The 57,090-nt window shown below is 70.4% G+C and carries 57 protein-coding genes (2 of these 57 running past the window's edge); 15 read left to right on the forward strand and 42 right to left on the reverse strand.

Going from position 1 to position 57,090, the window contains the following annotated elements; translation table 11 throughout:
• Positions 1-407, forward strand: the final stretch of a protein-coding gene (locus tag EHO50_RS07865; protein ID WP_128429137.1) for a CaiB/BaiF CoA transferase family protein. 835 nt of this gene lie to the left of the window's left edge; only the last 407 of its 1,242 coding nucleotides appear in the window; its start codon lies beyond the left edge, outside the window; it ends in the stop codon at positions 405-407.
• Positions 404-1,255, forward strand: coding sequence for an HpcH/HpaI aldolase/citrate lyase family protein (locus EHO50_RS07870; RefSeq protein WP_128429138.1), 852 nt, complete (start codon positions 404-406; stop codon positions 1,253-1,255). Before EHO50_RS07865 ends, EHO50_RS07870 begins: the two co-directional genes overlap by 4 nt.
• A gap of 66 nt (positions 1,256-1,321) precedes the next feature.
• Here the strand turns inward: EHO50_RS07870 and lgt are convergent, their stop codons facing one another.
• The 11 genes from lgt to hisI all read right to left on the reverse strand — a co-directional run bounded on the left by lgt (position 1,322) and on the right by hisI (position 10,283).
• Positions 1,322-2,320, reverse strand: coding sequence for a prolipoprotein diacylglyceryl transferase (gene lgt, locus EHO50_RS07875; protein WP_128429139.1), 999 nt, complete (start codon positions 2,318-2,320; stop codon positions 1,322-1,324).
• 102 nt (positions 2,321-2,422) lie between these two features.
• Positions 2,423-3,196: a DsbA family protein gene (locus EHO50_RS07880; protein WP_164904783.1), complete on the reverse strand. Its 774-nt coding sequence runs from the start codon at positions 3,194-3,196 to the stop codon at positions 2,423-2,425.
• Positions 3,197-3,316: 120 nt separating this feature from the next.
• Positions 3,317-4,135 (reverse strand): tryptophan synthase subunit alpha, encoded by an 819-nt coding sequence (trpA, locus tag EHO50_RS07885; RefSeq protein ID WP_128429141.1) that lies wholly within the window; start codon positions 4,133-4,135, stop codon positions 3,317-3,319.
• Entirely contained in the window at positions 4,132-5,418 is a 1,287-nt protein-coding gene (gene trpB / locus EHO50_RS07890) for a tryptophan synthase subunit beta (protein ID WP_128429142.1), read from the reverse strand. The genes trpA and trpB overlap by 4 nt, the downstream gene beginning before the upstream one ends.
• Positions 5,419-5,471: 53 nt before the next feature.
• Positions 5,472-5,699: a tryptophan biosynthesis modulator TrpM gene (gene trpM, locus EHO50_RS45960; protein ID WP_128429143.1), complete on the reverse strand. Its 228-nt coding sequence runs from the start codon at positions 5,697-5,699 to the stop codon at positions 5,472-5,474.
• A gap of 22 nt (positions 5,700-5,721) precedes the next feature.
• A complete protein-coding gene (trpC, locus tag EHO50_RS07900; protein ID WP_128429144.1) occupies positions 5,722-6,531 on the reverse strand; it encodes an indole-3-glycerol phosphate synthase TrpC in 810 nt (269 codons plus the stop codon).
• A 135-nt stretch (positions 6,532-6,666) separates the two neighbouring features.
• Entirely contained in the window at positions 6,667-7,107 is a 441-nt protein-coding gene (locus EHO50_RS07905) for a DUF2752 domain-containing protein (RefSeq protein WP_128429145.1), read from the reverse strand.
• A gap of 90 nt (positions 7,108-7,197) precedes the next feature.
• A complete protein-coding gene (locus EHO50_RS07910) occupies positions 7,198-7,449 on the reverse strand; it encodes an HGxxPAAW family protein (protein ID WP_128429146.1) in 252 nt (83 codons plus the stop codon).
• A 223-nt stretch (positions 7,450-7,672) separates the two neighbouring features.
• Entirely contained in the window at positions 7,673-8,314 is a 642-nt protein-coding gene (locus tag EHO50_RS07915; protein ID WP_128429147.1) for a TIGR02234 family membrane protein, read from the reverse strand.
• A 59-nt stretch (positions 8,315-8,373) separates the two neighbouring features.
• A complete protein-coding gene (locus EHO50_RS07920) occupies positions 8,374-9,861 on the reverse strand; it encodes an anthranilate synthase component I (protein ID WP_128429148.1) in 1,488 nt (495 codons plus the stop codon).
• A gap of 11 nt (positions 9,862-9,872) precedes the next feature.
• Complete coding sequence (gene hisI, locus EHO50_RS07925; protein ID WP_128429149.1) at positions 9,873-10,283, reverse strand: phosphoribosyl-AMP cyclohydrolase; 411 nt, start codon at positions 10,281-10,283, stop codon at positions 9,873-9,875.
• A gap of 74 nt (positions 10,284-10,357) precedes the next feature.
• Here hisI and EHO50_RS07930 point away from each other — a divergent pair, with 74 nt between their 5' ends.
• The gene (locus EHO50_RS07930) at positions 10,358-10,993 is read left to right on the forward strand and encodes a TIGR03085 family metal-binding protein (protein WP_128429150.1); all 636 of its coding nucleotides are present in this window, start codon (positions 10,358-10,360) and stop codon (positions 10,991-10,993) included.
• 4 nt (positions 10,994-10,997) lie between these two features.
• Here EHO50_RS07930 and EHO50_RS07935 read toward each other — a convergent pair whose 3' ends face one another.
• The 10 genes from EHO50_RS07935 to hisD form a co-directional block, all read right to left on the reverse strand.
• Entirely contained in the window at positions 10,998-12,254 is a 1,257-nt protein-coding gene (locus EHO50_RS07935) for an MFS transporter (RefSeq protein ID WP_128429151.1), read from the reverse strand.
• A 10-nt stretch (positions 12,255-12,264) separates the two neighbouring features.
• Positions 12,265-12,855: an ArsR/SmtB family transcription factor gene (locus tag EHO50_RS07940; RefSeq protein WP_128429152.1), complete on the reverse strand. Its 591-nt coding sequence runs from the start codon at positions 12,853-12,855 to the stop codon at positions 12,265-12,267.
• A 124-nt stretch (positions 12,856-12,979) separates the two neighbouring features.
• Positions 12,980-13,735, reverse strand: a complete 756-nt coding sequence (gene hisF, locus EHO50_RS07945; RefSeq protein WP_128429153.1) for an imidazole glycerol phosphate synthase subunit HisF — start codon at positions 13,733-13,735, stop codon at positions 12,980-12,982.
• Positions 13,732-14,130 (reverse strand): RidA family protein, encoded by a 399-nt coding sequence (locus EHO50_RS07950; protein ID WP_128429154.1) that lies wholly within the window; start codon positions 14,128-14,130, stop codon positions 13,732-13,734. The genes hisF and EHO50_RS07950 overlap by 4 nt, the downstream gene beginning before the upstream one ends.
• A complete protein-coding gene (priA, locus tag EHO50_RS07955) occupies positions 14,127-14,852 on the reverse strand; it encodes a bifunctional 1-(5-phosphoribosyl)-5-((5-phosphoribosylamino)methylideneamino)imidazole-4-carboxamide isomerase/phosphoribosylanthranilate isomerase PriA (RefSeq protein ID WP_128429155.1) in 726 nt (241 codons plus the stop codon). Before priA ends, EHO50_RS07950 begins: the two co-directional genes overlap by 4 nt.
• A 4-nt stretch (positions 14,853-14,856) precedes the next feature.
• Positions 14,857-15,501, reverse strand: a complete 645-nt coding sequence (hisH, locus tag EHO50_RS07960; protein ID WP_128429156.1) for an imidazole glycerol phosphate synthase subunit HisH — start codon at positions 15,499-15,501, stop codon at positions 14,857-14,859.
• Positions 15,501-15,665 (reverse strand): hypothetical protein, encoded by a 165-nt coding sequence (locus EHO50_RS43920; protein ID WP_164904784.1) that lies wholly within the window; start codon positions 15,663-15,665, stop codon positions 15,501-15,503. Before EHO50_RS43920 ends, hisH begins: the two co-directional genes overlap by 1 nt.
• A complete protein-coding gene (gene hisB / locus EHO50_RS07965) occupies positions 15,662-16,255 on the reverse strand; it encodes an imidazoleglycerol-phosphate dehydratase HisB (protein WP_026246354.1) in 594 nt (197 codons plus the stop codon). Before hisB ends, EHO50_RS43920 begins: the two co-directional genes overlap by 4 nt.
• Entirely contained in the window at positions 16,252-17,391 is a 1,140-nt protein-coding gene (locus tag EHO50_RS07970; protein ID WP_128429157.1) for a histidinol-phosphate transaminase, read from the reverse strand. The genes hisB and EHO50_RS07970 overlap by 4 nt, the downstream gene beginning before the upstream one ends.
• Positions 17,388-18,713: a histidinol dehydrogenase gene (gene hisD / locus EHO50_RS07975; protein ID WP_128429158.1), complete on the reverse strand. Its 1,326-nt coding sequence runs from the start codon at positions 18,711-18,713 to the stop codon at positions 17,388-17,390. Before hisD ends, EHO50_RS07970 begins: the two co-directional genes overlap by 4 nt.
• Before the next feature lie 181 nt (positions 18,714-18,894).
• On the opposite strand from hisD, the gene EHO50_RS07980 reads away from it, so the two are divergent.
• From EHO50_RS07980 to ybaK, 4 genes are all read left to right on the forward strand, one after another.
• A complete protein-coding gene (locus EHO50_RS07980; RefSeq protein ID WP_128429159.1) occupies positions 18,895-20,484 on the forward strand; it encodes an oxidoreductase in 1,590 nt (529 codons plus the stop codon).
• 134 nt (positions 20,485-20,618) lie between these two features.
• A complete protein-coding gene (locus EHO50_RS07985) occupies positions 20,619-21,653 on the forward strand; it encodes a hypothetical protein (RefSeq protein ID WP_128429160.1) in 1,035 nt (344 codons plus the stop codon).
• 11 nt (positions 21,654-21,664) lie between these two features.
• Positions 21,665-22,402 carry an LON peptidase substrate-binding domain-containing protein gene (locus EHO50_RS07990; RefSeq protein ID WP_128429161.1) on the forward strand — a complete coding sequence of 246 codons (738 nt, stop codon included), beginning with the start codon at positions 21,665-21,667 and terminating at the stop codon, positions 22,400-22,402.
• 27 nt (positions 22,403-22,429) lie between these two features.
• Entirely contained in the window at positions 22,430-22,936 is a 507-nt protein-coding gene (gene ybaK, locus EHO50_RS07995) for a Cys-tRNA(Pro) deacylase (protein WP_128429162.1), read from the forward strand.
• Between the two features lie 479 nt (positions 22,937-23,415).
• On the opposite strand, the gene EHO50_RS08000 is transcribed toward ybaK, so the two are convergent.
• The 4 genes from EHO50_RS08000 to EHO50_RS08015 form a co-directional block, all read right to left on the reverse strand.
• Positions 23,416-24,228 carry a DUF2567 domain-containing protein gene (locus EHO50_RS08000; protein WP_128429163.1) on the reverse strand — a complete coding sequence of 271 codons (813 nt, stop codon included), beginning with the start codon at positions 24,226-24,228 and terminating at the stop codon, positions 23,416-23,418.
• Positions 24,229-24,262: 34 nt separating this feature from the next.
• Complete coding sequence (locus EHO50_RS08005; protein ID WP_128429164.1) at positions 24,263-25,087, reverse strand: ABC transporter permease; 825 nt, start codon at positions 25,085-25,087, stop codon at positions 24,263-24,265.
• A gap of 157 nt (positions 25,088-25,244) precedes the next feature.
• Positions 25,245-26,219 carry an ABC transporter ATP-binding protein gene (locus EHO50_RS08010; protein ID WP_128429270.1) on the reverse strand — a complete coding sequence of 325 codons (975 nt, stop codon included), beginning with the start codon at positions 26,217-26,219 and terminating at the stop codon, positions 25,245-25,247.
• A gap of 215 nt (positions 26,220-26,434) precedes the next feature.
• Positions 26,435-27,655 carry an NYN domain-containing protein gene (locus tag EHO50_RS08015; RefSeq protein WP_128429165.1) on the reverse strand — a complete coding sequence of 407 codons (1,221 nt, stop codon included), beginning with the start codon at positions 27,653-27,655 and terminating at the stop codon, positions 26,435-26,437.
• A 245-nt stretch (positions 27,656-27,900) separates the two neighbouring features.
• Between EHO50_RS08015 and EHO50_RS43925 the strand changes: the two genes are divergently transcribed.
• Positions 27,901-28,065 carry a hypothetical protein gene (locus EHO50_RS43925; RefSeq protein WP_164904785.1) on the forward strand — a complete coding sequence of 55 codons (165 nt, stop codon included), beginning with the start codon at positions 27,901-27,903 and terminating at the stop codon, positions 28,063-28,065.
• 92 nt (positions 28,066-28,157) lie between these two features.
• Here EHO50_RS43925 and dnaE read toward each other — a convergent pair whose 3' ends face one another.
• The gene (gene dnaE, locus EHO50_RS08020) at positions 28,158-31,697 is read right to left on the reverse strand and encodes a DNA polymerase III subunit alpha (RefSeq protein ID WP_128429166.1); all 3,540 of its coding nucleotides are present in this window, start codon (positions 31,695-31,697) and stop codon (positions 28,158-28,160) included.
• 205 nt (positions 31,698-31,902) lie between these two features.
• Between dnaE and EHO50_RS08025 the strand changes: the two genes are divergently transcribed.
• The 5 genes from EHO50_RS08025 to EHO50_RS08045 all read left to right on the forward strand — a co-directional run bounded on the left by EHO50_RS08025 (position 31,903) and on the right by EHO50_RS08045 (position 37,985).
• Positions 31,903-33,237: a DUF2252 domain-containing protein gene (locus EHO50_RS08025; protein WP_128429167.1), complete on the forward strand. Its 1,335-nt coding sequence runs from the start codon at positions 31,903-31,905 to the stop codon at positions 33,235-33,237.
• Between the two features lie 89 nt (positions 33,238-33,326).
• A complete protein-coding gene (locus EHO50_RS08030; protein WP_128429168.1) occupies positions 33,327-34,025 on the forward strand; it encodes a hypothetical protein in 699 nt (232 codons plus the stop codon).
• A 75-nt stretch (positions 34,026-34,100) separates the two neighbouring features.
• The gene (locus EHO50_RS08035) at positions 34,101-34,910 is read left to right on the forward strand and encodes a thioredoxin domain-containing protein (protein WP_128429169.1); all 810 of its coding nucleotides are present in this window, start codon (positions 34,101-34,103) and stop codon (positions 34,908-34,910) included.
• 93 nt (positions 34,911-35,003) lie between these two features.
• Positions 35,004-36,674 (forward strand): alkaline phosphatase D family protein, encoded by a 1,671-nt coding sequence (locus EHO50_RS08040; protein WP_128429170.1) that lies wholly within the window; start codon positions 35,004-35,006, stop codon positions 36,672-36,674.
• 318 nt (positions 36,675-36,992) lie between these two features.
• A complete protein-coding gene (locus EHO50_RS08045) occupies positions 36,993-37,985 on the forward strand; it encodes a zinc metalloprotease (protein ID WP_246101064.1) in 993 nt (330 codons plus the stop codon).
• 8 nt (positions 37,986-37,993) lie between these two features.
• Here the strand turns inward: EHO50_RS08045 and EHO50_RS08050 are convergent, their stop codons facing one another.
• Positions 37,994-38,563, reverse strand: a complete 570-nt coding sequence (locus tag EHO50_RS08050) for a dienelactone hydrolase family protein (RefSeq protein WP_128429171.1) — start codon at positions 38,561-38,563, stop codon at positions 37,994-37,996.
• Positions 38,564-38,657: 94 nt separating this feature from the next.
• On the opposite strand from EHO50_RS08050, the gene EHO50_RS08055 reads away from it, so the two are divergent.
• Positions 38,658-39,788, forward strand: a complete 1,131-nt coding sequence (locus EHO50_RS08055) for a mechanosensitive ion channel family protein (RefSeq protein WP_128429172.1) — start codon at positions 38,658-38,660, stop codon at positions 39,786-39,788.
• A gap of 104 nt (positions 39,789-39,892) precedes the next feature.
• On the opposite strand, the gene EHO50_RS08060 is transcribed toward EHO50_RS08055, so the two are convergent.
• The 6 genes from EHO50_RS08060 to EHO50_RS08085 form a co-directional block, all read right to left on the reverse strand.
• Complete coding sequence (locus tag EHO50_RS08060; RefSeq protein WP_128429173.1) at positions 39,893-40,633, reverse strand: SDR family NAD(P)-dependent oxidoreductase; 741 nt, start codon at positions 40,631-40,633, stop codon at positions 39,893-39,895.
• A 38-nt stretch (positions 40,634-40,671) separates the two neighbouring features.
• Positions 40,672-42,258, reverse strand: a complete 1,587-nt coding sequence (locus EHO50_RS08065; RefSeq protein ID WP_128429272.1) for a Na+/H+ antiporter — start codon at positions 42,256-42,258, stop codon at positions 40,672-40,674.
• 89 nt (positions 42,259-42,347) lie between these two features.
• Positions 42,348-42,827, reverse strand: coding sequence for a GNAT family N-acetyltransferase (locus EHO50_RS08070; RefSeq protein ID WP_128429174.1), 480 nt, complete (start codon positions 42,825-42,827; stop codon positions 42,348-42,350).
• The gene (locus tag EHO50_RS08075; RefSeq protein WP_128429175.1) at positions 42,824-43,768 is read right to left on the reverse strand and encodes an RluA family pseudouridine synthase; all 945 of its coding nucleotides are present in this window, start codon (positions 43,766-43,768) and stop codon (positions 42,824-42,826) included. The genes EHO50_RS08070 and EHO50_RS08075 overlap by 4 nt, the downstream gene beginning before the upstream one ends.
• 43 nt (positions 43,769-43,811) lie before the next feature.
• A complete protein-coding gene (gene lspA / locus EHO50_RS08080) occupies positions 43,812-44,408 on the reverse strand; it encodes a signal peptidase II (RefSeq protein WP_128429176.1) in 597 nt (198 codons plus the stop codon).
• A gap of 70 nt (positions 44,409-44,478) precedes the next feature.
• Entirely contained in the window at positions 44,479-45,909 is a 1,431-nt protein-coding gene (locus EHO50_RS08085; protein WP_181449575.1) for a TraR/DksA C4-type zinc finger protein, read from the reverse strand.
• Positions 45,910-46,512: 603 nt separating this feature from the next.
• Between EHO50_RS08085 and ileS the strand changes: the two genes are divergently transcribed.
• Positions 46,513-49,656, forward strand: a complete 3,144-nt coding sequence (ileS, locus tag EHO50_RS08095) for an isoleucine--tRNA ligase (protein WP_128429177.1) — start codon at positions 46,513-46,515, stop codon at positions 49,654-49,656.
• A 210-nt stretch (positions 49,657-49,866) separates the two neighbouring features.
• Here the strand turns inward: ileS and EHO50_RS08100 are convergent, their stop codons facing one another.
• From EHO50_RS08100 to ftsW, 9 genes are all read right to left on the reverse strand, one after another.
• Positions 49,867-51,006, reverse strand: coding sequence for a DivIVA domain-containing protein (locus EHO50_RS08100; protein WP_128429178.1), 1,140 nt, complete (start codon positions 51,004-51,006; stop codon positions 49,867-49,869).
• A 55-nt stretch (positions 51,007-51,061) separates the two neighbouring features.
• Positions 51,062-51,349 carry a YggT family protein gene (locus tag EHO50_RS08105; RefSeq protein WP_004001943.1) on the reverse strand — a complete coding sequence of 96 codons (288 nt, stop codon included), beginning with the start codon at positions 51,347-51,349 and terminating at the stop codon, positions 51,062-51,064.
• A gap of 59 nt (positions 51,350-51,408) precedes the next feature.
• Positions 51,409-52,050 carry a cell division protein SepF gene (locus EHO50_RS08110; RefSeq protein ID WP_031483359.1) on the reverse strand — a complete coding sequence of 214 codons (642 nt, stop codon included), beginning with the start codon at positions 52,048-52,050 and terminating at the stop codon, positions 51,409-51,411.
• A gap of 122 nt (positions 52,051-52,172) precedes the next feature.
• The gene (locus EHO50_RS08115) at positions 52,173-52,892 is read right to left on the reverse strand and encodes a YggS family pyridoxal phosphate-dependent enzyme (protein ID WP_128429274.1); all 720 of its coding nucleotides are present in this window, start codon (positions 52,890-52,892) and stop codon (positions 52,173-52,175) included.
• 6 nt (positions 52,893-52,898) lie between these two features.
• The gene (gene pgeF / locus EHO50_RS08120; RefSeq protein ID WP_128429179.1) at positions 52,899-53,627 is read right to left on the reverse strand and encodes a peptidoglycan editing factor PgeF; all 729 of its coding nucleotides are present in this window, start codon (positions 53,625-53,627) and stop codon (positions 52,899-52,901) included.
• Between the two features lie 10 nt (positions 53,628-53,637).
• The gene (gene ftsZ / locus EHO50_RS08125) at positions 53,638-54,861 is read right to left on the reverse strand and encodes a cell division protein FtsZ (RefSeq protein ID WP_128429180.1); all 1,224 of its coding nucleotides are present in this window, start codon (positions 54,859-54,861) and stop codon (positions 53,638-53,640) included.
• A gap of 290 nt (positions 54,862-55,151) precedes the next feature.
• A complete protein-coding gene (locus tag EHO50_RS08130; RefSeq protein WP_128429181.1) occupies positions 55,152-55,952 on the reverse strand; it encodes a cell division protein FtsQ/DivIB in 801 nt (266 codons plus the stop codon).
• Between the two features lie 23 nt (positions 55,953-55,975).
• Entirely contained in the window at positions 55,976-57,070 is a 1,095-nt protein-coding gene (gene murG, locus EHO50_RS08135; protein WP_128429182.1) for an undecaprenyldiphospho-muramoylpentapeptide beta-N-acetylglucosaminyltransferase, read from the reverse strand.
• 6 nt (positions 57,071-57,076) lie between these two features.
• A protein-coding gene (ftsW, locus tag EHO50_RS08140; RefSeq protein WP_128429183.1) for a putative lipid II flippase FtsW crosses the window boundary here: on the reverse strand, positions 57,077-57,090 show its 3' portion. Its footprint extends 1,348 nt past the window's final position; 14 of the gene's 1,362 nt are visible here — the last part of the coding sequence; its start codon lies beyond the right edge, outside the window — the gene reads right to left on this strand; the stop codon is at positions 57,077-57,079.

Genomic DNA, 57,090 nt, shown 5'->3' on the forward strand with positions numbered 1-57,090 from the left:
TGGTGGGACGCCCCGAGCTGATCGACGAACCGTGGTTCGCGACGGGCGCCGACCGGGCCCGCCACGCCGACGTCCTCGACCGGGCGGTCGGCGACTGGATCGCCCGCCACACCCGCGCCGACGTCCTCGCCGCCTTCGAGAAGGCGGAGGCCGCGGTGGCCCCGATCCAGGACGTACGGGACGTGATGACGGACCCCCAGTACGCGGCCCTCGACACGATCACCACCGTCGACGACCCCGAGCTGGGGGCGCTGCGCATGCAGAACGTCCTCTTCCGTCTCTCCGCCACCCCCGGCACGATCCGCTGGGCGGGCCGCCCGCACGGCGCGGACACGGACGAGATCCTCACCGACCTGGGCCTGACCCCCGCCGAACTGGCAGCCCTGCGCGAGGAGGGCGCCCTGTGACGAGCCCGGCAACGACCGCCCCCTTCCCCCTGACCTGGCTGTACGCACCCGGAGACCGCCCACAGGTGGTGGCCAAGGCCCTGACGTCCGGCGCCGACATCGTCATCGTCGACCTGGAGGACGCGGTGGCCCCGGACCGCAAGGACTACGCCCGCGCGGCCACGGCCGACCTGCTCGCCGAGCCGGAGCACCCCGTCCCCGTCCACGTCCGCGTGAACGCCCTGGGCACCCCGCCCGCGGCGAAGGACCTCGAGGCACTCGCCGCCCTCCCCGGCCTGTCCGGCCTGCGTCTGCCGAAGGTGACCTCCGCCGAGCAGATCATCCACCTCGCCGAGACCACACCGCCCGGCGACCCGGGCGCGACCCCGCTGCACGCCCTCCTGGAATCGGCCCTGGGCATCGAGCGCGCCCACGCCATCGCCTGCGCCCACCCCTGCCTCCACGGCATCTCGCTGGGCGAGGCGGACCTACGGACCGACCTGGGCGTACGGGGCGACGCGGGCCTCGACTGGTCGCGCTCCCGCGTCGTCGTCGCCGCGCGGGCCGCGGGGCTGCCCCCACCGTCCCAGTCGATCCACCCGGACATCCGCGACCTGGAGGGCCTGGCGGCATCCTGCGCCCACGGCCGCACCCTGGGCTTCCTCGGCCGGGCTGCCATCCACCCCCGCCAACTCCCGGTGATCGAACGGGCCTACCTCCCCACGGAGGCGGAACTGGAACAGGCGGAGACGATCCTCAAGGCAGCGGCGACGGAACACGGCGCCCAGGCCCTGCAGGATGGAACCTTCATCGACGCGGCGGTGGTGGCGGCGGCCCAGCGGACCCTGTCGCTGGCGCGCCGCCGCTGAGCAGGCCCACACACAGCGAGGGCGCCCGGGTGGTCCCGAGCGCCCTCATCACCGTAGAACCAGGCCTCACGCCTTCTTCGTAGCCGACTCGGCCTCGTCGCTCGGTTCCTTCTCGTCCTTCTCGGCCTCCGCGTCCGACGCGTCCGCCTCGGCCTTGTCGGCCTTGTCGCCCTCGGTCTTCTTGGCGTCGGCCGTCCCGGCGTCGGTCTCGGTACCGCCCTCGACCTCACCGTCGGCGTCACCGCCCGAGGCACCCGGCTCGACCACGGCCTCCCGGCCGGGCCGCTTCTTCGCCGACACCACGAGGTACGTCACCGCGAGCAGGAACACGACCAGCGCGGTCCAGACGTTCAACCGCACGCCCAGGATGCGGTGGGCGTCGTCGACCCGCATGTACTCGATCCACGCGCGGCCCGCGCAGTACCCGGCGACGTACAGCGCGAACGCCCGCCCGTGCCCCAGCTTGAAGCGGCGGTCGGCCCAGATCACCAGCAGCGCGACACCGATGCACCACAGGGACTCGTACAGGAACGTCGGGTGGTACGTGCCCGGCATGCGCCCGTCCGTGGAGGACGTGATCTTCAACGCCCAGGGGAGGTCGGTCGGCCGGCCGTACAGCTCCTGGTTGAACCAGTTGCCCCAGCGCCCGATCGCCTGGGCGAAGGCGATGCCGGGGGCGACGGCGTCGGCGTACGCGGGCAGCGGGATGCCCCGGCGGCGGCAGCCGATCCACGCACCCAGCGCGCCGAGCGCGATCGCACCCCAGATGCCGAGGCCGCCCTCCCAGATCTTGAAGGCGTCCACCCAGTCACGGCCCTCGCTGAAGTACAGCTCGTAGTCCGTGATCACGTGGTAGAGACGTCCGCCGACGAGACCGAAGGGCACGGCCCAGACCGCGATGTCGGCCACCGTGCCGGCCCGCCCGCCGCGGGCGACCCAGCGTTTGTTGCCGAGCCAGACGGCCACGAAGACACCGATGATGATGCAGAAGGCGTAGCCGCGCAGCGGAATGGGGCCGAGGTGGATCACTCCGCGCGACGGGCTGGGAATGTAGGCAAGTTCCATGGCAAGGTCGACGCTACCCTGCCGGGCGGCAGCGATGGCAGGCAGCCCGGCTACGGGTCCATAACGGGCAGTGCCCTGAGCAGGCCCTGCCCCGTCACGGCGTCACCCCTTGGCGGCCTCCTCCACCATCTGCTTCAGCTTCGCCGGCGTCATCGTCTGGTCCTGGTAGATGTTCTTGCCGTTCAACAGCACCGTCGGCGTGCCGCTGAAGCCGCCCTTCTGGAACGCCTCGTTGGACTTGCTGACCCAGCTGTTGTGCGTGCCGTCCTCGACGCACTTGCGGAAGGCAGGCGTGTCCAGGCCCTTGACCTTGGCCGCGAGCTCCAGGAGCTTGCTGTTCTTGGCGAAGGCGTCGTCGACCTCGGGCGGCTGGTTCTGGTACAGCACGTCGTGGTACGGCGTGAACTTCCCGGCGTCCTGGGCGCAGGCCGCGGCATTGGCGGCGTTGCGGGAGCCGGTGCCGCCCATGTTGCCGTCGATGATCGTCGCCAGGTGGTAGTCGACCTTGAGCTTGCCGGAGTCCGTCAGCTCATGGATCGTCGATCTGTACCCGTCCTCGAAGGACTTGCAGGCCGGGCAGCGGAAGTCCTCCCAGACAGTGAGCGTCGACTTGGCGCTCGCCTCGCCCACCGGGATCGCGAGCCCGTCCTTGCCCTGCGCCCCCGAGGGGCCGACCACCGGCCCCGCCGAGTCACCGCTGTCCTTGCCGGCGTTCGCCGCGACGACTCCGATCACCGCCGCGAGTCCCAGCACGCAGACGACGCTCGCGCCGACGATCAGCGCACGGCGCCGCTTGTCGGCGGCCTTCTGCTTCTCACGCTCGACCGCCAGCCGCTCCCGGGCGGTCCGCTTTCCCTCACGATTCTTTTCGCTCACACCCGCAGAAACGAACCGGGGAGGCGCAGCGCGCCTCCCCGGCCTCAGGTCCACCCGTTCGAGCGACTCGTACGGAATGACCTTCTTCTGAAGATGTCTCCTACCTGCGGAAGGCCCCTTCTACGCCTGTCCGCGCACGCCCTTCGCCAGCTCGCCGGCGAGCGTGCGCACAGCCTCGACGCCGGCCGCGTCGTCCGGCGCGTCCAGCATCCGCTTGACGAAGGCAGAGCCGACGATCACGCCGTCGGCGAAGCCGGCGACCTCGGCGGCCTGCGCGGCGTTGGAGACACCGAGCCCGACGCAGACGGGCAGGTCGGTGCCGGTGGCCCGGGTGCGCTCGACCAGGTCCTGCGCCTGCACGCCCACGGACTCACGGGTACCGGTGACGCCCATCAGCGAGGCGGCGTAGACGAACCCGCTGCCGGCCGCGGTGATCTGCCCGAGCCGCTCGTCCTTGCTGCTGGGCGCCACGACGAAGACCGTCGCGAGCCCGTGCTTCTCGGCGTGCTCCCTCCACAGCGCCGACTCCTGGACGGGCAGGTCGGGCAGGATGCAGCCCGCACCGCCCGCCTCCGCCAGCTCGGCGGTGAAGCGCTCGACGCCGTAGCGGTCGATGGGGTTCCAGTACGTCATGACGAGGATCGGCTTGCCGGTGGCCTCGTGGGCCTCGCGGACCGTACGCATGACATCCGCGATCTTGACGCCGCCGCGCAGGGCGATGTCGTCGGCGGTCTGGATGACGGGCCCGTCGAGGACGGGGTCGCTGTGCGGCAGACCGACCTCCACGACGTCCGCGCCCCCGTCGAGTGCGGCCTTGATCGCCTCGATGCCGCCGTCCACGGCCGGGAACCCGGCCGGGAGGTAGGCGATGAGGGCGGAGCGGCCCTCGGCCTTGGCGGCGGCGAGGGTGTCCGTCAACAGCTGGATGTTCCCGCTCACTTGGCGTCCCCCTGGATCTCGGCCACGCCGCCGTTGGCGTCGGCGGCGACCTCGGCGTCGGTGTCGTACAGGCCGAAGTAGCGTGCGGCCGTGTCCATGTCCTTGTCGCCGCGCCCGGACAGGTTGACCACGATCAGCCCGTCCTTGCCCAGCTCGCGGCCGACCTCCAGGGCACCGGCGAGCGCGTGGGCGCTCTCGATGGCCGGGATGATGCCCTCGGTGCGGGACAGCAGACGCAGCGCCTGCATCGCCGCGTCGTCGGTGACCGCGCGGTACTCACCGCGGCCGCTGTCCTTGAGGTAGGAGTGCTCGGGTCCGATGCCGGGGTAGTCCAGACCGGCCGAGATCGAGTACGGCTCGGTGATCTGGCCCTCCTCGTCCTGCAGGACGTAGGAGCGGGAGCCGTGCAGGATGCCGGGCTCGCCGACGGTCAGGGTGGCCGCGTGCTCACCGGTCTCGACACCGTGCCCGGCGGGCTCACAGCCGATGAGGCGTACGTCCGTGTCGGGGATGAAGGCGTGGAAGAGACCGATGGCGTTGGAGCCACCGCCGACGCAGGCGATCGCGGCGTCGGGGAGGCGGCCGGCGCGCTCCAGGAGCTGGCGGCGCGCCTCGACGCCGATCACGCGGTGGAAGTCGCGGACCATGGCGGGGAAGGGGTGCGGGCCGGCGACCGTACCGAAGAGGTAGTGGGTGTGGTCGACGTTCGCCACCCAGTCGCGGAACGCCTCGTTGATGGCGTCCTTGAGCGTGCGGCTGCCGGACTTCACTGCGATGACCTCGGCGCCGAGCATGCGCATCCGGGCCACGTTCAGGGCCTGGCGCTGGGTGTCGATCTCACCCATGTAGATGGTGCACTCGAGGCCGAACAGCGCACAGGCGGTGGCCGTCGCGACGCCGTGCTGGCCGGCACCGGTCTCGGCGATGACCCGGGTCTTGCCCATGCGCTTGGTGAGCAGGGCCTGACCGAGCACGTTGTTGATCTTGTGCGAGCCGGTGTGGTTGAGGTCCTCGCGCTTGAGGAACACGCGGGCGCCGCCGGCGTGTTCGGCGAAGCGGGGGACCTCGGTGAGGGAGCTGGGGCGGCCGGTGTAGTTGACCAGCAGGTCGTCGAGCTCGCGGGCGAACTCGGGGTCGTGCTTGGCCTTGTCGTACTCGACGGCCACCTCGTCCACGGCGGCGACGAGGGCCTCCGGGATGAACTTGCCGCCGAACGCGCCGAAGTAGCCTTCGGCGCTGGGGACTTGACCCTCCGGGTCCGGGATGAAGAAGTCGCTGGGCATGCGGAAACCTCACGGTGAGTTTGTGGAATGCACTAATCGCCGTGGGGGCGGGGCTATCGCTGTCGGCTGAAGGCCGACTGTGGCGTGTCGCGCAGTTCCCCGCGCCCCCAAGGGGCGCGCTGCCATCGACGGCCGTTCACCTGCCCAGGTTCGTCACCGATCACGTAGCGGACCCGACGACCGTGCACCCTGCGCGCGGGGGCACGGCAGCCGCGGGGACGGCAGCCGCGCGCGAGGCGGGCGTACGGGTCCCTGGGCACCGGGGTGATCGTCGGAGTCATCGTCGGTCAGCTTACCGGGTGATCAGCCGCGTCCGTGTCGCAATGCGGGGTGCTCGCCCGCCGCCACCAGGTCGGCGACCGCCGTCTTCGGGTCCTTGCCGGTGACCAGGGACTCGCCCACCAGGACCGCGTCGGCGCCGGCGTTGGCGTACGCGATGAGGTCGTGCGGGCCGCGGACGCCGGACTCGGCGACCTTGACGAGGCCGGCGGGGATCTCGGGCGCGACGCGCTCGAACGTCCCGCGGTCGACCTCCAGGGTCTTCAGGTTGCGCGCGTTGACACCGATGATCTTCGCGCCCGCGTCCACGGCACGCTCGACCTCGTCCTCGTCGTGCACCTCCACCAGCGGGGTCAGGCCGATGGACACCGCACGCTCGATCAGCGACTCCAGCGCCGACTGGTCGAGGGCCGCGACGATCAGCAGGGCGAGGTCGGCGCCGTACGCCCGGGCCTCCCACAGCTGGTACGACGTGACGATGAAGTCCTTGCGCAGGACCGGGATGTCCACGCGCGCGCGGACCGCCTCCAGGTCGGCCAGCGAGCCGCCGAAGCGCCGCTGCTCCGTCAGGACGGAGATGACGGCCGCGCCGCCCGCCTCGTAGTCCGCGGCGAGTCCGGCCGGGTCGGCGATCGCGGCCAGCGCGCCCTTGGAGGGGCTGGAGCGCTTGACCTCACAGATGACCTTGACGCCGTCGCCCTTCAGCGCGGCGACCCCGTCCTTGGCGGCGGGGGCCTTCGCCGCGCGCTCCTTGAGCTCGTCGAGGCTGACGCGCGCCTGCCGCTCCGCGAGGTCGGCACGGACTCCGTCGATGATCTCGTCGAGCACACTCACGCGAGCGGCCCCCTTCCAGACGGTCGGTTGTGAAAGCGGTACGAAAACTGTGGTCACTGCGATGGTATCCGGAGGAGGGCGTAGGCCTCGCATCCGGTTGACGCCGGTCCCACTACCTGGACGTTCTCCAGTTGATCAAGGGTGCAGCCAGCCACCGAAGGGCAGGTTCCGGACAACGGTGAAGACCAGCAGCAACGCGCCCGCGGTCCACAGCTGCACCGGCCCGGGATCGATCCTGAGCGGCCGCCCACGCACCGCACGGACCACCCATACGGTCCACACGACGGCGAACAGCGCATAGCCGGCGACAGCCATCGCGTTGTCCTGGAGCGCCGTCAGGAAGTCCCCGTGGACGACCGCGTGCGCACTGCGCAGGCCGCCGCAGCCGGGGCAGTAGATGCCGGTGTACTGCAGGAGCGGGCAGGCGGGGTAGTGGCCGGGCTCGTTCGGGTCCACGGTGCCGACGTATGCGAAGGCACCGACGACGGCCGCGAGCACCCCCGCCGGCACGGCCAGTCGCCCCAGCACGGCACCGGACCGGGTCGGCCTCCGGTTGTCGGCGTTCACGCCCTGCATTGTGCCCCCCCCTTGCCCCGAACGCGCGTGAGGGGCGCCCCCTGGCACCCATCGGTGCCGGGTCGCCCCTCAGCGAAGTCGTGCGACTGCTCAGCTCTCGACGGCCGCCGCCTCGCGCTCCTGCGTCATGAGCAGCGCCTTGTGAGCGTCCTTCGGCTGGCCCATGCCCATCGCGCTCATGATCCAGCCGACGACGCCGCCGAGGACCACGACGACCAGGCCGGCCCAGAAACCCGCGGGCTGGGCCATCACCATGAAGGCGCCCGAGACGCAGAAACCGATGAAGGCGATCGTGACACCGGTCCAGGCGGCCGGGGTGTGACCGTGGCTGCTGCCCGCCATTACTTGCTCCTCGTTGCTGAAGTACGTGTCCGAGCCTGACGCTCGCTGCCATTGTCCCGCACGCGTAAGCATGCGGTGATCGGGGGTAGCCCTCGCGAGTCGCCGCCGGGGGGCTGCAACGCCGCTGAGGGGCGCGGGGCTCTGTTTGATTTGCGGCTACCGCCGCGTGGGCGCGACCAGCCCCCACGGCCCGCAGGTTGATTACCGGCCCCCAGCGGAGCGCCTACGCGCCGGTCGGGTCCTCGCCCCGGTCGAGGGCCTTCCAGAGTTCCTCGGGCCGGTCGGGGTCGGCGGCCTGGGCCGTGCGGCGCGGCCGGGGAGTGCCGCCGCGCTCGTAGCGGCCGGACATCCCGGGCCACAGTCGGCCGTAGCGCAGGGCCAGCAGTCCGGCGAGCAGGATCAGGGCGCCGCCGACGGCCGCGACGTACGGCCAGGCGGTGTGGGTGAGGGCCTGGACGGTGGCCGAGGTGTCGCCGGAGGCCTGCGCGGCCTTCTCGTCCAGCGCGGAGCTGTCGGAGGCGCCGAGCAGGGCCGCGGCCACGGTGCCGGCGCCGGAGAGCGCGAGCAGGCCGGCGACCATGAAGCGGCCGGCCCGGCGGACGGCGAAGACGGCGACGAGCGCGGCGAGCCCCACTATGGCCAGGGCCGCGGGGACGCCCGTGACGTCGCTGCCCTTGGCGATCAGCGGGAACGGGCCGCCGGCCACCGTCACGGTGCCCTCCGACCAGCGCTGCCGGGTGGAGAGCAGCGCGACGGCCGCGCCGAGCGCGCCGCACAGCAGGGCAACGGCAAGACTCATACGGCCGGCCCGGGCGGAACCGGGGGCTTCGGATCGGGGGTGCGGTACAGCAGTCACGTACTCCACTATCACCCGAACCCCGAACGATCAGTCACCCGGGGTTCGGGTGAGAGGGCCACCCGGGTTCACGTGAGCCGGTTCGCGGTGTGTACCGCCCGCAGTACCGCCGCCGCCTTGTTGCGGCACTCGGTGTCCTCGGCGACCGGGTCCGAGTCGGCGACGATGCCCGCGCCGGCCTGGACGTACGCCGTGCCGTCGCGCAGCAGGGCCGTGCGGATGGCGATGGCTGTGTCGGAGTCGCCCGCGAAGTCGAGGTAGCCGACGCAGCCGCCGTACAACCCGCGCCTGGACGGCTCGAGTTCGTCGATGATCTGCATCGCGCGGGGCTTGGGGGCGCCGGAGAGAGTGCCGGCCGGGAAGCAGGCCGTCAGGACGTCGAAGGCCGTACGGCCGGGTGCCACGCGTCCCGTCACCGTCGAGACGATGTGCATCACATGGGAGTACCGCTCGATGGACATGAAGTCGACGACCTCGACGGAGCCGGGTTCGCAGACCCGGCCCAGGTCGTTGCGGCCCAGGTCGACCAGCATGAGGTGCTCGGCGCGCTCCTTGGGGTCGGCGAGCAGTTCGTCGGCGAGGGCCTGGTCCTCCTGCGGGGTGGCGCCGCGCCACCGCGTCCCGGCGATGGGATGGACCATCGCCTGCCCGTCCTCGACCTTCACCAGGGCTTCCGGCGAGGAGCCGACGACGTCGAAGCCGTCGAAGCGGAACAGGTACATGTACGGGGAGGGATTGGTCGCCCGCAGCACCCGGTAGACGTCCAACGCGCTTGCCGTGCACGGCGTTTCGAAGCGCTGGGAGGGGACCACCTGGAAGGCTTCCCCGGCCCTGATGCGCTCCTTGATGTCCTCGACGGCCTCCTGGAAGTCCTCGCCGCCCCACAGGGCCGTGTAGTCGGGGAGCTCGGAGGGCGGGAGCACGGCCGGCGGCTGGGCCACCGCGCGCGAGAGGTCGGCCTGCATGGCGTCGAGGCGGGCGATCGCGTCCGCGTAGGCCTCGTCGACACCCGTGTCGAGGTCGTTGTGGTTGATCGCGTTGGCGATCAGCAGGACCGAGCCCTCCCAGTGGTCCATGACGGCGAGGTCACTGGTGAGCAGCATGGTCAGCTCGGGCAGCCCCAAGTCGTCCCGCTCGCCGGGGCCGATCTTCTCCAGGCGGCGCACGATGTCGTAGCCGAGATAGCCGACCATGCCGCCGGTGAAGGGGGGCAGGTTCAGGTCGTGGGCGAGGTCGCGGGGCGTGTGCAGGGCCTCGATGGTGGCGCGCAGGGCGGCGAGCGGGTCGCCCTCGACGGGGACGCCGACGGGCGGGGAGCCGAGCCAGTGGGCCTGCCCGTCGCGCTCGGTGAGGGTCGCGGCGGAGCGTACGCCCACGAAGGAGTAGCGGGACCAGGACCTGCCGTTCTCCGCGGACTCCAGCAGGAAGGTGCCGGGGCGCTCGGCGGCGAGCTTGCGGTACAGCGCGACCGGGGTGTCGCCGTCGGCGAGGAGCTTGCGGGTGACCGGAATGACGCGGCGGTCGGTGGCCAGCTTGCGGAACGTCTCGAGGTCCATGGCGGCTGACCTTACTGATCCGTGGCCGGTACGCCGGAATCGGCGCCGTCCTTGAGCAGTACGTCCTCGTCGAAGCAGGTGCGCGCGCCGGTGTGGCAGGCGGCGCCGACCTGGTCGACCTTGACGAGCACGGTGTCGGCGTCGCAGTCGAGGGCGACGGACTTGACCCACTGGAAGTGGCCGGAGGTGTCGCCCTTGACCCAGTACTCCTGGCGGCTGCGCGACCAGTAGGTGCAGCGGCCGGTGGTGAGCGTGCGATGCAACGCCTCGTCGTCCATCCAGCCGAGCATGAGCACCTCTCCGGTGTCGTACTGCTGGGCGATGGCGGGCAGGAGCCCGTCCGCGCTGCGCTTGAGGCGCGCGGCGATCTCGGGGTCCAGCCGACTGGGCTGACTGGGCGTGCTCGTGGTCATGCCTGCCATTGTGCCGCGCGCCACTGACAACCCTGGGTGACCGTCCATTGGGCGGACCTCGTACGTGGTCGTAGGCTGACTGCATGTCGACCTTCGCCAAGCGTGAACGACTTCTCCTGGCCGACCTCTTGGAGGCCGAGGGCCCGGACGCCCCCACCCTCTGCGAGGGCTGGACGACCCGTGATCTCGCCGCGCACGTGGTGGTGCGCGAGCGCCGCCCCGACGCTGCCGCCGGCATCCTGATCAAGCCGCTCGCGCCACGCCTGGACAAGGCGATGGAGGAGTTCGCGGCGAAGCCGTACGAGGAGCTGATCCAGCTCATCCGCACCGGCCCGCCACGCTTCTCGCCCTTCCAGCTCAAGCAGATCGACGAGGCGTCGAACACGATCGAGTTCTACGTCCACACGGAGGACGTCCGCCGCGCCCAGCCGGACTGGACGCCGCGCGAACTCGACCCGGTGTTCCAGGACGCCCTCTGGTCGCGCCTGGAGCGCTCCGCCCGTCTGATGGGCCGCAGCGCACCCACGGGCCTGGTGCTGCGCCGCCCCGACGGCCAGACGGCGGTCGCCCACCGGGGCACGCCGGTCGTCACGGTGACCGGCGAGCCGTCGGAGCTGCTGATGTTCTCCTACGGCCGCCAGAGCGCCGCCAAGGTCGACCTGGACGGCGACAAGGACGCGATCGCCAAGCTGCATGAGGGCAAGCAGCTGGGGATCTGAGAGGTCACTTCGGGAGTTCGGCGCGGCGCAGACCGGGCACGCACAGGGCGATCACTCCGCCCAGCCCGCACACCGCCGCGCTGACCACGAAGACCGGGCCGGTGCCCCAAGCGCCGATGGCAGCGGCGGACAGGGGCATGCTGAGCGGCGCGAAACCGAGGCTGACCAGCCCGGAGACGGCGGTGACGCGGCCCAGGTAGGCGGCGTCGGCCTGGGTCTGCAGCAGGGCGCCGCACATGGCGCCGCTGAGCCCGGCGAGCAGTCCGATGAGCAGGGCGACCCCGACGGCGGCGACCACGCCGGGCACGAAGGCCAGGGCGCCGATCGCGACCGACCCGGCGAGGATCGTGCACCCCGCCACCTGCCCGGCGTGCGGCAGTCTTCCGCGTACGGTCAGCAGCAGGGACGCGGCACCCGCGCCGACGCCGAAACCGGCGAGCACCCAGCCCATCCCGGAGGCGCCCCAGCCCCGCTCGTCGGCGAGCAGCGTCAGACCGACGTTGAGCGGGCCGACGAACCCGAGGTCGCCGAGGGCGATGGCCAGCATCAGCGGAGCGAGCACCCGGTGGCGGCGGATGTAGCCGAGGCCGGCCACCAGATCGCGCCAGGCGGTGCCGCCCTGCGCGGCGGCCTTGTCGTCGGCGGGCAGCTCCCGCACCCGCACGGAGATCAGCAGCGGCACCGACACCGCGATGAGCAGCCCGGCGAGGCCGAACGCGGCCGCCGCACCCCCGACCGCGACCCCGAGACCGCCGAGCGGACCGCCGACGACGCTCGCGAAGCGGATCCCGAGGCCCCGCATGCCCTGCACGCGCGCGAGCTGGTCGCGTGTCGTCACGCGCGCGGGGAGCGCGCCCACCGCCGGCATGAACACGGCGTCGACGGTGCCGAAGACCAGGGCGAGCGCGGCCAGCGGCCACAGGCCGGGGGTGGTGGAGAACAGCAGCCCGGCCACCGCGAGGACGGCCGCGCACCGCACCACGTCGCTGCCGATGACGACCTTGCGCGGCCCGAGCCGGTCGGCGATCACTCCCCCGCCCAGCATCAGCAGCGCCCGCGGCACGGCGCTCACCGCCATGACCACTCCGGCCTGGGACGGCGAACCGGCCTGTACGGCCGCCCAGGACAGGGCGATGTAGTAGACGCTGTCGCCGATCATCGAGGAGGTGTAGGCGGCGAGCCAGCGCCGTACGTTGGGGTCGCGGTGGGCGGGGCGCTCCGCGACGGGCGTGGCCTCTGGGGCGGTGAGCGTCGAAGGCACGTCGGTCCTCTCAGGTCCGGAACGGGAAGGCGTACGTGTGCAGCGCGACGTTCTCGCGCCCCTCGGTGTCTCCTGCGGCGTCGGCGGCGCGGCCCTGCTCGTCGTACCGGCGGAGCAGGGCGAGCAACTCCTTGTTCAGCTCGGTCAGTTCGTCCGCCGTGAGACGCAGGTTGGACTCGGAGGACTCGGCCGCCCGGTTCCACTCGGGGCCCCAGTGGGCCCGCTCGTCGAGCCAGCGTCGGTACATGTCCGTGCGCTGCTCGGCGAAGAGCCTGCTCGCGGCCGTGTGCGCGGCCGCCTTCTCCGGGGCGTCGCGGAAGTCCTCGTCGCGGATGCTCACGCCGTCCGAGGCGGGCCGCCACCACCGCTCGCGGCCGTCCGCGCTCTGCGGCTCGGCCTCCTCGATGAGCCCGTGCTCGGCGAGCTTGCGCAGGTGGTAACTGACCAGTGAGACCGCCTCGTCGACCTGCTCGGCGAGCTGTGAGGCGGTGGCGACCCGGGCGATCGTCAGCCCTCGCAGAAGGTTCATCCGCAGCGGATGGGCGAGCGCCTTGAGGGTGCCCAGGTCCGTGATCCGGCGGTCTCTTTCGCTGCCTGCCATGTCCCCACCGTAGATACAAAAGGAAAGTTGCACAATATATTTTGCGCAATTTCCCTTTCGCGTCTGCCCACGAGAAAGCCCCGGCCGCTTCGAGCGCGACCGGGGCGCAGCCCGGTGTCAGGTGTCAGCGGACGGGGTGACCCGCCTCCCGCAACGCCTGCTTCACCTCGCCGATCCGCAGATCCCCGAAGTGGAACACGGAGGCCGCGAGCACCGCGTCCGCCCCCGCCTCGACGGCCGGAGCGAAGTCGGCGAGCTTGCCGGCGCCGCCGGACGCGATCACCGGAACCGTCACGTGCTTGCGTACGGCCTCGATCATCTCGATGTCGTAGCCGTCCTTCGTGCCGTCCGCGTCCATCGAGTTGAGCAGGATCTCGCCCGCGCCCAGCTCGGCGGCCCGGTGCGCCCACTCGACGGCGTCGATGCCGGTGCCCTTGCGGCCACCGTGGGTGGTGACCTCGAAGGTGCCCTCAGGAGTGCGCCGCGCGTCGACCGACAGCACCAGCACCTGCCGGCCGAAGCGCTCGGCGATCTCGCGGATCAGGTCGGGGCGGGCGATGGCGGCGGTGTTGACGCCCACCTTGTCCGCGCCCGCGCGCAGCAGCTTGTCCACGTCTTCGGCCGTGCGGACGCCGCCGCCGACCGTCAGCGGGATGAACACCTGCTCGGCCGTACGGCGCACCACGTCGTACGTGGTCTCGCGGTTGCCCGACGAGGCGGTGATGTCCAGGAACGTCAGCTCGTCGGCGCCCTCGGCGTCGTACACCTTGGCCATCTCGACGGGGTCGCCCGCGTCGCGCAGGTTCTGGAAGTTGACGCCCTTGACGACCCGGCCGTTGTCCACGTCCAGGCAGGGGATGACTCGTACGGCCAGGGTCATGACTGGGGTGCCTCTCGGTACGCCTCCACCTCGACCTCGACGACCAGGCTGGGGTCCACGAAGCCGGAGACGATGATCATGGATGTGGCGGGCCGGACGGAGTCGAACAGCTCCTTGTGAGCGCGTCCGACCTCGTCCACGTCCCGGGCGTGGGTGATGTACATGCGCGTACGTACGACGTCGTCGCGGCCGAGGCCCACCTGCTCCAACGCCGCGAACGCGACGCTGAAGGCGTTGACCGTCTGCTCGTACGGACCGCCTCCGGCGATCTGGCCGTCCACTATGGACGTACAGCCGGAGACCAGCACCAGACCGTTCGGTAGCTCGACCGCCCGGGAGTAGCCGAAGGCGTCCTCCCACGGCGCGCCCGTCGTGACGCGTCGTACGCCGCTCACTCGGCTACCGCCTCCAGGGCCTCTTCCAGGGTGAACGCCTTCGCGTACAGGGCCTTCCCGACGATGGAGCCCTCGACACCGAGCGGCACCAGCTCGGCGATGGCCCGCAGGTCGTCCAGGGAGGAGACGCCGCCGGAGGCGACGACCGGGCGGTCCGTCGCCGCGCAGACGTTGCGCAGCAGCTCCAGGTTCGGGCCCTGGAGCGTGCCGTCCTTGGCGATGTCCGTGACGACGTAGCGGGCGCAGCCCTCGTTGTTGAGGCGCTCCAGCGTCTCGTAGAGGTCGCCGCCGTCACGGGTCCAGCCGCGGCCGCGGAGCGTGGTGCCCCGTACGTCCAGGCCCACCGCGATCTTGTCGCCGTGCTCGGCGATGACCTTGGCGACCCACTTGGGGGTCTCCAGGGCGGCCGTACCGAGGTTCACGCGCGTGCAGCCGGTGGCGAGCGCGGCGGCCAGCGAGGCGTCGTCGCGGATGCCGCCGGACAGCTCGACCTTGATGTCCATCGCCTTCGCGACCTCGGCGATCAGCTCCCGGTTGTCGCCGGTGCCGAAGGCGGCGTCCAGGTCGACCAGGTGCAGCCACTCGGCGCCCGACCGCTGCCACGCCAGGGCGGCCTCCAGCGGGGAGCCGTAGGACGTCTCGGTGCCGGACTCGCCGTGCACGAGGCGGACGGCCTGGCCGTCACGGACGTCGACGGCGGGGAGGAGTTCGAGCTTGGCCATGTCTCTACAGGGTTCCGATCCAGTTGGTGAGCAGCTGCGCTCCGGCGTCGCCGGACTTCTCGGGGTGGAACTGCGTGGCCCACAGGGCGCCGTTCTCGACGGCGGCCACGAAGGGCTTGCCGTGCGTCGACCAGGTGACCATCGGGGCTGTCATCAGCGGGTTCTCGGTCTCCAGGGTCCAGTCGTGGACGGCGTAGGAGTGCACGAAGTAGAAGCGCGCGTCCGCGTCCAGGCCGGAGAACAGCTCGGTGCCGGGCGCCACGTCCACGGTGTTCCAGCCCATGTGGGGCACGATGTCGGCCTGGAGCGGCTCGACCGAGCCGGGCCACTCGCCGAGGCCCTCGGTCTCGACGCCGTGCTCGATGCCCCGCGCGAACAGGATCTGCATACCGACGCAGATGCCCATCACCGGGCGCCCACCGGACAGCCGCCGCTCGACGACCCAGTCGCCGCGCGCCTCCTTCAGGCCCTGCATACAGGCCGCGAAGGCGCCGACGCCGGGCACCAGCAGGCCGTCGGCGTTCATGGCTTTGTCGAAGTCGCGGGTGATCTCGACGTCGGCTCCCGCGCGCGCGAGGGCGCGTTCGGCGGAGCGGACGTTGCCGAAGCCGTAGTCGAAGACGACGACCTTCTTCGAGACGGTGCTCATCAGTTCCACACCTCCAGCCTCAGGATGCCCGCGACGAGACACATCGAGGCGCCGATCGAGAGCAGCACGATCAGGCTTCTCGGCATCTGCTGCTTCGCGAAGGAGATGATCCCGCCGACGAGGAAGAGGCCGACGACGATCAGGACCGTGGAAAGGCCGTTCACAGCGCGCCCTTCGTGGAGGGCAGGATGCCGGCCGCGCGCGGGTCGCGCTCGGACGCGTACCGCAGGGCCCGGGCCAGCGCCTTGAACTGGCACTCCACGATGTGGTGGGCGTTGCGCCCGTACGGCACGTGCACGTGCAGCGCGATCTGGGCCTGGGCGACGAAGGACTCCAGGATGTGCCGGGTCATCGTCGTGTCGTACTCGCCGATCATCGGCGCCATCTTCTCGGGCTCGGTGTGCACGAGGTACGGGCGGCCGGACAGGTCGACGGTGACCTGGGCGAGGGACTCGTCCAGCGGGACCGTGCAGTTGCCGAAGCGGTAGATCCCCACCTTGTCGCCGAGCGCCTGCTTGAAGGCGGCGCCCAGCGCGAGGGCGGTGTCCTCGATGGTGTGGTGCGAGTCGATGTGCAGGTCGCCCTCGGTCTTGACCGTGAGGTCGAACAGGCCGTGGCGGCCGAGCTGGTCGAGCATGTGGTCGTAGAACCCGACACCGGTCGACACATCGACTTTCCCGGACCCGTCGAGGTCGATCTCGACGAGGACCGAGGTCTCCTTCGTCACCCGCTCTATGCGGCCTACGCGGCTCATGCGCTCTGCTCCTTCGGGGGCGTGGGGACGTCCCCCACAAGACACTGCAACTCACGGACCGCGTCGAGGAACGCGTCGTTCTCTTCGGGGGTTCCCGCGGTCACGCGCAGCCAGCCCGGCACGCCGTTGTCCCGGACCAGGACGCCCCGGTCGAGGATCTTCTGCCAGACGGCGTGGCTGTCGTCGAAACGCCCGAACTGTACGAAGTTGGCGTCCGACGCGGTCACCTCGTAGCCGATCGCCAGCAGCTCGGTGACCAGCCGGTCCCGCTCCGCCTTCAGCTGCTCGACGTACTTCAGCAGCGTGTCGGTGTGCTCCAGGGCGGCCAGGGCGGTCGCCTGGGTGACGGCCGAGAGGTGGTACGGCAGCCGTACGAGCTGGACGGCGTCCACGACCGCCGGGTGCGCGGCGAGATAGCCGAGGCGCAGGCCGGCCGCGCCGAAGGCCTTCGACATCGTCCGGGAGACGACGAGATTCGGCCGGCCTTCGATCAGCGGCAGCAGCGAGTCGCCGTGGCTGAACTCGATGTACGCCTCGTCGACCACGACCATCGACGGCTTGGCCGCCTGCGCGGCCTCGTACAGCGCGAGGACGGTCTCCGGCGGGACCGCGGTGCCCGTGGGGTTGTTGGGCGTGGTGATGAACACGATGTCCGGCCGGTGCTCGGCGATAGCCTTCTCGGCGGCGGCGAGGTCGATGGTGAAGTCCTCGTTGCGCGGGCCGGAGATCCAGCCCGTGCCGGTGCCGCGCGAGATGAGGCCGTGCATCGAGTACGACGGCTCGAAGCCGATGGCCGTACGGCCCGGTCCGCCGAAGGTCTGCAGCAGCTGCTGGATGACCTCGTTGGAGCCGTTGGCGGCCCAGACGTTGGCCAGACCGACCTCGTGGCCGGAGGTGTCGGTGAGGTACTTGGCGAGCTGGGTGCGCAGCTCGACCGCGTCCCGGTCCGGGTAGCGGTTGAGGTTCCGGGCCGCCTCGCGCACCCGCTCGGCGATCCGCTCGACCAGCGGCTCGGGCAGCGGGTAGGGGTTCTCGTTGGTGTTCAGCCGTACGGGTACGTCGAGTTGGGGCGCGCCATAAGGGGACTTGCCGCGCAGCTCGTCCCGTACGGGGAGATCGTCGATTCCGAAGTTCACTTGCTCGTCGGTACCTTCCACCCGAACCTTGCCTTGATCGCCGCGCCGTGCGCGGGCAGGTCCTCCGCCTCCGCCAGCGTGACCACGTGATGCGCCACGTCCGCCAGCGCGTCCTTCGTGTAGTCGACGATGTGGATGCCGCGCAGGAAGGACTGGACGGACAGGCCGGAGGAGTGGCAGGCGCAGCCGCCGGTCGGCAGCACGTGGTTGGACCCGGCGGCGTAGTCGCCGAGTGAGACCGGCGCCCATGGGCCGATGAAGATCGCGCCGGCGTTGCGCACCCGGTCGGCCACGGCGGCCGCGTCGGCCGTCTGGATCTCCAGGTGCTCGGCGCCGTACGCGTCGACGACCCTGAGCCCCTCGTCGACCCCGTCGACCAGGACGATCGCGGACTGCCTGCCCCCCAGGGCCGGGACGATCCGGTCGTCGATGTGCTTGCTGGCCGCGACCTGCGGCTCCAGCTCCTTCTCCACCGCGTCCGCGAGTTCGACGGAGTCGGTGACGAGGACGGCGGCGGCGAGCGGGTCGTGCTCGGCCTGGCTGATCAGGTCGGCGGCGACATGCACCGGGTCGGCGGTGGAGTCGGCCAGGATCGCGATCTCGGTCGGGCCCGCCTCGGCGTCGATGCCGATCTTGCCGGTGAAGTAGCGCTTGGCGGCGGCGACCCAGATGTTGCCGGGGCCGGTGACCATGTTGGCGGGCGGGCAGGACTCGGTGCCGTACGCGAACATAGCGACGGCCGTGGCGCCGCCGGCGGCGTACACCTCGTCGACGCCGAGCAGCGCGCACGCGGCGAGGATCGTCGGGTGCGGCAGACCGCCGAACTCGGCCTGGGCAGGTGAGGCGAGGGCGATCGACTCGACGCCGGCCTCCTGGGCCGGGACGACGTTCATGATCACGGACGACGGGTAGACCGACCGGCCACCGGGCGCGTAGAGCCCGACCCGGTCGACCGGCACCCACTTCTCGGTGACCGAGCCGCCGGGCACGACCTGCGTGGTGTGCGTCGTACGGCGCTGCTCGCGGTGGACGAGACGGGCGCGGCGGATGGACTCCTCCAGTGCCGCGCGCACGGCGGGGTCGAGCTCCGCGAGGGCCTTTTCCAAAGCCTCCGCCGGGACCCGCACCGACTCCAGGCGCACCCCGTCGAACTTCTCCGCGAAGTCGATCAGCGCCGCGTCGCCCCGATGATGCACGGCCTCGCAGATCGGACGCACCTTCTCCAGGGCGGCCTGAACGTCGAAGTCGGCTCGGGGCAGCAGGTCGCGCAGGGCGGGGCCCTCGGGAAGGGCGTCGCCGCGCAGATCGATTCGGGAGATCACGGGCTCAATTCTCTCAGACCAGGGTTCGGCGTCGTTCGCGCGTATCAATGGCTGATACAGATCCCTCCGAAGATCCCACGGGAACCCGGAAGATCATCGTCACGTCTGGCGTTCGTGGTGTCACTCAGCGGGCATGAACAGTTGTACGAACCCATGAGTAGATGAGGGGGATGGGCGAAACGTGACCGAAGGTGCCGGCCTCCGTGACGGAGACCTGCCGGACGACCTGCCGAACGACCTGACCGCCGCCGAACTCGGCATGTGGCAGGCCTTCCGCAACGGCAGCGTGTACGACCTGAGCAGCGGCGACACGGTCGTCGACGATCCGCACGGCGGGCATCCCTGGGGAGACGAGCGGACGGTACGCGCGCGGATCATCTGCTGGCTGCTGCTGGACGGACCGCCCGCCCTCGCGGGCCGGGTGTCGTCGCTGAAGCTCGTCGGCGTGCGGATCAGCGACACGATGGACCTCGCGGGCGGCACGGTGGTGCCGTACGTGGAGATGCGCGGCTGCCGCTTCGACCAGGAGATCCGGCTGCCGGAGGCCCGCTTCACGACCGTGCGGCTGGTGGACTGTGCGGTGCCGCGGCTGGAGGCGGCCCGGGTGCACACCGAGGGTGACCTGCATCTGCCGCGCTGCCGCTTCCAGGGCGGCATCCGGCTCACCGACGCGCAGATCGGCACGGATCTGCTGCTCAACCAGGCGATCGTCTACCGCGACCGCAGCGGCCGCTCGATCGCCGCGGACGGCATCAGCGTCGGCCAGGACCTGCAGGCCGAGATGCTGGAGTCGCACGGCGAGCTGAGTCTGCGCGGCGCCACCATCGGCGTGTCGCTGAGCCTGCGGGGCGCGCGGCTGGTCAACCCGTACACCCGGCTCGCGCTGAACGCCCCCCAGCTGACCGTCGGGCGCACGCTGTATCTGACCCCGGCGGGCGTCGGCAGTCCACTGCTGAGCGGCCGTACACCCGCGCGCGGGACGCGCATCCAGCGGTTCGCGTGCCAGGGCGGCGTCCGGCTGGACGACGGGCGGTTCGGGGACGCGGTCGACCTGGAGCGGGCCCGGTTCACCTTCAGCGACGAGCAGGAACTGTCCCTGCGCCGCATCCAGACGCCCGAGCTGCGCTTCCTCGGGGAGCGGCCGGAACGCGGCCGGGTGGTGCTGTCGGGGGCGCGGGTCGTCAACCTGATGGACCGGGCCGACGCCTGGCCGGGCCCAGGTCTGCTGCACATGGGCGGCTTCAGCTACGAGAACCTCGTGCCGCGCGGCCCGTTCCCGCTGGAGCGACGGCTGGAGTGGGTGGCCGCCGCGACCGCCGAGTACAACCCGGAGCCGTACGAGCGACTGGCCGCCGTTTTGCGCAACGGCGGTGAGGACGAGGACGCGCGCGAGGTGCTGCTCGCCAAGCAGCGCCGGCGCCGCGAGACGCTGCCGCCCGCGGCCAAGCTGTGGGGGTACGCGCAGGACTGGATGGTCGCCTACGGCTATCGGCCGGGCCGCGCCGCGGTGTGGATGGCGGTGCTGTGGGCGGCGAGTTCGGTGGCCTTCGCCTACGCCGACCATCCCCCGATCAAGGGCAGCGAGCATCCGACGTGGAATCCGGCCCTGTTCGCCCTCGACCTGCTGCTTCCGGTCATCGACCTGGGCCAGGTCGGCTTCTGGCAGCTGAGCGGCGGCTGGCAGTGGCTGGCCGCGGCGATGATCCTGCTGGGCTGGATCCTGGCCACGACGGTGGCGGCGGGGGCGACACGAACGCTGCGGCGGAGCTGACCCGCCACGCGAACGCGTACAACCATCACCGCTCGCGGGTCGTCTCTAGACCGCAACCATTAAATTGAGCAACCACAACGGCGAGAACTCGGTCCGCGAGAGCGGCGCCGGTTTAGGCGCAAAAGGGTGTCACCATGGCTCTGCCGCTCCCGTTCGGCCGCGCGTCCCGGCCGGCAAGGACCGTAGAACACCCCGCCGTCGGTCTCCCCGCCGACGCCGAGGTGCTCCTCGACGCGCCCGACGACCGCCTCGGACCCGCGCTGGTCGCGGCCGGGCGGGGCGCGTACGAGGCCGCCGCCGAGTTGCTCGGCGCCACCCGGCTGAACGCGCAGTGGGAGTACCGCGACGGGTACGCGCTGCGCCTGGCCGCCTTCGCACGCTCACGGCCGGAGTGGCTGGAGGCCTGGTCCGCGGCCGCCCCGAACGATCCGGACGCGCTGCTGGTCCGGGCCCAGCTGGCGGTGGACCGCGCCTGGCAGTCCCCTGCCCGGGCCGAGCTGCTGCGCGGGGTGAGCCCGCTGATCACCGCCGCCGCCCGCGCCGACGCCCGCGACCCGGTGCCGTGGCGGATCGCACTGGACCACGCGCGCGGCTCACGCGCCGGGCACACGTACTTCGGAGAGCTGTGGGAGGCGGCACTGCGCCGCGCCCCGCTCCACTACGGCTGCCATGTCGCCGCCCTGCGCTACCTCGCCTCGTCCTGGCACGGCTCCCACCGGGAGTGCCTGGACTTCGCCGACCGGGCCGCGCAGGACGCCCCGGCCGACTCCCTCGTGCAGGCGCTGCCGACCCGGGCCGTCCTCGCCTACCTGAACGACGGCTGCGGCCCGGGCGTGTCGCCGGATCGACTGGACGCGGCGGCCGACCGGGCGATCGCGCTCTCCGCCCGGTTCCCGGCCGCCGATCTCTGGCCCGCCGCGATCCGCAACAAGCTGACGTACGTCCTGGTACAGCTGGGCCGCTGGGAGGACGCCCTGGAGCAACTGCGCCTGATCGGCCCGTACGCCACCTCCTTCCCGTGGAGCCGGTTGTCGGACGATCCGCTGGGCCGGTTCCTGGAGGTGCGCGACGAAGTACGGCAGCGGACGACCTCCGCTCCGCCCCGGAGCGGGGGCGCCGGTCATCCACGAAGTGGGCACGCCGGACGCGTTCACTCCGGCGACCACTAGGCTTTGGCGCCGTGACCGTCCGCCTTCCGCTCTTCCCCCTGAACTCGGTGCTGTTCCCGGGGCTCGTGCTGCCGCTGAACGTCTTCGAGGAGCGCTATCGCGCCATGATGCGCGATCTGCTGAAGACCCCCGAGGAGGAACCGCGCCGTTTCGCCGTCGTGGCGATCCGTGACGGCCACGAGGTGGCCCAGAGCGCCCCCGGCATGCCGGACCCCACGTCCATCCCCGAGCGCGGCCCCGCGGCGGGCTTCGGCGCCGACCCGATCAAGGCCTTCCACGGGGTGGGCTGTGTGGCCGACGCTGCGACGATCCGGGAGCGGGCCGACGGCACCTTCGAGGTGCTGGCGACGGGAACGACGCGGGTACGCCTGCTCTCGGTGGACGCCTCGGGCCCGTTCCTGACGGCGGAGCTGGAGGAACTGCCGGAGGAGCCGGGCGACGAGGCGGGAGCCCTGGCCGAAGGGGTGCTGCGCGCGTTCCGCCAGTACCAGAAGCGCCTGGCGGGCGCCCGTGAACGCTCCCTGTCCACCACGGCCGAGCTCCCGGACCAGCCCTCGGTCGTCTCCTACCTGGTGGCGGCCGCGATGATGCTGGACACCCCGACGAAGCAGCGCCTGCTTCAGGCTCCGGACACCGCGTCCCGCCTGCGCGACGAACTGAAACTCCTTCGCTCCGAGACCTCGATCATCCGTACGCTGCCGTCACTGCCGGCGTCGGACCTGACGCGCGGCCCGACGAGCCTCAACTGACGCACGCACACTGGGGAACCCGGCCACATGGCGAAGAAGTCGAAGAAGAACCAGCAACAAGCGGGCGGCACCCCCGCGACAGTGGCGCTGTCGGCCGCGGGCGTCGCCTACACGATCCACGCCTACGACCACGACCCCTCCCACCCGTCCTACGGCGAGGAGGCGGCGCAGGCCATGGGCGTCTCCCCGGACCGTGTCTTCAAGACACTCGTGGCAGACGTGGACGGCACCCTCACTGTGGCGGTCGTCCCGGTGGCGGGCCAGCTGGACCTCAAGGCCCTGGCGGCGGCTGTCGGCGGCAAGCGCGCCGCAATGGCCGACCCCGCCCTGGCCGAACGCACCACGGGCTACGTCCGGGGCGGCATCTCCCCCTTGGGCCAGCGCAAGAAACTCCCGACCGTCCTGGACGCCTCGGCCTCCACCCACCCCACGATCTGCATCTCGGCGGGCCGCCGCGGCCTGGAGGTCGAACTCACCCCCGACGACCTCACCAAGCTCACGAACGCGACCCTGGCCCCCATCGGGCGTGCGTGACCCCTCGACGAACCCGGTCTCCTCGGTTAAGTACGAGGGACATGTCGAAGAAAACACGAAAACGCAAGTGGCGCACCAAGAAGGGCCGCTCGAACCACGGCAGCCGCCCGGCATAGAGACCGAGCTTTCACCCGCCACCAACGGGGCTGCACTTCTGGACGCCGGCCCAGTCAATTCAGCCCGTCCGGCGTTCGAGGACGAGCTCCGCCATCCCGATCCCCCACCCACCCGCAGGGGGCTTCACCTCTCGACGCCGTCCCGGCATTTCCGCCCGTCCGGGGCTTCGCTTCTGGACGCCGGCCCAGTCAATTCAGCCCGTCCGGCGTTTGAGGACGAGGCCCCTTCAGGGCCGAAGCGGGGGTCTGGGGGCCGCAGGCCCCCAGGGAGCGGGGTCGAAGGGGCGGCAGCCCCTGGAGGACGGGAAGGGTAGGGGCGGCGGGGGCGAAAACCCTCGGCGCAACCACCCACCCACCGAAGCCCTACGCCGGCGGCGCCCCATACGGCCCCGCCCCCGCCCCCGGCTGCTGATGCGCCTCCGGAAGCTGCAGATACGGCTCCACATCCCGAGGCCCGAACAACGCCGTCAACCCGAGATGCACCACCAACGCCGCCAACGGCCACGCCAGCCACGCCCCCTTGGCCCCCAGCTTCAGCGGCGCCGAGAACGTAACCCCCTTGCCCACTTCCTTCGCATGGGCGATCACATCCTCCGCAGGCCCGAGCCACACCCCGACCCGCCAGGCCAGCAACGACCCGAGAAACCCCCCGACGGCCAGCGCCACCACCAGCGGCACACCCCCACGCCGCCGCCAGAGAAAGACGGCAACCGCACTCACCAGCCCGAACGTCAGCGCGAGCAGAGTGAACGTTCCGTCCACCCCGACCGCCTGCTCCCCCTCGGTGTCGTTGAAGTAGACGACCCAGCTCTTGTCGACGACGTCCCCGACCAGCGGCACGCTCGGTGCCAGCCACCACCACAGCACCCCGAGCAGCGCTCCGAAGAGCGCCACCACCACCGCGACCACGGCGGCCTCTCGCACTTCGGTCTTCATCCCAGGACCGTCCTGTTCGTACGAGCCATATATGCCGTACGCGCCGTGAGAGTCATGTGGACCTTGTGGGCCGTGTGGACCTTGTGGGCCGTGTGGGCCGTGTGGGCCATGCGCCCCGGGCGGGGCCCCGTACACGGCACCACGCGGCGCGGAACCCGCGTGCCCGGCGGCGGGCGGCGGCCACCCGTTGTTCGGGGACTGGTCACGCGGCGGGGGTGGAGGAGTCAGCGGAGCGGTCACCCTGCCATCGTGCCAGGCCGACCTGTGCGGCGCGTCACCGGACGGCAGCCCGGCGGTACGCCCAGGTGGCGACGGCCAGCGAGACGACGCCCACCATCCCGCACACGGCGAGGTCACCGAGCACGAAGGCCCAGTCGGGGTGCGGTCCGAAGGTCCGCGCAAAAGCCTCCACGCCGTACGTCGACGGCAGCAGATCCCGCGCGAACCGCACCACCTCCGGCATCCGGTCGGCCGGCAGCACCCCCAGCAGCAGCGCCGCGGACATCCCCAACTGCCCGAGCAGCGTGGCCAGTTCGGGTCGCGGCGCGAGCAGCCCGAGCGCCGCCCCGAGCCCGGCGAGCGCGGCCCCGGCCAACGGGATCACCGCGACGAGCACCCACAGATGCGCCACCGGCAACCCGAACAGCACGCACCCGAAGAGCGCCGTCACCACGGTCCCCGGCACGGTGAAGGACGCGTACGCCCCCGCCGCCCCGAGCACCACGGCGGCGGGCGGCACCGGCAGCGTGGCGTAGTGGTCGAGCCCGCCGCTGGCCCGCAGCTGTCCGAAGTACTGCGCGAGCAGGTTCAGCGCGACGAAGGCGACCACGAGCACCGCCGACCCGGCCACCACGGCCTGCGCCTCGGCCCCGCCGTCCACGACCCCACGCATCAGGATCATGATCCCGATCGACTGGAAGGTCGCGACGAACAGCAGCGGGATGCGCGCGACCCGGGCCCGGGACAGCTGCGCCCGGTACACGGCGCACAGCGCCGGCCACAGCCGCGCGCGCGGCCCGAGCTCGGCCGCGGCCGGACGGTCCGTCTCGTCCACGGCCAGGGCGCTGCCCGGCAGAACCTCGGCGGGTACGACACTCACGTGGCGCTGCTCCCTTTCACACGGGCGTTCACTGGGGAGGTGGCCCTGTTCCGTACGGATACGACGCTGTACGTACTCAAGGCGGCGAGTACGTTCCGCGTGTCCGAGCCGGCTACGCCGCTTTGTACGCCGAAGCCGACCACGGCAGCCTGCGCGCTCATGCCTTCACCAGCCCCTGCTGTGCGGCCCCGCCCAGTGCCAGGTACACGTCCTCCAGGCTGGGCGTGGCGAGCGTGAAGTCGTCCAGCGCGGCGAACGCGGCCCCGCCGGTGACGGTGGCGACCACCGCGCGGGCCTCCTCGGGGGCGAGCCGCAGCGTCCAGCGGCGCCCGGACTCCACGACCCGGTCCTGCAGCGCGGCGACCTCGGGCACGTCCAGGGGCGCCCGGTCCCGCCACAGCAGCTCGACGCGTACCTCGCCCGCGACCCGCTCCTTGAGCCCGGACGGTGTGTCACAGGCGATCACGCTGCCCCGGTCGAGCACCGCGACCCGGTCGAGCACGGTCTCGGCCTCGATGACGTTGTGGGTGACGAGCAGCACGGTCGTACCGCGCTCGGCCCGCCGCCGGTCCACGGCCGACCACACGGCTCGCCGCGCCACCGGGTCCATCGCGGTCGTCGGCTCGTCGAGCACGAGCAGCGGCCGCTCCCCCACCAGCGTGGCGGCGAAGCAGGCCAGTCGGCGCTGTCCGCCGGACAGCTTCTTGATCGGCCGCCCGGCGAGCGGCCCGAGGCCCAGCTCGTCGAGTACGGCGTCCCGCTCGGCCCGCGCCTGGCGCACGTCCAGGCCGCGCAGCCGCCCGGTCGTCTCGGCGGCGAGGGACACGGTCAGCTCGTCGAGGGCGGTCGACTCCTGCCCGAGGTAGGCGAGGATGCGTGCGGCCCGCTCCGGATGCCGCACGATGTCGTGCCCGAGGATCTCCACGCTGCCGGTGTCGGGCCGCATCAGCCCGGTGAGCTGTCGTACGAGGGTGGTCTTGCCGGCGCCGTTCGGGCCGAGCAGCCCGAAGATCTCGCCGCGCCGGATGTCCAGCCGTACGTCGTCGGTGGCCCGCACCTCGGGCGTTCCGGGCGCCCCGCGCCGCGCTCGTACGGCCGGATAGGTCTTGGTCAGCCCGCGCACGGCACACACGACATCCCCACCGTGCCGAAGTGCCTGTCCCACGCGCGTACTCACAAGGGACGAGCCTAAGGGGTCCGGGCCCCGCTTCCGTCCTCGGGTCGGCCACTCGACACAAACCACCAGCTCGCCGTAAGAAATCCGCCGCTGACCCCAAATCCGCCGCAACGGCACTCAACCCCGACGACGCGTCCCGGCGGCGCCGAGCTCACCTACTCGAGCCTGCGTCATTCGCCCGCAGGCGCGTGCTCCGCCGCCGTCCGCACATCGATCTCCCGCCAGAACCCGGCCCGGATCGCGTACCGATCATGCTCGTCGATCTGGTCGTCCTTGTGCGCGAGCAACCCGAACCGAGCGGCGTACCGCAGCAGTTCCCCGTCGATCCGATGCGGAATGCGTGGATACATCCCGGACAGCTTCTGCAGATGGCTCTGCTCCCCCAGCCGCTCCATCCACCGCCGCGCGAAGACCTGCCCCACCTCGTACGGATCGCCGCCGACCGTGGTGATGTCCTCCTCCCGGTCGGCCCACCGCTGCTCCGCCGTGGTCAGCTGTGCGAGCGTCGGCATCGAGGCGGCGTCGGCCGACTCGGTCGCGACGCCGGGCCGGTCGACCCACCCCTTGTCGGAGGACCAGCGCAGCGTCGCGCTCGCCGGGGGCTGGGTCGGCTGGACGCCGGGTGCGCGCAGGGCGGCGAGGTCCTTCGGCGTGGGCACGCCCTTGGGCGCCGGCACCCGCTCCTGCGCGCCGTTCTCCGAGGCGGCGGCCGCCTGCGCGTGCTCGCCCTCCTCGGCGGGCCGCTCGGCCCGCGCGCCGAGCGCGGAGTCGGGCAGCGGCGCGGACAGGATCGCGGCGATCTCGGGCCGGGGCACGGGCGGCGGCGCGCAGACTCCGGTGAGCTCCTTGGCGCGTACGGCCTTGGTGATCCACGTACGGTCGAGCACGCGCCGTTCGTCGGCCTCGGCGACCAGGTCCTCGGACTGGTTGTAGTCACCGTCGGCCGCCTGCACCGCCCACAGGTGTACGGCGACGCCGTGCTCCTTGGCGGCCATCATGCCCGGCAGCAGATCACCGTCGCCGGTCACCAGCACCACGTCCGAGCAGGCGCGGTTGCGGGCCAGCTCGGTGAGCTCGGCGTGCATCGCGGCGTCCACGCCCTTCTGGGCCCAGCGGCCGTCGCTTCGGGTCAGGGCGCCGAGGCGGACGGTGACCCGGGGCATCACACGCAGCCTGCGGTGCTCGGGCTGCGGGACGCGGTCGGGGGCGCCGTCGAACCAGTAGATGCGCAGCAGGGGCTGCTGCGTGTCGGACTCGGCGCGTTCGCGCAGGCCCTGGATGAGGGCGGCGTGGTCGACGGTGATCCGGGACCGGGAGGGCTCCCCGGCGAGGAGGCTCGCGGCGGCCCCCAGCAGATACCCGGCGTCCACCAGGACGATGCAGCGGTCCACGCGACTCACCCTCTTCCTGGGAGGTTTGCTTCGGGCTTCCTTCGAGTCTGCCCGACCACGCGGGGGTTAACGGGGCGAACTCGATCTTCGGCGTGGCGTTTCGAGGCATCGCCTCCGCGGCGCGCCATGCCTCACGCCCCGACAACCGCTGTTACACAGGGTAATTATCCGAAATGCGTTCTTTATCAGCCTATGTGAATCTGGTCCCGGCCCTGGCCCCTAGATCCCCCACAGGAGGCATCACCATGGCCAAGAACAAGAAGCAGGACCGGAAGCAGCCGCAGTCCGAGCGTGGTCAGCAGCAGGCCGAGCACTCCTCGATGGAGTCGCAGGCCGAGCAGCGCATCACGCAGGCGACCCCGGGCGACATGGCCCGCAAGGGTCGGCAGAAGCGCTTCGGTCACAACTGACATCTGCATAACGGGTTGTTGAGACCCAGGCACAGGAAGAGGGGCGCGCCCCATGCGGGGTGCGCCCCTCTCGCGTGTCGACCGGTGGCCGCTCAGCCCGCCAGGCAGGACGGACCGAGCAGCACCTTCAGGTCACCGAACAGCGCCGGGTCGGGCTTCACTCGGTGCCGGTCCAGCCGCAGCACCGTCGTCTTGGTCGGGCCCTGGAGCTTGATGCGCACCTCGCTGTCGCCCTTGTGGTGGCTGAGGATCTCGCCGAGGCGGTTGACCATCGGCGGGGTGACCCGGGTGGCCGGGATGGTGAGGATCACGGGCGCGTTGGTGCCCGCGTTCGACAGGTCGGGGACCTGCAGCTCCATCGCCACCAGCCGCGGCACGTCCTCGCGCTTGTCGAGGCGGCCCTTGACGAACACGACGGCGTCCTCGACGAGTTGGGTCGAGACGAGCTGGTACGTCGCCGGGAAGAACATGCACTCGATGGAACCGGCGAGGTCCTCGACCGTGGCGATCGCCCAGGCGTTGCCCTGCTTGGTCATCTTGCGCTGGAGGCCGGAGATGATGCCGCCGATGGTCACCACGGCACCGTCGGCGTGCTCACCGCCGGTCAGCTGGGCGATGCCCGCGTCGGCCTTGTCGGACAGCACGTGCTCCAGGCCGAAGAGCGGGTGGTCGGAGACGTACAGACCGAGCATCTCCCGCTCCTGGGCGAGCAGATAGGTCTTGTCCCACTCCTCGTCGGTGAAGACGACGTCGAGTCCGAAGCCGGGCTCGTCGCTCTCCTCCTCTCCCATGCCGCCGAAGAGGTCGAACTGGCCCTCGGCCTCCTTGCGCTTGACCGCGACCACGTTGTCGATCATCGGCTCGAAGTGCGCGGTGAGGCCCTTGCGGGTGTGCCCCAGGGTGTCGAACGCGCCCGCCTTGATCAGCGACTCCGTGGTGCGCTTGTTGCAGGCGACCGCCTCGACCTTGTCGAGGTAGTCGGGGAAGGAGGCGTACTTGCCCTTGGCCTTGCGGCTCTTGATGATCGACTCGACCACGTTCGTGCCGACGTTGCGCACGGCTTCGAGGCCGAAGAGGATCACGTCGTCGCCCTGGGCGGCGAAGTTGTGCACCGACTCGTTGACGTTCGGCGGGAGCACCTTGATGCCCATGCGGCGGCACTCGTTGAGATAGACGGCCGACTTGTCCTTGTCGTCCTTGACGGACGTCAGCAGCGCCGCCATGTACTCGGCGGGGTGGTTGGCCTTGAGGTAGGCGGTCCAGTACGAGACCAGGCCGTACGCGGCGGAGTGCGCCTTGTTGAAGGCGTAGCCGGCGAACGGGACCAGCACGTCCCACAGGGCCTGGATGGCCTCGTCGCTGTAGCCCTTCTTGCGGGCGCCGTCCTGGAAGAGGACGAAGTTCTTCGCCAGTTCCTCGGGCTTCTTCTTGCCCATCACACGGCGGAGGATGTCGGCCTCGCCGAGCGAGTAGCCGGCGATGATCTGGGCGGCCTTCTGCACCTGCTCCTGGTAGACGATCAGGCCGTAGGTGACGGCGAGGACCTCTTCGAGGGGCTCCTCCAGCTCCTTGTGGATCGGGGTGATCTCCTGGAGCTTGTTCTTGCGCAGCGCGTAGTTGGTGTGCGAGTCCATGCCCATCGGGCCCGGACGGTACAGGGCGGAGACGGCGGAGATGTCTTCGAAGTTGTCGGGCTTCATCAGGCGCAGCAGCGAGCGCATGGGGCCGCCGTCGAACTGGAAGACGCCGAGGGTGTCGCCGCGCTGGAGCAGTTCGAAGGTCGTCGGATCGTCGAGCGGGAGGCTCAGCAGATCGATGTCGATGCCCTTGTTGGACTTCACCATCTTGACGGCGTCGTCCATGATCGTCAGGTTGCGCAGGCCGAGGAAGTCCATCTTCAGCAGGCCGAGCGACTCGCAGCTCGGGTAGTCCCACTGCGTGATGGTCACGCCGTCGGTGTGCCTGACCCAGACGGGCACGTGCTCGGTGATGGTCTCGCTGGACATGATCACGCCGGCCGCGTGCACACCCATCTGCCGGACCAGGCCCTCGACGCCCTTGGCGGTGTCGATGACCTTCTTCACGTCCGGTTCGTTCTCGTACATCGCCCGGATCTCGCCCGCCTCGCTGTAGCGGGGGTGCGAGGGGTCGGTGATGCCGTTGAGGTCGATGCCCTTGCCGAGGACGTCGGCGGGCATGGCCTTGGTGAGGCGGTCGCCCATGGCGTACGGGTAGCCCAGCACGCGCGCGGAGTCCTTGATCGCGTTCTTGGCCTTGATCTTGCCGTAGGTGCCGATCATGGCGACCTTGTCGGCGCCGTACTTCTCCGTCACGTACCTGATCACCTCGACGCGCCTGCGCTCGTCGAAGTCGATGTCGACGTCGGGCATGGAGATGCGCTCGGGGTTGAGGAACCGTTCGAAGATCAGGCCGTGCGGGATGGGGTCGAGGTCGGTGATGCCCATGGCGTACGCGACGATCGAGCCGGCCGCGGAGCCTCGGCCGGGGCCGACCGCGATGCCGTTGTTCTTGGCCCACATGATGAAGTCGGCGACGACGAGGAAGTAGCCGGGGAAGCCCATCGAGATGATGACGTCCATCTCGTACTCGGCCTGCTTCTGCCGGTCCTCGGGGATGCCGCCGGGGAAGCGGCGCTCCATGCCCCGGCGGACCTCCTCCTTGAACCAGGTGACCTCGGTGTAGCCGTCGGGGATGTCGAACTTCGGCATGAGGTTCTTGGCCTCGAACATGCCGGTGGTGTCGACCATCTCGGCGACCAGGAGGGTGTTGGCGCAGCCCTGCTGCCAGGCGTCCGAGGAGTCGATGGCGTACATCTCGTCCGTGGACTTCAGGTAGTAGCCGGTGCCGTCGAACTTGAAGCGGTCCGGGTCGGAGAGGTTCTTGCCGGTCTGGATGCACAGCAGGGCGTCGTGGGCGGTCGCCTCGTGCGCGTACGTGTAGTGCGAGTCGTTGGTGACCAGCGGGGGAATGCCGAGCTTCCGGCCGATCTCCAGGAGGCCGTCGCGGACCCGGTGCTCGATGTCGATGCCGTGGTCCATCAGCTCCAGGAAGTACTTGTCCTTGCCGAAGATGTCCTGGTAGTCGGCGGCCGCCTTGAGGGCCTCCTCCTCCTGACCGAGCCGCAGCCGGGTCTGGACCTCGCCGGAGGGGCAGCCGGTGGAGGCGACGATCCCCTCGGACCACTGGGCGATGGTCTCCTTGTCCATCCGGGGCCACTTCTGCAGCCAGCCCTCGGCGTACGCGTCCGACGACAGCCGGAAGATGTTGTGCAGACCCGTCTTGTTCACGGCCCACATCGTCTTGTGGGTGTAACCACCCGAGCCGGAGACGTCGTCCCGCTTCTGGTGCGGCTGGCCCCACTGGATCTTGCGCTTGTTGCGCCGGGACTCGGGCGCGACATAGGCCTCGATCCCGATGATCGGGGTGACTCCGGCCTTCTTCGCGGAGTGGAAGAAGTCGTACGCCCCGTGGAGGTTGCCGTGGTCGGACATGGCGATGTGCGTCATGCCCATCTCATTGCACGCGTTGAACATGTCCTTGAGCCGCGCGGCACCGTCCAGCAGCGAGTACTGGGTGTGGACGTGCAGGTGCGTGAACGGCGGCTTTGACACGGTGCGGCCTCCAAGGGAAACACTCGGCAACGGGCTGGCGGACAGTCTTCGGGTCAGCGTCGAAGTCTATGCCTCGGGACTGACACCGGGCGGGCTCCCCCGCGTACCTTCACAGCGAGGGTCGCGGGCACTTCCGGGCACCCTCGACCGTTGAAGACGACAGAAACGCTGTCGTACACGTTCATGCACCAGGAGGCACCCAGCGATGTCGGTCCCCCAGCTCAACGACGAGCAGCGCGGCGACGAGATCCTCGCCGTCTTCGACACCGCCTTCGGCGAGCTCCTGGCCGCCGACCCGGCCGCGTTCCGCGTGAAGTTCCGGAAGATGGCGGCCTCGGCGTTCGCGTTCTACCGCGGCACGGCGTGCCTCTTCTACCACGACCTGGACGCGGAGAAGCGCGGCGGACCCTACCTCGACGAGCGGACGTCCCGCGTCTGGATCCACGGCGACCTGCACGCCGAGAACTTCGGCACGTACATGGACGCCAACGGCCGGCTGATCTTCAACGTCAACGACTTCGACGAGGCGTACGTCGGCCCCTTCACCTGGGACCTCAAGCGCTTCGCCGCCTCGATCGCCCTCATCGGGTACGCCAAGGCGCTCAGCGACGAGCAGATCACCGAGCTGGTGCAGATCTACGCGGGCGCGTACCGCGAGCGCGTGCACGCCCTGGCGACCGGCGCCAAGCGCGACGAGGTCCCGCCGTTCACCCTGGACACCGCTCAGGGCCCGCTCCTGGACGCGCTGCGGGACGCCCGCGCGCTGACCCGCTTCGGGCTGCTGGAGTCGATGACCGAGATCCGGGACTTCGAGCGCCGCTTCGCCGCGGGCGGCGGCTCCATCGAGCTGGACGCGGCCACTCGCTACAAGGTGCTCGCGGCCTTCGACGGCTATCTGGAGACGCTCCCGGACTCCTCGCTGGCCCGCCCGGACTCGTACCGGGTGAAGGACGTGGTCGGCCGCCGCGGCATCGGCATCGGATCGGCCGGGCTGCCGTCGTACAACATCCTTCTGGAGGGCCACAGCGACGCCCTGGAGAACGATGTCGTGATCTACATCAAGCAGGCCCAGACCCCGGCCGTCTCCCGCCACATCACCGACCCGGCGATCCGCGAGTACTTCCAGCACGAGGGTCACCGCACGGTGATCTCCCAGCGCGCCCTGCAGGCGCATGCCGACCCGTGGCTGGGCTGGACCGAGCTGGACGGCTCGGGCCAGCTGGTCGCCGAGGTCTCGCCGTACGCCGTGGACCTGGACTGGGGCGACATCGACGACCCGGAGGAGATCGCGGCGGTCGTCGCCGACCTCGGCCGGGCCACGGCCACGATGCACGCGGCGGCGGACGACACCTCCGGCGAGTCCCTGGTGCCGTTCTCCACCGAGCGGGCCATCGACGCGGCGATCGCGGCGGACTCCGACGGGGGCGCCGGCTTCGCGCAGCTCCTGGTCGACTTCGCGCACGACTACGGCGCACGCGCGCGTGCCGACCACCAGATCTTCGTCGACCTGTTCCGCAACGGCCGGATTCCGGGTCTGTGACGGAAAGGCCGAGCACCGGCGCTCCCCGTCCGCTCACAGGCACCCTTTAGGGGTCTCTTACAGGCCTACGTGACACACTCTCCTCCGCTATGGACATATCCGGGACCCAGCTACGAGCCGTACGCGCGGCGCTGTTCACGTCACTCGTCGTGACGCTCAGCACCGCGTCGCACGTGCTGCTGTCCCGGGCTCCGTTGCCCTTGAACACGGTGGCCCTGCTCGCGGCCGCCATGTTCGTCCTGGCGTACGCCCTGGCCGGCCGCGAGCGGAGCTTCGGGCGGATCGCCGCCCTGCTGATCCCGCTGGAGCTGGCCGCCGACACGATCCTCACCACCGGCCAGCACGTCTGTTACGGCAGGGCGGGCGGCCCGGTCGCCGGCCCGCTGGCCTCGGTCGGCTGGGACGTGCTGTGCGGCGACGGCACCCAGGTCGGCACGCCGCTGGCGCAGGTCACCGGCACCGACCCCGACAGGCTCGGCGGTCTCCTCGCCCACGCCGACCCGGCCACCGCCTGGCTGCTGCTCGGCGCCCATGTCTCGGTCGGCCTGCTCGCCGCCGCCTGGCTGCGCCGCGGTGAGCGGGCCCTGGCCCAGCTGCTCAGCGCGGTGACGGCGACCACGTTCCGCCCGCTGCTGCTGGCGGCCGCCGCGGTGACGGTACGCCGGATCGCACCGGCCCGCCGCCTGCCGCGGCCCGCCGGCCGTACGACCACCGCCCGCAGCCTCCTCCTCGTGCACTCCCTGGGACGGCGTGGACCGCCGTGCTCGCCCGCCTTCACCTCTGCGTGAACGGCAGCTGAGCACCACAGCCCACCCATACGTATCCCGCACACACGTGTGCGTGTCCCCATGGAGATCACCGACATGAGCAAGCGGAACAGCCAGGCAGCGAAGACGGCGGCCCGGGAGCGGCTGCGCGCCGAGCGCGAGCGCGAGGCAAAGCGGGCCAAGGTCAGGCGGCAGATCATCGTCGCCGCCTCGGTCGTCGGCGTCCTGGCGGCAGCCGGCGGCATAGGTTATGCCGTCGTCCAGGCCAACAAGCCCACCTACTGGGAGGCCGTGAAGGACGACAAGGTCGTCGCCCCGGCTCACACCACGGGTACGAACGGCACGACCGTCGTCATCGGCAAGGACAGCGCCAAGAAGACCCTCAAGATCTACGAGGACCCGCGCTGTCCCGTCTGCGCCTCCTTCGAGCAGGCCGTCGGCCCGACCGTGAAGAAGGACATCGACAGCGGCAAGTACAAGTTCCAGTACATCGGCGCCACGTTCATCGACAACAAGGACAACGGCGAGGGTTCCAAGAACGCGCTGAGCGCCCTGGGTGCCGCGCTGAACGTCAGCGACGAGGCGTTCCTCGAGTACAAGACCGCGCTGTACTCGGCGAAGTGGCACCCGGACGAGACGACCGACAAGTTCAAGGACGACAGCTACCTCATCGAGGTCGCCGACACCGTGCCCGCGCTGAAGGACAACAAGAAGTTCCAGGACGCGGTCAAGAAGGGCACCTACGACGCCTGGGCGATGGCCATGTCGAAGACCTTCGACGACAACAAGGAGGGTGTGACCGGCACCCCGGGCTTCACCATGGACGGCAAGCAGCTCAACGGCGGCACCCCGCTCCTGACCGTGGCCGACTACAACAAGGTGGTGGACGCGGCCCTCAAGGGCTGACGCCAACTGGGAAACCGGCCTCCGCATGAAGAGGGGGCGAACTCTTACGAGTTCGCCCCCTCTTGTTCATACCGATCAGTAACCTGATCGACTGTGACCAGTCGATACAGATCACCAGAGCAGCTCAATTCCCTTGCCCCTCGCCGCCGTACGGTCGTCAAGGCCGCGGCGGCGACGGCTGGTGCTGCCGTCATCGCAGTCCCGCTCGCGGCCGCGCTGCCCGCCCGGGCCGCCGAGCAGGCCCCCGACTTCCTGCACGGCGTCGCCTCCGGCGACCCGCTGCCCGACGGCGTCCTGCTGTGGACCCGGGTGACGCCCACCGCCGAGGCGATACCCGGCTCCGGGCTCGGCCCGGACACCGAGGTCAGCTGGATCGTCGCCCGGGACAAGGCGCTGACGAACATCGTCGCCAAAGGCTCGGCCACCGCGACCGCCGCCTCCGACCACACCGTCAAGGCCGACATACGGGGCCTGGAGCCGGCCACCGACTACTGGTTCCGCTTCTCGGCGGGCGGCACGGACTCCCCGGTGGCGCGTACCCGCACCGCGCCGGCGGCGAACGCGTCCGTCTCCAACCTCCGTTTCGGCGTGGTCTCCTGCGCCAACTGGGAGGGCGGCTACTTCTCGTCGTACCGCCATCTCGCGGCCCGCGGCGACCTGGACGCCTGGCTGCACCTGGGCGACTACATCTACGAGTACGGCACCGGCGAGTACGGCACGCGCGGCACCGTCGTACGCCAGACCGCGCCCACCCACGAGATCCTCACGCTCGCCGACTACCGCACCCGGCACGGCAAGTACAAGACGGACCCCGATCTGCAGGCCTTGCACACGAAGGCTCCGGTCATCGCGATCTGGGACGACCACGAGATCGCCAACGACGCCTGGTCGGACGGCGCCGAGAACCACACCGAGGGCGCCGAGGGCACCTGGGCCGCACGCCAGGCCGCCGCCAAGCAGGCCTACTTCGAGTGGATGCCGGTGCGCCCGGCCGTCGCCGGAACCACCTACCGCCGTCTGCGCTTCGGCAAGCTCGCCGACCTCTCCCTGCTCGACCTGCGCTCCTTCCGCTCGCAGCAGGTCAAGGTGGGCAACGGTGAAGTCGACGACCCGGACCGCACCCTCACCGGGCGGGCCCAACTGGACTGGCTGAAGGCAGGGCTGAAGTCCTCCGACACCACCTGGCGACTGGTCGGCAACTCGGTGATGATCTCGCCGTTCGCGATCGGCTCCCTGACCGCGGACCTGCTCAAGCCGCTGGCCAAGCTGATGGGCCTGCCGCAGGAGGGGCTCGCCCTCAACCCCGACCAGTGGGACGGCTACACGGACGACCGCCGCGAACTGCTCGCCCACCTGCGCTCGAACGCGATCCGCAACACCGTGTTCCTGACCGGCGACATCCACATGGCGTGGGCCAACGACGTGCCGGTGGACGCCGGTACGTACCCGCTGTCCGCCTCGGCCGCCACGGAGTTCGTCGTCACCTCGGTGACTTCGGACAACCTGGACGACATCGTCAAGGTGCCCGAGGGCACGGTCTCCGCGATCGCCTCTCCAGTCATCAAGGCCGCCAACCGCCACGTCCACTGGGTCGACACCGACCGCCACGGCTACGGCGTCCTGGACATCACGGCCGACCGCGCACAGATGGACTACTACGTCCTGTCCGACAAGACGAAGCAGGACGCGACCTCGTCGTGGGCCCGTTCGTACCGCACGCGCAGCGGGACGCAGAAGGTCGAGCGGACGTACGACCCTGTGTAAGACCTGTGCCCGAAGGTCGATTTTCAGCCACTCCCGGTCCGAATAGGGACCGTTAACCGGAGATCACATCGCTACGGCGGGTGGTGCGAGTCCCGTTCCGAATCCGGACACACCACCCGCCCGGGCGGCGGAATCCGTTACACCGCGATCTCACACTCCGGACTGTTGATCATTCACTTACCCCAATTACCCCTTTCTGTCGGGTAATTGATTGGGCCTGATCGATTCTCTTCGGACATGGGCATGTCCACGTAATCTCCGGGCGGCGGCCAGGAAGACCCCTGCGCCCCCTCCCCAACGCATCAGCTAGGAGTCAGCATGCGTGCGCTTGCCCGGATATCCCCCTTTACGCGCAGACGTGTTCTCGCCACGACCGCCATGGCCGGAACCTTGATGCTCGCTCCCCTCTCGGCGCCCACCACAGTCGCGGCGGCCCAGGCTCCGGCCGCCGACTGCGCCGAGGAGGCCGGCCACTCCGCGGCCCGCGAGGCCCACCCCGGACACGGCGGCGAGGCCGTCGCCGAGCCCAACGAGATCAGCGCCGCCAAGGCCCAGGCGATGGACGCCGCTCTGCGGAAGAAGCTCGACAAGCTCCCCGCCACCGGCAACCGCAGCCTCGCCGCGGCCGCCTCGACCACGATCCCGGTCTACTTCCACGTCATCCACGACGGCGCGACCGGGCAGCTCGACTCCGCCGACATCAACGCCCAGCTGAACGTCCTGAACGCGGCCTACGCCGGCCAGGGCACCGGAAACGTCGACTCCGGCTACCAGTTCACGCTGGCCGGCACCGACTACACCGACAACGCGGCCTGGTACAACGTCGGCTACGGCTCGGCGGAGGAGAAGGCGATGAAGTCCGCCCTGCGCAAGGGCGGCGCGAACGCGCTCAACGTCTACACCGCCAACCTCGGCGACGGCCTCCTCGGCTGGGCGACCTTCCCCAGCTCCTACAAGTCGAGCCCGTCCATGGACGGCGTGGTCCTCCTCGACGCCTCACTGCCGGGCGGCTCGGCCGCCAACTACAACGAGGGCGACACCGCGACGCACGAGGTCGGCCACTGGATGGGGCTCTACCACACCTTCCAGGGCGGCTGTAACGGCAACGGCGACTACGTCGACGACACCCCGGCCGAGAAGAGCGCCGCCTACGAGTGCCCGGAGGGCCGCGACACCTGCACCCGCAAGGCGGGCGCGGACCCGATCCACAACTTCATGGACTACACGTACGACTCCTGCATGTACCAGTTCACCTCGGGCCAGGTGACGCGCATGCAGCAGAACTGGGCGGCGTACCGAGCGGCCGGCTGAGCCGTCCGCTACAGCGAGTCGAGGAAGCCGAGCGCCACCCGCCAGGTGGCCTCGGCGGCCTCCTCGTCGTAGTCCGGCAGATCGGGGTCGGTGTAGAGGTGGCCGGCCCCGGCGTATCTGTACACCTCGACGTCGGCGCCCGCTCTGCCCATCTGGAGATACCAGGCGCTCAGCCAGTCGTCCGTCTCGAACGGGTCCGGCTCGGCGACATGCAGCTGCACCGGCAGCTCGTCCACCGAGGCGTTCGCCGCGATGTCCGACGTGCCGTGCAGGAGCAGCACCGCGCGCGCTTTCTCGTCGCCGAGCGCGAGGGTCTGGGCGATGGAGGCGCCGAGCGAGAACCCGGCGTACACCAGCCCTCGCTCGGAGTAGGGCGCTGCGGCGAGCACGGCCCGCTTCAGCAGCTCGTCCTTGCCGATCGAGTCGTTGAACTCCATGCCCTCCTCGACCGTCTCGAACGTGCGCCCCTCGAAGAGGTCCGGCGTCCACACCTCGTGTCCGGCGGCACGCAGCCGGTCCGCGGCCTGGCGCACCGCGGGCCTGAGGCCATAGGTCGAGTGAAAGAGCATGATGTTCATGAGGCCATGGTGCCAGCCGGGTACGACAGTGCCGTGACCACCGCCTCACCGACGCACATGTTCATGACCCCCCTTGAGTGGTTACGTTCGGGGGATGGAGAACATACTCCGCCCGCTCATCGTGATCGGCGGCTCGGTCCTGCTCACCCTGATCATCGGGTGGGCAACCGACCGCCTGATGCGCAAGGCCGACGAACGGCACAGTGAGACCCCGCTGTGGGATCTGCTGCGCCGCGCCCGCGTCCCCTACCAGCTCGTCCTGTGCGCTGCCCTGCTCAGAGGGTCGTACGACGAGTCGAAGCTGCTGGAGGAGCACAAGGTCGGCATCGGCCGGGTGCTGACGCTGGTGCTGATCGGAGCGGCGGCCTGGCTCGCGATCCGTATCGCGGCGGCGGTCGTGGAGACGACGTACAGCCGCTACGCCCGCGTGCACCGCGATCCGGCCCGCGTGCGGCGGGTGCGCACCCAGGTGACGCTGATCATGCGCGTGGTGTCGGCGATCGTCGGTGTGGTGGCCGTCGCGGCCATGCTGCTGACGTTCCCGGCGATGCGCGCGGCCGGCGCCTCGCTGCTGGCCTCGGCCGGGATCCTCGGCATCGTCGCCGGTGTCGCGGCCCAGTCCACGCTGAGCAACATGTTCGCCGGGTTCCAGATCGCCTTCGGCGACATGGTGCGCCTCGGGGACACGGTGGTCGTGGACGGCGAGTGGGGCACCGTCGAGGAGATCACGCTGACGTTCCTGACCGTACGGACCTGGGACGAGCGCCGGATCACGATGCCCGTGTCGTACTTCACCTCGAAGGCGTTCGAGAACTGGTCGCGCGGTGGTGCCCAGATGACCGGCACCGTCTTCTTCCACCTCGACCACTCGGCACCGATGGAGAAGATGCGCGAGCGGCTCCGCGACATCCTGCGCGCGTGCCCGGCGTGGGACGGCCGCGACTACGCCCTGGCCGTCACGGACTCGACCCCGAGCACCATGGAGGTGCGGGCCCTGGTCACGGCGAAGGACGCGGACGACCTGTGGACGGTACGGGTCACCGTGCGCGAGCAGCTCATCGGCTGGCTGGCCGAGCAGCACCCGTACGCGCTGCCGCGCGTCAACGCGACGGACGCGGCCCTGCCGCCCGGCTTCCCCGTCCCCGGCGTCGTCCCGGGCCGTATCCCGGCCCGCCGCACCCACCAGCACGACCACCTGCCACCCCAACGCCCGGACCGCCTCTGACCGGGGCACGGCAGCGCCGCTGAGGGGGCGCGGGGAACTGCGCGACCAGCCACGACGGCGCGGCAGACGCACGACCACAAACCGCGGCACAACCCGCGGAGCGCCTAGTGGCCGCGCTCGGCCCCGCCGTTGACCTGGATGATCTGGGAGGTGATGTGGCCGGCGCCGTGGGACGCCAGCCAGTGCAGCGTCGCGGCGACGTCCCCCGGCGTACCGGCCCGCCCGGTCGAGGTCTCCGCGACGAGCCGCTCGCGCCGCGCCTCGTCCATCGCGTCGCCGAAGAACTCGGTGTCCTCGACATACCCGGGCGCGACCACGTTGACGGTGATCCCGCGCGGCCCCAACTGCCGGGCCAGATCATGGGCGTACGGATGCAGCGCGGCCTTCGACGCCGCGTACGCCCCGCTGCCGGACCCCCGGAAGGCGGCGATGGAGCTCAGGAACAGCACCCGCCCGCCGGGGTCGGCGAGCCGGTCCTTCAAGGCCTCGGTGAGCAGTGCCGCGGTCAGGGTGTTGAGGCCGAAGTTGAGGGTCCAGTTGTGCAGGACGACGTCGAGGGGCTCGTCGCTGTCCACCTTGGGCTCCAGATGGCCGGCGCCTCCGGCGCTGTGGATCAGTACGTCCACGGTGCCGAGCTCCGACGCCACGAACCGCTCCACGCCCCGCACGCCACGCGGCTTGCTCAGATCCGCCGCACAGGTGAGGGCCCCGGGCACACCGGCCTGCTCCAGCACCTCGGCGCGCCGCCCGAGCAGCAGCACCTGATCCCCGTCCGCCGCGAACAGCTGCGCCGCCGCGAGCCCGATTCCTGTACCGCCACCACTGATCACCACGTTGCGAGCCATGATCAGAGCGTACGAAGAGACGACCGCCGGCGGCCAGATCACCGCAGACTGCGCACGTCCAAATGCCGCAGCACCCGGTCCACCACCTCAGGATCGGCCCCCGGTTCACCGCGCGCCGCCAGCACCTCGTGCCGCGCCGCACTCAGCAGCTCACCCTGGATCCGCCGCACCCGTTTCAGCCGCCGCAGCCGCTGCTGATGCGCCTCCCTGCGCTCCTCCTCGCCCATCTCCGGGCTGATCCGCACCCCGATCTCGAACGCCCGCCGCAACATCTGCTCGGACAGCTCCTCCGGCAGGTCCTCGACGGCCTCGATCTCCCTGAGCCTGCGCTTCGCCGCCTTGGCCGCCCGCACCGCCAGCTGCTTCTCGAACTCCTTCTCCCGCTCGCTGTCGGCGCGCACCCCGAGCCGCTTCACCAGCCACGGCAGGGTCAGCCCCTGCAGCACCAGCGTCGCCATGATCACCCCGAACGCGATGAACACGATCTCGTCCCGGTCGGGAAAGGCGGCGCCCGAATCGGTCTCCAGCGGAATGGCCAGCGCCAGGGCGACCGAGGCGACGCCCCGCATCCCCGACCACCACATGACGATGGTCTCGCGCCAGCCGACCGGGATCTCCTCGTCGTAGTCCCGTTTCGCGTGCATCCGCTTGGTGAGCCAGGTCGCCGGCAGCAACCACAGCAGACGCACCATGACGACGACGCCGACCACCGCGGCCGCCCAGCCGAGCATCTCGGCCCAGCGCCCGGACGCCGTGCGCACCGCGATGTGCAGTTCGAGCCCGATCAGCCCGAAGGCGACGCCGGTGACCAGCGTGTCGACGATGTCCCAGAAGGTGTGCCCGGCGAGCCGTGTCATCACGTCGTCGGCGTCGGTGGCGTACTCGGCGAGGAACAGGGCGGTGACGAGCACGGCGAGCACGCCGGAGCCGTGGAGTTCCTCGGCCAGCACGTACGAGGCGTAGGGCACGAGCAGTGTGAGCCCGATCTGCAGGGTGGGGTCCCCCAGCAGATCCATCAGCTTGTTGGCCCCCCACCCGAGAGCGAGCCCGACAGCCAGCGCCACCACGGCGGAGAGCACCAGATCCAGTCCGGCCTCCCACGGCGAGAAGCTGCCGCTCACGGCGGCCGCGATCGCCACGTGGTACAGCACGATGGCCGTGACGTCGTTGAAGAGCCCCTCGCCCTCCAGGATGGACACCAGGCGCCGCGGCAGCCCGAGCTGCCCGGCGACGGCCGTGGCCGCGACCGGGTCGGGCGGCGCGACGAGCGCACCCAGCGCCACGGCGGCGGCGAGCGGCAGCCCCGGCACGATCGCGTGGGCCACCGCGGCCACGCACACCGTGGTGACGAACACCAGCGCCACGGCCAGCAGAAGGATGGGCCGCACGTTCGCCGCGAACTGCCGCCACGAGGTCCGCCGTACGGCCGCGTACAGCAACGGCGGCAACAGCAGCGGCAGGATCAGATCGGGCGGAATGTCGACATTGGGCACGAAGTCGAGCAGCGCGAGAACGATCCCGAGCAGCGTCATCAGCACCGGCGCCGGCAATCCGACCCGGTCCCCCACCGGGACACTCACCACGGCCCCGAGCAACAGCACGAACAACAGGGCCAACTGATCCACGGTCAGCGCTCCGGTGACATCGACGTCCACAAGGCAGACCTCAAGCCTGCCAGGCCGCCCTTCTCACCAGCACCTACGGGCCCCCTCGACTACAGAACGCGCCGCATCGCCCGGTGCGGTATCCCCGCGTCGGGGAACTCCGGCCCGTACGCCGCGTACCCCAGCCGCTCGTAGAACCCCAGCGCATGCGTCTGCGCGTGCAGGTCCACGGCCGCGAGCCCACGCGCGCGTGCCGCGTCCTCGATGGCCCGCACCAGGGCGACCCCGACGCCGAGACCGCGCGCCGCCTGCGCCACTGCGAGCCGCCCCAGCGACCCGACCGACGGGTCGCCGTCGGTCTTGGCCAGGGCCGCCTCGCCGTACAGCAGCCGCCCGGTCCCGAGCGGCACGCCGTCCTCCCGGACCGCCAGCACATGCACGGCACCGGCGTCGTAGGCGTCGTACTCGATCTCCTGCGGGACGCCCTGCTCGACGACGAAGACCTCCTTGCGCACCGCGAAGCAGGCCTCGCGGTCGGCGAGGTCCTCGGCGACCCGCACCGCGTACGACGGCGACGGCGACGAACTCACGCGTAAGTCTCCTCGCGGACCTGGTCCAGAGCCTTCTGCAGGTCGGCCGGGTAGTCGCACGCGAACTCCACCCACTGCCCGTCCCCGGGGTGCTCGAAGCCGAGGCGGACGGCGTGCAGCCACTGGCGGGTCAGGCGGAGCCGCTTGGCGAGCGTCGGGTCGGCGCCGTACGTGAGGTCGCCGACGCAGGGGTGTCGGTGGGCGGCCATGTGGACGCGGATCTGGTGGGTGCGGCCGGTCTCCAGCTTCACGTCGAGCAGGGAGGCCGCACGGAACGCCTCGATGAGGTCGTAGTGCGTGACGGACGGCTTGCCGTCGGCCGTGACCGCCCACTTGTAGTCGTGGTTGGGGTGGCGGCCGATGGGCGCGTCGATGGTGCCGCTGGTCGGGTCGGGGTGGCCCTGGACGAGCGTGTGGTACCGCTTGTCGACGGTGCGCTCCTTGAACTGGCGCTTGAGCGACGTGTACGCGTACTCGGACTTGGCGACGACCATCAGCCCCGAGGTGCCCACGTCGAGCCGGTGCACGATGCCCTGGCGCTCGGCGGCACCTGACGTCGAGATCCGGTACCCGGCGGCAGCGAGCCCACCGATGACCGTCGGACCGCTCCAGCCCGGCGACGGATGCGCGGCCACACCGACCGGCTTCACGATCACGACCACGTCATCGTCGTCGTGCACGATCTCCATGCCCTCGACCGGTTCGGCGACGACCTGCACCGGCGCGGGCGCCTGCGGCATCTCGACCTCCAGCCAGGCGCCGCCGTGCACGCGCTCCGACTTGCCGACCACCGATCCGTCGACCGTGACCTTCCCCGCGGCGGCGAGCTCGGCCGCCTTGGTCCGGGAGAAGCCGAACATGCGGGAGATGGCGGCGTCGACGCGCTCGCCCTCCAGGCCGTCGGGCACGGGCAGGGTACGGATCTCGGGAATCGTGCTCACCCGACGAGTATGCCGGACGGGTGAGACAGTCCCGAACGCGCGATCAGTCCTTGTGGACGGTCCCGTCCGGGTCCAGCCCCCTGAACGACAGCAGCACGATCAGGATGCCGCCGCACACGATCGCCGAGTCGGCCAGGTTGAACACGGCGAAGTGCTTGGGCGCGATGAAGTCCACGACCGCGCCCTCGAAGACGCCCGGCGAGCGGAAGATCCGGTCGGTGAGGTTGCCCAGCGCACCGCCGAGCAGCAGGCCCAGCGCGATCGCCCACGGCAGGCTGTACAGCTTGCGGGCGAGCCGGGCGATCACCACGATCACGGCCGCCGCGATCACCGTGAAGATCACGGTGAAGGCCTCACCGAAACCGAAGGCGGCGCCCGCGTTGCGGATCGCCTCGAACTTCAGCCAGTCCCCGATGATCTCGATCGGCGGGTGGTGCTCCAGCTTGGCGACCACGATCATCTTGCTGACCAGGTCGAGGGCGTAGGCGAAGGCTGCGACCCCGAACAGCACGGCGATCCGGCGCCGGCCCCGGGGCCGCTCGGCCGCGGCTTCCTTCGCCTGCTCGTCGGACTGCTCCGGCTCGGCTCCCGCCGCCTCTGGGGTATCCGGCGTACCGATGATGCGCTCCGCCTCTGCCACGTGAGTCCCTCAACCTAGGTACCTGACTGAGGACGAGAGTACGACACGTCCAGCGGCACCCGGATCCCGGTCAGTACCGCCGCTCCTGCTTCTGCTTGCACTCCACGCACAGGGTCGCGCGCGGGAAGGCCTGCATGCGCGCCTTGCCGATCGGATTGCCGCAGTTCTCGCACAATCCGTAGGTGCCCGAGTCGAGCCGCTCCAGGGCCCGCTCGGTCTGCGTGAGCATCTCGCGCGCGTTGGCGGCGAGCGCCAGTTCGTGCTCGCGCGTGATGTTCTTGGCGCCGGTGTCCGCCTGGTCGTCTCCGGCACCGTCCCCGGAGTCCCGCATCAGCCCGACCAGAGACTGCTCGGACGACGTGAGCTCGTCGCGCAGCCGCATCACCTCGGCCATCAGCTCGGCTCGTGCCTCCTCGACCTCCTCCGTGGTCCAGGGGTCCTCACCGGGGCGCACCGCCAGCTCGCCGGGCTCCACCGCCGCGGAGATGCGTGCCTTGGGAACGGCGGTCTTGGCCGCCGTGGCCGTGCCAGGAGTCTTCTTCGCAACCACCGTCGTGGCTCCCGTCTGCTCCGCGGCCTGCGCCGCGCCCGCCTTCTTGGCCCTGCTCTCGGCGACCACACTCTTCCCGGCCGCCCGCTCCGCGACCGCGCGCTTCCTGGCCGCGGCCCTCTTGGACGTGGTGCCCGTCCTGGACGTGCTCGTCTTGGCGGTGCTCACCTCGGAGGCGCCCTCAGCCACAGCACCGCCCTCCTCCACACCCCCACCCACACCGATGCCCTTCTCGCCGACCGCCTGCTCCCCGGCCACCTTCTCCCCGGCCGCGCTCTTGCCGGCCGCCTTCTCCCTGGCGGCTTCCTTCCCGCCCGCTTCCTTCCCCACAGCCACTCTCACGGCCACCTTCTTGGCCGCACCTTCCTTGGCCACGGTCTTCCTGGCTGCGCTCCCCTTGGCCGCCGCCTTCTTGGCCGCACTTTCCTTCGGTGCCGACCTCTTCGTGACCGCCTTCTTCGCGACCGCCTTCTTCCTGACCGCCATCTCTGCCGTCGCCTCTTCGGCCGCCGTCAACTTGGCTCCCTTGCCTCCGGACACGGCCTCCTTGGGCAGGGCCTCCTTGGACACGGCCCTCTTGGACAGGGCCTTCTTGGACACCGCCTTCTTGGCCGTGCCTTTCTCGGTCGCACCCTTCTTTGCGGCGCCCTTCTTCGCCACGGCCGTCTCTGCGGCCGTTTCATGGCCCGCCTCCTTCTCGGCCGTACCCGCCCCACCCCCGACAGGCCCCCGCACCGTCTTGACCGGCTTCCCGCCCCGCACCCCCGAAGGAGGACCTCCCTGCGCCCCCGTGGCACTCCCCCGCGCGCTCTTTTTCCCGCCCACCCCCTTGGCCGCACCGCCGGAGGCATGGGCACCTGCGGAGGCACCGGCACCCGTACCGCCGGAGGCACTCGCATGGGTGGATCTGCCCGACGCCGACTGCTGTACGGCGGTCTTCTTCGCCACCATGCCGCGGCCCCTTCACATATTGTGATCTTGCTCGCGAATCGTGCTGGGACGATAAATCGACTTGAGTCCCGCGGCAACGGGGCACACCGCCCGATTCGCCCGCCTCGCGCATGCCGCGCGGCAGACCTGCATGCGTTGTGCCCAGCTCCCCGCCGGGTATGCAATCGAGCCGACCGTCCCAGAATCCGAACACGCGTACCGATCCATTCGGGTCATCCCGGCCGGGCCGGCACCCCCGCTCCCACGCCCCGAAAATCCGGTCGGCCGCTGTCCGCGCGGCGCCGTACACTGGGCGGAGCGAAAAGCGTGGATGGGGACGAGTAGCGACGTACGCAGCCCAGAGCGACCCGGGGACGGTGGAAGCCCGGGGGCGAGCGCGACGTGAAGATCACCCCGGAGCCGCCGGAAGAAAGCCGCAGCCGAACGGCAGCGGTCGGTAGAACCGGCATCGCGACCCCAATGAGGGGGCTCACCGACGCACACCCCGCGTCGGAGGGCCAAGGAGGGTGGTACCGCGGGAGCGCGCCGAAACCGGCGTACGGAAAGACACAGCTCTCGTCCCTCCGGACGGAAGGCAGCAAGTCCGCCGGAGGAAGCTCGCTGATGACAACGCCGACGTACCGCCAGGTACCCGCCCAGGTCGACCTGCCCGCGCTCGAGCACGCCGTGCTCGACTTCTGGCGCGAGCAGAAGATCTTCGCCAAGAGCCTGGAGCAGTCCGAGGGCCGCCCCGAGTGGGTGTTCTACGAGGGCCCGCCCACCGCCAACGGCATGCCCGGCGCCCACCACATCGAGGCCCGCGTCTTCAAGGACGTCTTCCCCCGCTTCCGCACCATGCGCGGCTACCACGTCGCCCGCAAGGCCGGCTGGGACTGCCATGGCCTCCCGGTGGAGCTGGCGGTCGAGAAGGAGCTCGGCTTCAGCGGCAAGAAGGACATCGAGGCGTACGGCATCGCCGAGTTCAACGCCAAGTGCCGTGAGTCCGTGCTGCGCCACACCGACGCGTTCTCCCAGCTGACGACCCGCATGGGCTACTGGGTCGACCTCGACGAGGCGTACGTCACGATGGACCCCGAGTACATCGAGTCCGTCTGGTGGTCGCTCAAGGAGATCTTCGACAAGGACCTGCTGGTCCAGGACCACCGCGTCGCCCCCTGGTGCCCCCGCTGCGGCACCGGCCTGTCCGACCACGAGCTGGCGCAGGGCTACGAGACGGTCGTCGACCCCTCGGTGTACGTCCGTTTCCCCCTCACCTCCGGTCCGCTCGCCGGCGAAGCCGCGCTCCTGGTGTGGACGACGACCCCCTGGACCCTGGTGTCCAACACGGCGGTCGCCGCGCACCCCGAGGTCAGCTACGTCGTAGCGACCAACGGCGAGGAGAAGCTCGTCGTCGCCGAGCCGCTCGTCGCCAAGGCCCTCGGCGAGGGCTGGGAGACCACCGGCCAGACCTTCACCGGCGCCGAGATGGAGCGCTGGACCTATCAACGTCCGTTCGAGCTGGTCGAGTTCCCGGCACCGGCGCATTTCGTCGTCAACGCCGAGTACGTCACGACCGAGGACGGTACGGGTCTGGTCCACCAGTCACCCGCCTTCGGTGAGGACGACCTCAAGGTCTGCCGCGCGTACGGCCTGCCTGTCGTGAACCCCGTCCGCCCCGACGGCACCTTCGAAGAGGACGTCCCCCTGGTCGGCGGCGTCTTCTTCAAGAAGGCGGACGAAAAGCTCACCGAGGACCTCCAGCAGCGCGGTCTGCTCTTCAAGCACATCCCGTACGAGCACAGCTACCCGCACTGCTGGCGCTGCCACACCGCGCTCCTCTACTACGCGCAGCCGTCCTGGTACATCCGCACCACGGCCGTCAAGGACCGCCTCCTCGAGGAGAACGAGAACACCAACTGGTTCCCCGACACGGTCAAGCACGGCCGCTTCGGCGACTGGCTGAACAACAACATCGACTGGGCGCTGTCCCGCAACCGCTACTGGGGCACCCCGCTGCCGATCTGGCGCTGCGAGGACGACCACCTCACCTGCGTCGGCTCGCGCGCGGAGCTCACCGAGCTGACCGGCACCGACCAGTCGGGACTTGACCCGCACCGCCCGTACATCGACGACGTCACCTTCGCCTGCCGTCACGACGGCTGCGCCAAGACGGCCACGCGCGTGCCGGAGGTCATCGACGCCTGGTACGACTCGGGTTCGATGCCGTTCGCGCAGTGGGGCTACCCGCACAAGAACAAGGAGCTCTTCGAGAGCCGCTACCCGGCGCAGTTCATCAGCGAGGCCATCGACCAGACCCGCGGCTGGTTCTACACGCTGATGGCGGTCGGCACGCTCGTCTTCGACAAGTCCTCGTACGAGAACGTCGTCTGCCTCGGCCACATCCTGGCCGAGGACGGCCGCAAGATGTCCAAGCACCTGGGCAACACCCTGGACCCGATCCCGCTGATGGACCGGCACGGCGCCGACGCGGTGCGCTGGTTCATGGCGGCCGGCGGCTCCCCGTGGGCGGCACGCCGCGTGGGCCACGGCACGATCCAGGAGGTGGTGCGGAAGACCCTCCTCACCTACTGGAACACGGTCGCCTTCCAGGCCCTGTACGCCCGCACGTCGAACTGGGCGCCCTCCGAGGCCGACCCGGCCCCGGCCGACCGCCCGGTCCTGGACCGCTGGCTGCTGTCCGAACTGCACGCGCTGACCGACCAGGTGACCCAGTCCCTGGAGGCGTACGACACCCAGCGCGCCGGCAAGCTGCTCTCGGCGTTCGTCGACGACCTGTCGAACTGGTACGTCCGCCGCTCCCGTCGCCGCTTCTGGCAGGGCGACAAGGCGGCGCTGCGCACCCTGCACGAGGTCGTCGAGACGGTCACGAAGCTGATGGCCCCGCTGACCCCGTTCATCACCGAGCGGGTCTGGCAGGACCTGGTCGTGCCCGTCACCCCGGGCGCCCCGGAGTCGGTCCACCTGACGGCCTGGCCGCAGGCCGACCTGTCGGCGATCGACCCGGAGCTGTCGAAGCAGATGGTCCTGGTTCGCCGACTGGTCGAGCTGGGTCGCGCCACGCGCGCGGAGTCGGGCGTGAAGACCCGCCAGCCGCTGTCCCGTGCCCTGGTGGCGGCCACCGGCTTCGAGACCCTCGACCGCGAGCTGCACACGCAGATCACCGAGGAGCTGAACGTCTCGTCGCTGGCGTCGCTCTCCGAGGTGGGCGGCAGCCTGGTCGACACCACCGCCAAGGCCAACTTCCGCGCCCTGGGCAAGCGATTCGGCAAGCGCGTCCAGGATGTGGCGAAGGCCATCGCGAACGCGGACGCGGCAGCGCTGTCCCTGGCCCTGCGCGAGGGCACGGCGTCCGTCGAGGTCGACGGCGAGACGGTCACCCTCGCCCCGGACGAGGTGATCATCACGGAGACCCCGCGCGAGGGCTGGTCCGTGGCGTCGGACTCGGGTGCGACGGTCGCGCTGGACCTGGAGATCACGGAGGAGCTGCGCCGCGCGGGCCTGGCCCGTGACGCGATCCGCCTGATCCAGGAGGCCCGCAAGAACAGCGGCCTGGACGTGGCTGACCGCATCGCCCTGCGCTGGACGGCAACGGACAAGGCGACGATCGCGGCGCTGGGCGACAACGCCGAGCTCATCGCCGACGAGGTCCTCGCGACGGACTTCGCCCAGGGCGAGGCGGACGACACGTACGGCTCTCCGTTCACGGACGAGCCCCTGACCCTGACGTTCCGCCTGCGCAAGGCGTAGCGAGGCTCGGCCGAACATCCGAAGGCCCGGGACCGCCAAAGAATCTTGGTGGTCCCGGGCCTTCGGCGTTGTGTACGTCGGACACCGCACCCCACCCCCGAACAAACACCGCAAACTCCGTGAACACGCGTAGCAAAAGGGCGGGGCCCCGGATCGAAATCCGGGGCCCCGCCCTGAACGCTGCCGACGCCTAAGGCGTACTACCAACCGTCAGTTGTCGTCCTCGTCGATGAGGAACCCGCGCATCGGAGACGGAGCCTGGCCCATCGGGGACGGACCCTGCGGCCGGACCGGTGCCATGGGCTGGGTCATCGCCGGGGACATCTGCTGCTGACCGCCGTAGGACGGAGCAGCCGGAGACGGGGCGCCGCCCATCGTCTGGTTGCCGCCGTACGACGGGGCACTCGCGCCGGCCGGTGCCATGGAAGGCGCCGGGGACGGCGGGAGGGACGCCGTGGCCGGGGTCCGCGGCGGGGCGAGCGAGTCGTCCGACTGGGTCTCCAGCTGGCGCAGCTGGGACTCGAGGTAGGACTTCAGCCGCGTGCGGTACTCGCGCTCGAAGCCGCGCAGGTCCTCGACCTTGCGCTCCAGCGTGGCGCGGGCGGACTCCAGGGAGCCCATCGCGACGCGGTGCTTCTCCTGCGCGTCCCGCTCCAGGGCGTCAGCCTTGGCACGGGCGTCACGCTCGAGACCCTCGGCACGCGAACGCGCCTCGCCGACGATCTTGTTGGCCTCGGAACGAGCCTCGGCGATCGCCTGGTCGGCGGTCTGCTGGGCCAGCGAGAGGACACGGGCGGCGCTGTCGCCACCGGGGCCACCCTGACCCGGGCCGCCCATGGGGCCGTGGCCACCCATAGGACCGCCCATCGGGCCACCCATCTGCTGCTGCATGGGGGGCTGGCCCATCGGCCCCGGACCCTGGCCCATCGGACCGGGACCCTGCGGGCCACCCTGACCGCCGGGACCGGCGGGCAGCTGCGGAGCACCGCTGGGCAGCTGGGGCGGGCCTCCCATGGGGCCACCCATCTGCTGCTGCGGCGGGCCCGATATGCCGGCGGGTACAGGAGCGCCGGGACCGCGCATGCCCTGCTGAGGCATGCCGCCACCCTGCTGCTGGTCCTGCGGGCCGCCGGGACCCTCCGGGGGCTTGCGCATGTTCTGCTGGTTCTGAGCAGCAGCGCGCGTGGCCGCGGCCAGCTTGGCGCGCAGGTCCTCGTTCTCGCGGAGCAGGCGCGTCAGTTCGGCTTCGACCTCATCGAGGAAGGCATCGACCTCGTCCTCGTCATAGCCTTCTCGGAGGCGGACGGTCGTGAACTGCTTGTTCCGCACGTCCTCGGGGGTCAACGGCATCTCTTCACCTCAACGTAGTGGTCGGCAGTCGGCAAGACCGTATCTGTCACATCGCTCACATCGCGCTCCGCACGAGCGTGATCAGGATGTAGACGATGATCATCAGAACGAAGAAGGACAGGTCGAGCGCCACGCCCCCGAGACGCAGCGGCGGGATGACCCGCCGCAGAAGCTTGAGCGGTGGATCAGTGACAGTGTAGGTGGCCTCCAGAACGACCACCATCGCCTTGCCGGGTTGCCACGAGCGGGCGAACTGGAAGACGTAGTCCATGACCAACCGGAAGATGAGCACGATGAGGAAGACCATCAGCGCGATGTAGAGAACCTGCAAGACCACGCTCATGACTGGTGCTTCCCTCTCCCCTGTTCCCTGTTCCGTGCGGTTGTTTCCGGTAGTGCGTCTCAGCTCTGGTTGAAGAACCCGCCCTCTGCGATACGGGCCTTGTCCTCCGCCGTGACATCGACGTTAGCAGGCGACAACAGGAACACCTTCTGCGTCACCCGCTCGATGCTGCCGTGAAGACCAAACACCAAACCGGCCGCAAAGTCGACAAGTCGCTTGGCGTCTGTGTCATCCATCTCAGTCAGATTCATGATCACCGGAGTGCCTTCACGGAAGTGTTCCCCGATGGTACGGGCCTCGTTGTAGGTCCGCGGGTGAAGCGTGGTGATCCGGTAAGGCTCTCGTTCCGACACAACCTTGGGCATGATCACCGGTGCGTTCTTCTCCAGGCTTGCGCGTTCTTGTGTGATGGACGCCACGGGCGCGATGCGTGCCGGGCGGCTGGATTCCGCGGGTAGCGAAGTCGATCGGGCCACGGGTTCACGCGGCGCGGGCGGCTGTACGATTCGCACCTCTTCGTCCCTTTGGGACTGATGTGCACTGTGCGACTGGTGCGACGGCTCGTGCCGTCGGTGGTCCCGCTCCGGCTCCGGGTCCAGTTCGGGCTCGAAGTCGTCGTCGGGGTCGAACCCCCGGCCGTCGTACCCATCGTCCTCCACGAGGCCGAGGTAGACCGCCATCTTGCGCATCGCGCCGGCCATGCTCTGAGTCCTCCGCTCTGTGGTGGATCGACTGCCAAGTGCCCGCGATCCACGCGGTCGTTACGCCCGCCTTTCGGCGACATTGACCATATTTTCTGCTGTGGTCCGACTTCTTGGCGACGTTACCCGAGCCTGGGGCGGACTCCGAGTACCGCAGTGCCGACGCGCACATGTGTCGCACCGGCCGCCACGGCCTCCTCGAGGTCCGCACTCATTCCTGCCGACACCATGTTCGCAGTCGGATGAGCTCGGCGCAGGTCGGTCGACAAATCCATCAACCGCTCGAACGCCGCCTGTTGGTGCCCCGCGTACTCCCCGGTGAGCGGGGCGACGGTCATGAGGCCGTCGAGCCGCAGCCCCGGAGCCTTCGCGACGAGGTCGGCCAACTCTTCGATCCCGCCCGGCGCCACACCACCTCTCTCGCCCCGCTCGCGCTCCCCCGCATCCAGCGCGACCTGGATGAGGCAGCCCACTTCGCGCTCCTGCCGTACGGCCTCCTTCGACAGGGCCGTCACCAGCTTGGAACGATCGACGGACTGCACGAGATCCGCGTAACCGACCACAGATCGCACTTTGTTGGTCTGCAACTGGCCGACAAAATGCCACGCAAGGGGCAGATCCGAGCATTCGGCGGCCTTCGGTGCCGCGTCCTGATCGCGGTTCTCGGCGACATGGCGCACACCGAGTTCCGACAGCATCCGCACATCGCTCGCCGGGTAGGTCTTGGTGACCACGATCAGGGTCACCTCCTCGCGGCCGCGCCCGGCGGCCGCGCAGGCGGCGGCGATACGGTCCTCCACCTTCGCCAGGTTTTCGGCGAGTTCGTCCTTACGGTCCGTCATGTCCATTCAGTCCAGCCACACATAGCCCGCGAGCCGACCGGTGGTGCGGTCGCGGCGGTACGAGAAGTGGTCGCCCGACTCCCGCGTGCACACCGGTGAATGCTCCCGGTCGCGCACGCCGCGCCGTGCGAGCTGCGCGTGCACCCCTGCGGCCACATCGACCGCCGGCGTGCCCCAACTCGTCTCGGCGTGCGCCGTCGGCTCGACGGCGGCCACCTCGGCGCGCATCGCCTCCGGCACCTCGTAGCACCGGCCGCAGACGGCGGGGCCGGTGCGGGCGACGATCCGGGCGGGGTCGGCGCCCAGTTCCGTCATCGCGCGTAGCGCTGCCGGGACGACCCCGGCGACCATGCCGGGCCGCCCCGCGTGGGCCGCGGCGACGATCCCGGCGACCGGGTCGGCCAACAGGACCGGCACGCAGTCGGCAGTGAGAACGGCGAGGGCAAGACCCCGCCGCGCCGTGACGATCGCGTCGACGCCGGGCACCGGACGATCACGCCATGGCCCGTCGACCACCGCGACGTCCGTCCCGTGCACCTGGTTCATCCAGACGACCTCACCCGGGTCGAGCCCGAGCGACTTGGCGGCGAGCTCGCGATTGGTCAGTACGGCTTCGGGATCGTCGCCGACCGCTCCGCCGAGATTGAGCTCCTCATACGGAGCGGCGCTCACCCCGCCCCACCGGTCGGTGAAGGCGAAGTGCGCGCCGCTCACGATGTCGCGCTGTGCTATCACGTCAGAAGGATCACTTAAGGAAGTCCGGGACGTCCAGCTCTTCCGCCGCGCTGTCGGCGTAGGTCCGCGACGGCGGGACCGGCGGGGCGACCGGGATGTCGGCCACCGGGTCCGGCGCGGCGGGCTCGGGGTCCTCCTTCGGCGTGACGCTGCCGAGCGAGCCGAAGGACGGGCGGCTCTCGGGCTGCCGTACCGGAGTGGGCTCCTCGCGGCGGGGCGCGGACGAGGTCGAGGACGAGGACGAGGAGGACGTCGAGCCGAGGACGTTGTCCCGCCGGGCCGGCGGCTGACCCCCGTCGAAGCCGGCCGCGATCACGGTGACCCGGACCTCGTCGCCGAGGGCGTCGTCGATGACGGCGCCGAAGATGATGTTGGCCTCGGGGTGGGCGGCCTCGCTGACCAGCTGGGCCGCTTCGTTGATCTCGAACAGGCCGAGGTCGGAGCCGCCGGAGATGGAGAGCAGCACGCCCCGGGCGCCGTCGATGGACGCCTCGAGCAGCGGCGAGGAGATCGCCATCTCGGCCGCGGCCACCGCGCGGTCGTCGCCGCGGGCCGAGCCGATGCCCATGAGGGCCGAACCGGCCTCGGACATGACCGACTTGACGTCGGCGAAGTCGAGGTTGATCAGACCGGGCGTGGTGATGAGGTCGGTGATGCCCTGGACACCGGAGAGGAGGACCTGGTCGGCCGACTTGAAGGCGTCGAGCACCGAGACCTGGCGGTCCGAGATGGACAGCAGCCGGTCGTTCGGGATGACGATGAGGGTGTCGACCTCTTCGCGGAGCTCGGCGATGCCGTCCTCGGCCTGGTTGGCGCGGCGCCGTCCCTCGAAGGTGAACGGGCGCGTGACCACGCCGATGGTGAGGGCGCCCAGGGAGCGTGCGATGTTGGCCACGACGGGCGCGCCGCCGGTGCCGGTGCCGCCGCCTTCACCGGCCGTCACGAAGACCATGTCGGCCCCCTTGAGGACCTCTTCGATCTCCTCGCGGTGGTCCTCGGCGGCCTTGCGGCCGACGGCCGGGTTGGCTCCGGCGCCGAGTCCGCGGGTGAGTTCACGGCCGACGTCGAGCTTGACGTCGGCGTCGCTCATCAACAGAGCTTGCGCGTCGGTGTTGATGGCGATGAACTCGACGCCCTTGAGACCGACCTCGATCATCCGGTTGATGGCATTGACACCACCGCCGCCGACACCGATGACTTTGATGACTGCGAGGTAGTTCTGCGGTGCTGCCACGTCGAAGGCCTCTCGCCTCGAGTTACGGGTCGTCGGATCACGGGGAAGCGCTGTGCTCCGCGAAACCCGGCGACTGATGCCGAATGGGACGGTCCGTAGCGCCGACCCGAACCCTAACCCTGAAGTTTAGGGTTACCAGTGTGTCTGTTCCTTGAAGTCTTCTGAACAGGACACTAAGTCGACAAGTGGCGCACGTTCAACGAACACGCCGAACCTCCCGTTTTTCTTTTCACCCTATGTGATCAGCCATGTCGCTGCCCAACCAGGGTGCTGGCCTGCGCAGATGTGCGTCAACTCCCGGATGACGCAGGGGCGGTGGGAACGCTGACGTCGAAGTACCGCGCATCCGGCGAGGCTTTCATGAGAGCGGTGAGTGTGCGAGCCTTCGCGGCACCCTTCTCGCCACTGCCCCATGCGACGATCCGGCCGTCACCCAACTCCAGTGAGATGTCGTCGTAAGAACGGACCTTGACGACCTCGGTGACACGCGCGACGGCGGCCGGAATGGCACCGGCGACCCGTACCGCCTCCCGCACCAGACGGCCCTCGCTGAAGCGGCGCAGGCTCGCGGCGGCGGAGCTCGACCGAGACACCGTCAATTCCAGTGCGGGAACGCCTTTCGGGGCCTCAGAAACCGTGGCGAATCGGACACCTTCATCGTCCACTTCGATGAACTTTCCGCCTCTTTGGACAATCAGAACCGGAGTGCGTTCCACCACTTTCAGGCCGATTCCATGCGGCCAGGAGCGGACTACGTCAACCGCGTCAATTCGGGGCAATTTCCGGCGCAGTCGTGCCTCAATCGCATCGGTGTCGACGGAAATCAGCGGCGCCCCGACGGGAACGTCGGCCGCCTCGAGAACCTGTGCGGGCGTCAGAACCCGGGTCCCGGCAACGGATACGCGCTCGACGCGCAGCCACTTGGAGCCGTACAGCAGCCAGCCGGAGCCCGCGCCGAGGAGCGCGAGCACGACGGCAAGAATGATGATCGTACGAAGGCGAAGGCGTCGCGGCCTCAACCTCTGGACGAGGGGCGGGTCGGACGACTCCTGCTGGCGTTCACCGCGCTCGGCGGTCGTCGGTCCGGCCACGCTCCCTGCCCTCCGTCATACGGTTACTGGCGGCGGTGCGAGGCGATCGCCTCGTACACCATGCCGACGAGCAGGTCGTCGGCGTCCCGGCGGCCGAACTCACTTGCGGCGCGGGACATCTCGTACAGCCGGTGCGGGTCGGCGAGCACGGGCAGGACGTTCTGCTGCACCCACTCGGGCGTGAGTTCCGCGTCGTCGACCAGCAGGCCGCCGCCGGCCTTGACCACCGGCTGGGCGTTCAGCCGCTGTTCGCCGTTGCCGATGGGCAGCGGGACATAGGCGGCCGGGAGCCCGACGGCGGAGAGTTCGGCGACGGTCATCGCGCCCGCACGGCAGAGCATCATGTCGGCCGCGGCGTACGCGAGGTCCATCCGGTCCACGTACGGTACCGGGATGTATGGGGGCATTCCCGGCATCTGGTGCACCTGCGGCAGTTCGTTCTTCGGGCCGACCGCGTGCAGGATCTGGATGCCTGCCTGCTGGAGCCAGGGCGCGACCTGCTGGACGACCTCGTTGAGGCGGCGCGCGCCCTGGGAGCCGCCGGAGACCAGCAGCGTGGGCAGGTTCGGGTCGAGACCGAACGCGGCGCGGGCCTCGGGGCGGACGGCCGCACGGTCGAGGGTGGCGATGGTCCGGCGCAGCGGGATGCCGATGTAGCGCGAGTTGCGGAGCTTGCTGTCCGGGGTGGAGACGGCGACCTGGGCGGCGTACCGCGAACCGATCTTGTTGGCGAGGCCCGGGCGGGCGTTGGCCTCGTGGATGACGATCGGCACACCGAGGCGCTTCGCGGCGAGGTAGCCGGGCAGGGCGACATAGCCGCCGAAGCCGACGACGCAGTCCGCCTTCGTGCGCTCCAGGATCTGCTCGGTCGCCTTGATCGTGCCGCGCAGTCGGCCCGGGACGGTGATCAGCTCGGGCGTCGGCTTGCGCGGCAGAGGTACGGCGGGGATCAGCGCGAGCTCGTAGCCCCGCTGCGGAACGAGCGTGGTCTCAAGGCCCCGCTCCGTGCCCAGGGCCGTGATCCCCACGGTGGGGTCCTGCCTGCGCAGGGCGTCCGCGAGGGCGAGCGCGGGCTCGATGTGGCCGGCGGTCCCCCCACCGGCGAGTACGACATGCACCGAAATTCACCGCTCTCCGG

The organism is Streptomyces cyaneus, from assembly GCF_004028635.1.
GTDB classification, from domain to species: domain Bacteria; phylum Actinomycetota; class Actinomycetes; order Streptomycetales; family Streptomycetaceae; genus Streptomyces; species Streptomyces cyaneus.

Excerpts from the sequence above, each read along its gene's own strand:
- lgt (WP_128429139.1), bottom strand. The coding sequence starts at position 2,320 with ATGGAACTTGCCTACATTCCCAGCCCGTCGCGCGGAGTGATCCACCTC.
- trpB (WP_128429142.1), bottom strand. The coding sequence starts at position 5,418 with ATGCCCAGCGACTTCTTCATCCCGGACCCGGAGGGTCAAGTCCCCAGC.
- trpM (WP_128429143.1), bottom strand. The coding sequence starts at position 5,699 with ATGACTCCGACGATCACCCCGGTGCCCAGGGACCCGTACGCCCGCCTC.
- EHO50_RS07905 (WP_128429145.1), bottom strand. The coding sequence starts at position 7,107 with ATGCAGGGCGTGAACGCCGACAACCGGAGGCCGACCCGGTCCGGTGCC.
- EHO50_RS07910 (WP_128429146.1), bottom strand. The coding sequence starts at position 7,449 with ATGGCGGGCAGCAGCCACGGTCACACCCCGGCCGCCTGGACCGGTGTC.
- EHO50_RS07920 (WP_128429148.1), bottom strand. The coding sequence starts at position 9,861 with ATGGACCTCGAGACGTTCCGCAAGCTGGCCACCGACCGCCGCGTCATT.
- hisI (WP_128429149.1), bottom strand. The coding sequence starts at position 10,283 with ATGGCAGGCATGACCACGAGCACGCCCAGTCAGCCCAGTCGGCTGGAC.
- EHO50_RS07930 (WP_128429150.1), top strand. The coding sequence starts at position 10,358 with ATGTCGACCTTCGCCAAGCGTGAACGACTTCTCCTGGCCGACCTCTTG.
- EHO50_RS07940 (WP_128429152.1), bottom strand. The coding sequence starts at position 12,855 with ATGGCAGGCAGCGAAAGAGACCGCCGGATCACGGACCTGGGCACCCTC.
- hisF (WP_128429153.1), bottom strand. The coding sequence starts at position 13,735 with ATGACCCTGGCCGTACGAGTCATCCCCTGCCTGGACGTGGACAACGGC.
- priA (WP_128429155.1), bottom strand. The coding sequence starts at position 14,852 with ATGGCCAAGCTCGAACTCCTCCCCGCCGTCGACGTCCGTGACGGCCAG.
- hisH (WP_128429156.1), bottom strand. The coding sequence starts at position 15,501 with ATGAGCACCGTCTCGAAGAAGGTCGTCGTCTTCGACTACGGCTTCGGC.
- hisB (WP_026246354.1), bottom strand. The coding sequence starts at position 16,255 with ATGAGCCGCGTAGGCCGCATAGAGCGGGTGACGAAGGAGACCTCGGTC.
- EHO50_RS07985 (WP_128429160.1), top strand. The coding sequence starts at position 20,619 with ATGGCTCTGCCGCTCCCGTTCGGCCGCGCGTCCCGGCCGGCAAGGACC.
- ybaK (WP_128429162.1), top strand. The coding sequence starts at position 22,430 with ATGGCGAAGAAGTCGAAGAAGAACCAGCAACAAGCGGGCGGCACCCCC.
- EHO50_RS43925 (WP_164904785.1), top strand. The coding sequence starts at position 27,901 with ATGGCCAAGAACAAGAAGCAGGACCGGAAGCAGCCGCAGTCCGAGCGT.
- EHO50_RS08025 (WP_128429167.1), top strand. The coding sequence starts at position 31,903 with ATGTCGGTCCCCCAGCTCAACGACGAGCAGCGCGGCGACGAGATCCTC.
- EHO50_RS08030 (WP_128429168.1), top strand. The coding sequence starts at position 33,327 with ATGGACATATCCGGGACCCAGCTACGAGCCGTACGCGCGGCGCTGTTC.
- EHO50_RS08035 (WP_128429169.1), top strand. The coding sequence starts at position 34,101 with ATGAGCAAGCGGAACAGCCAGGCAGCGAAGACGGCGGCCCGGGAGCGG.
- EHO50_RS08045 (WP_246101064.1), top strand. The coding sequence starts at position 36,993 with ATGCGTGCGCTTGCCCGGATATCCCCCTTTACGCGCAGACGTGTTCTC.
- EHO50_RS08050 (WP_128429171.1), bottom strand. The coding sequence starts at position 38,563 with ATGAACATCATGCTCTTTCACTCGACCTATGGCCTCAGGCCCGCGGTG.
- EHO50_RS08055 (WP_128429172.1), top strand. The coding sequence starts at position 38,658 with ATGGAGAACATACTCCGCCCGCTCATCGTGATCGGCGGCTCGGTCCTG.
- EHO50_RS08060 (WP_128429173.1), bottom strand. The coding sequence starts at position 40,633 with ATGGCTCGCAACGTGGTGATCAGTGGTGGCGGTACAGGAATCGGGCTC.
- EHO50_RS08085 (WP_181449575.1), bottom strand. The coding sequence starts at position 45,909 with ATGGTGGCGAAGAAGACCGCCGTACAGCAGTCGGCGTCGGGCAGATCC.
- ileS (WP_128429177.1), top strand. The coding sequence starts at position 46,513 with ATGACAACGCCGACGTACCGCCAGGTACCCGCCCAGGTCGACCTGCCC.
- EHO50_RS08100 (WP_128429178.1), bottom strand. The coding sequence starts at position 51,006 with ATGCCGTTGACCCCCGAGGACGTGCGGAACAAGCAGTTCACGACCGTC.
- EHO50_RS08105 (WP_004001943.1), bottom strand. The coding sequence starts at position 51,349 with ATGAGCGTGGTCTTGCAGGTTCTCTACATCGCGCTGATGGTCTTCCTC.
- EHO50_RS08110 (WP_031483359.1), bottom strand. The coding sequence starts at position 52,050 with ATGGCCGGCGCGATGCGCAAGATGGCGGTCTACCTCGGCCTCGTGGAG.
- EHO50_RS08115 (WP_128429274.1), bottom strand. The coding sequence starts at position 52,892 with ATGACGGACCGTAAGGACGAACTCGCCGAAAACCTGGCGAAGGTGGAG.